Origin of the sequence: Bartonella sp. A05 (genome assembly GCF_026930145.1) — a bacterium.
GTDB lineage: Bacteria > Pseudomonadota > Alphaproteobacteria > Rhizobiales > Rhizobiaceae > Bartonella.
Genome location: NZ_JANHOJ010000002.1, coordinates 115343 through 173013, shown reverse-complemented (window position 1 = coordinate 173013; position 57671 = coordinate 115343). Strand labels below are relative to the sequence as shown.

Annotated in this window: 46 protein-coding genes, 1 tRNA gene and 2 pseudogenes (2 of these 49 running past the window's edge); 27 read left to right on the top strand and 22 right to left on the bottom strand. The window is 38.1% G+C overall.

Features of this window, described 5'->3' with window-relative positions:
• The 4 genes and pseudogenes from cyoE to rnhA form a co-directional block, all read left to right on the top strand.
• Positions 1-713: the 3' portion of a heme o synthase gene (cyoE, locus tag NPX98_RS03130; protein ID WP_269022596.1), read on the top strand. 223 nt of this gene lie to the left of the window's left edge; the window shows 713 of its 936 coding nt (coding positions 224-936); its start codon lies off the left edge, out of view; its stop codon occupies positions 711-713.
• A gap of 194 nt (positions 714-907) precedes the next feature.
• Positions 908-1963 (top strand): 4-hydroxy-3-methylbut-2-enyl diphosphate reductase, encoded by a 1056-nt coding sequence (gene ispH, locus NPX98_RS03125; RefSeq protein ID WP_269022594.1) that lies wholly within the window; start codon positions 908-910, stop codon positions 1961-1963.
• Positions 1963-2847 (top strand): annotated as a pseudogene (locus NPX98_RS03120) (homoserine kinase). The gene ispH and the pseudogene NPX98_RS03120 overlap by 1 nt, the downstream one beginning before the upstream one ends.
• 5 nt (positions 2848-2852) lie before the next feature.
• Positions 2853-3320 (top strand): ribonuclease HI, encoded by a 468-nt coding sequence (gene rnhA / locus NPX98_RS03115; RefSeq protein WP_269022593.1) that lies wholly within the window; start codon positions 2853-2855, stop codon positions 3318-3320.
• A 45-nt stretch (positions 3321-3365) separates the two neighbouring features.
• On the opposite strand, the gene NPX98_RS03110 is transcribed toward rnhA, so the two are convergent.
• Positions 3366-4244, bottom strand: a complete 879-nt coding sequence (locus NPX98_RS03110) for a protein-disulfide reductase DsbD domain-containing protein (protein ID WP_269022713.1) — start codon at positions 4242-4244, stop codon at positions 3366-3368.
• Between the two features lie 72 nt (positions 4245-4316).
• Between NPX98_RS03110 and NPX98_RS03105 the strand changes: the two genes are divergently transcribed.
• On the top strand, positions 4317-4901 hold the full coding sequence (locus NPX98_RS03105; protein ID WP_269022592.1) for a YqgE/AlgH family protein: 585 nt from the start codon (positions 4317-4319) through the stop codon (positions 4899-4901).
• Positions 4902-4948: 47 nt separating this feature from the next.
• On the opposite strand, the gene NPX98_RS03100 is transcribed toward NPX98_RS03105, so the two are convergent.
• The 4 genes and pseudogenes from NPX98_RS03100 to NPX98_RS03085 all read right to left on the bottom strand — a co-directional run bounded on the left by NPX98_RS03100 (position 4949) and on the right by NPX98_RS03085 (position 11206).
• The gene (locus NPX98_RS03100) at positions 4949-7831 is read right to left on the bottom strand and encodes an EAL domain-containing protein (RefSeq protein WP_269022591.1); all 2883 of its coding nucleotides are present in this window, start codon (positions 7829-7831) and stop codon (positions 4949-4951) included.
• 366 nt (positions 7832-8197) lie between these two features.
• Positions 8198-9481: a M16 family metallopeptidase gene (locus NPX98_RS03095; protein WP_269022590.1), complete on the bottom strand. Its 1284-nt coding sequence runs from the start codon at positions 9479-9481 to the stop codon at positions 8198-8200.
• Positions 9482-9563: 82 nt separating this feature from the next.
• A pseudogene (locus tag NPX98_RS03090) lies at positions 9564-10098 on the bottom strand (hypothetical protein); the annotation flags it as partial.
• Positions 10099-10510: 412 nt separating this feature from the next.
• On the bottom strand, positions 10511-11206 hold the full coding sequence (locus NPX98_RS03085) for an HAD family hydrolase (RefSeq protein WP_269022588.1): 696 nt from the start codon (positions 11204-11206) through the stop codon (positions 10511-10513).
• A 320-nt stretch (positions 11207-11526) separates the two neighbouring features.
• Here NPX98_RS03085 and NPX98_RS03080 point away from each other — a divergent pair, with 320 nt between their 5' ends.
• Complete coding sequence (locus NPX98_RS03080) at positions 11527-12663, top strand: site-specific DNA-methyltransferase (protein WP_269022587.1); 1137 nt, start codon at positions 11527-11529, stop codon at positions 12661-12663.
• A 72-nt stretch (positions 12664-12735) separates the two neighbouring features.
• On the opposite strand, the gene mutY is transcribed toward NPX98_RS03080, so the two are convergent.
• The gene (gene mutY / locus NPX98_RS03075; RefSeq protein WP_269022712.1) at positions 12736-13794 is read right to left on the bottom strand and encodes an A/G-specific adenine glycosylase; all 1059 of its coding nucleotides are present in this window, start codon (positions 13792-13794) and stop codon (positions 12736-12738) included.
• Positions 13795-14006: 212 nt separating this feature from the next.
• On the opposite strand from mutY, the gene NPX98_RS03070 reads away from it, so the two are divergent.
• From NPX98_RS03070 to NPX98_RS03045, 6 genes are all read left to right on the top strand, one after another.
• Positions 14007-14507 carry a DUF721 domain-containing protein gene (locus tag NPX98_RS03070; protein WP_269022585.1) on the top strand — a complete coding sequence of 167 codons (501 nt, stop codon included), beginning with the start codon at positions 14007-14009 and terminating at the stop codon, positions 14505-14507.
• 85 nt (positions 14508-14592) lie between these two features.
• Positions 14593-15243, top strand: a complete 651-nt coding sequence (locus NPX98_RS03065) for a DsbA family protein (protein ID WP_269022584.1) — start codon at positions 14593-14595, stop codon at positions 15241-15243.
• Between the two features lie 182 nt (positions 15244-15425).
• Positions 15426-18095, top strand: coding sequence for a pyruvate, phosphate dikinase (gene ppdK / locus NPX98_RS03060; protein ID WP_269022710.1), 2670 nt, complete (start codon positions 15426-15428; stop codon positions 18093-18095).
• Positions 18096-18483: 388 nt separating this feature from the next.
• Complete coding sequence (locus NPX98_RS03055; RefSeq protein ID WP_269022583.1) at positions 18484-19269, top strand: DUF1499 domain-containing protein; 786 nt, start codon at positions 18484-18486, stop codon at positions 19267-19269.
• A gap of 123 nt (positions 19270-19392) precedes the next feature.
• Positions 19393-19467: transfer RNA gene (locus tag NPX98_RS03050), tRNA-Gln, on the top strand.
• A gap of 396 nt (positions 19468-19863) precedes the next feature.
• Positions 19864-20466, top strand: a complete 603-nt coding sequence (locus tag NPX98_RS03045; protein ID WP_269022582.1) for a superoxide dismutase — start codon at positions 19864-19866, stop codon at positions 20464-20466.
• Between the two features lie 82 nt (positions 20467-20548).
• Here the strand turns inward: NPX98_RS03045 and NPX98_RS03040 are convergent, their stop codons facing one another.
• Positions 20549-22642, bottom strand: coding sequence for a S9 family peptidase (locus NPX98_RS03040; protein WP_269022581.1), 2094 nt, complete (start codon positions 22640-22642; stop codon positions 20549-20551).
• Between the two features lie 852 nt (positions 22643-23494).
• Between NPX98_RS03040 and NPX98_RS03035 the strand changes: the two genes are divergently transcribed.
• Positions 23495-23932: a MucR family transcriptional regulator gene (locus tag NPX98_RS03035; RefSeq protein ID WP_269022579.1), complete on the top strand. Its 438-nt coding sequence runs from the start codon at positions 23495-23497 to the stop codon at positions 23930-23932.
• 68 nt (positions 23933-24000) lie between these two features.
• On the opposite strand, the gene NPX98_RS03030 is transcribed toward NPX98_RS03035, so the two are convergent.
• Together NPX98_RS03030 and NPX98_RS03025 are read right to left on the bottom strand one after the other, a co-directional pair.
• The gene (locus tag NPX98_RS03030) at positions 24001-24453 is read right to left on the bottom strand and encodes a SufE family protein (RefSeq protein ID WP_269022708.1); all 453 of its coding nucleotides are present in this window, start codon (positions 24451-24453) and stop codon (positions 24001-24003) included.
• A gap of 126 nt (positions 24454-24579) precedes the next feature.
• Complete coding sequence (locus NPX98_RS03025) at positions 24580-24942, bottom strand: DUF5330 domain-containing protein (RefSeq protein WP_269022577.1); 363 nt, start codon at positions 24940-24942, stop codon at positions 24580-24582.
• A gap of 1128 nt (positions 24943-26070) precedes the next feature.
• Here NPX98_RS03025 and NPX98_RS03020 point away from each other — a divergent pair.
• The gene (locus NPX98_RS03020) at positions 26071-26694 is read left to right on the top strand and encodes a peptidoglycan-binding domain-containing protein (protein ID WP_269022576.1); all 624 of its coding nucleotides are present in this window, start codon (positions 26071-26073) and stop codon (positions 26692-26694) included.
• A gap of 347 nt (positions 26695-27041) precedes the next feature.
• Here NPX98_RS03020 and NPX98_RS03015 read toward each other — a convergent pair whose 3' ends face one another.
• From NPX98_RS03015 to NPX98_RS03005, 3 genes are read right to left on the bottom strand one after another with little or no spacing between them, the layout of a single operon-like run.
• Positions 27042-27581, bottom strand: coding sequence for a DUF1254 domain-containing protein (locus NPX98_RS03015; RefSeq protein ID WP_269022575.1), 540 nt, complete (start codon positions 27579-27581; stop codon positions 27042-27044).
• A complete protein-coding gene (locus tag NPX98_RS03010) occupies positions 27574-28167 on the bottom strand; it encodes a DUF1214 domain-containing protein (RefSeq protein WP_269022574.1) in 594 nt (197 codons plus the stop codon). Before NPX98_RS03010 ends, NPX98_RS03015 begins: the two co-directional genes overlap by 8 nt.
• Positions 28168-28183: 16 nt before the next feature.
• Positions 28184-30337, bottom strand: coding sequence for a transglycosylase domain-containing protein (locus tag NPX98_RS03005; RefSeq protein WP_269022573.1), 2154 nt, complete (start codon positions 30335-30337; stop codon positions 28184-28186).
• Between the two features lie 365 nt (positions 30338-30702).
• Here NPX98_RS03005 and NPX98_RS03000 point away from each other — a divergent pair, with 365 nt between their 5' ends.
• The 13 genes from NPX98_RS03000 to NPX98_RS02940 all read left to right on the top strand — a co-directional run bounded on the left by NPX98_RS03000 (position 30703) and on the right by NPX98_RS02940 (position 44665).
• Positions 30703-30939 carry a hypothetical protein gene (locus NPX98_RS03000; RefSeq protein WP_269022572.1) on the top strand — a complete coding sequence of 79 codons (237 nt, stop codon included), beginning with the start codon at positions 30703-30705 and terminating at the stop codon, positions 30937-30939.
• A gap of 19 nt (positions 30940-30958) precedes the next feature.
• On the top strand, positions 30959-31627 hold the full coding sequence (locus NPX98_RS02995) for a response regulator transcription factor (RefSeq protein WP_269022571.1): 669 nt from the start codon (positions 30959-30961) through the stop codon (positions 31625-31627).
• Entirely contained in the window at positions 31624-33036 is a 1413-nt protein-coding gene (locus tag NPX98_RS02990; protein WP_269022570.1) for an ATP-binding protein, read from the top strand. Before NPX98_RS02995 ends, NPX98_RS02990 begins: the two co-directional genes overlap by 4 nt.
• Positions 33037-33189: 153 nt before the next feature.
• Positions 33190-33357, top strand: a complete 168-nt coding sequence (locus NPX98_RS02985; RefSeq protein WP_269022569.1) for a hypothetical protein — start codon at positions 33190-33192, stop codon at positions 33355-33357.
• Positions 33358-33537: 180 nt separating this feature from the next.
• Positions 33538-34107 carry a tetratricopeptide repeat protein gene (locus NPX98_RS02980; RefSeq protein WP_329957898.1) on the top strand — a complete coding sequence of 190 codons (570 nt, stop codon included), beginning with the start codon at positions 33538-33540 and terminating at the stop codon, positions 34105-34107.
• Positions 34108-34276: 169 nt separating this feature from the next.
• Positions 34277-34774, top strand: coding sequence for a cytochrome c maturation protein CcmE (gene ccmE, locus NPX98_RS02975; RefSeq protein ID WP_269022567.1), 498 nt, complete (start codon positions 34277-34279; stop codon positions 34772-34774).
• On the top strand, positions 34764-36737 hold the full coding sequence (locus tag NPX98_RS02970; protein ID WP_269022566.1) for a heme lyase CcmF/NrfE family subunit: 1974 nt from the start codon (positions 34764-34766) through the stop codon (positions 36735-36737). The genes ccmE and NPX98_RS02970 overlap by 11 nt, the downstream gene beginning before the upstream one ends.
• A gap of 1 nt (position 36738) precedes the next feature.
• Positions 36739-37179: a cytochrome c-type biogenesis protein gene (locus tag NPX98_RS02965; RefSeq protein WP_269022565.1), complete on the top strand. Its 441-nt coding sequence runs from the start codon at positions 36739-36741 to the stop codon at positions 37177-37179.
• Positions 37180-37386: 207 nt separating this feature from the next.
• Entirely contained in the window at positions 37387-38892 is a 1506-nt protein-coding gene (locus tag NPX98_RS02960; protein ID WP_269022563.1) for a Do family serine endopeptidase, read from the top strand.
• 78 nt (positions 38893-38970) lie between these two features.
• Positions 38971-39657, top strand: a complete 687-nt coding sequence (locus NPX98_RS02955) for a response regulator transcription factor (RefSeq protein WP_269022561.1) — start codon at positions 38971-38973, stop codon at positions 39655-39657.
• Positions 39654-41036: a sensor histidine kinase gene (locus NPX98_RS02950; RefSeq protein WP_269022560.1), complete on the top strand. Its 1383-nt coding sequence runs from the start codon at positions 39654-39656 to the stop codon at positions 41034-41036. The genes NPX98_RS02955 and NPX98_RS02950 overlap by 4 nt, the downstream gene beginning before the upstream one ends.
• Before the next feature lie 109 nt (positions 41037-41145).
• Positions 41146-44070 (top strand): bifunctional [glutamine synthetase] adenylyltransferase/[glutamine synthetase]-adenylyl-L-tyrosine phosphorylase, encoded by a 2925-nt coding sequence (locus NPX98_RS02945; RefSeq protein ID WP_269022559.1) that lies wholly within the window; start codon positions 41146-41148, stop codon positions 44068-44070.
• A gap of 70 nt (positions 44071-44140) precedes the next feature.
• Entirely contained in the window at positions 44141-44665 is a 525-nt protein-coding gene (locus NPX98_RS02940; RefSeq protein ID WP_269022558.1) for a methylated-DNA--[protein]-cysteine S-methyltransferase, read from the top strand.
• Between the two features lie 4 nt (positions 44666-44669).
• On the opposite strand, the gene NPX98_RS02935 is transcribed toward NPX98_RS02940, so the two are convergent.
• The 10 genes from NPX98_RS02935 to NPX98_RS02890 form a co-directional block, all read right to left on the bottom strand.
• Positions 44670-46988, bottom strand: a complete 2319-nt coding sequence (locus tag NPX98_RS02935) for a PAS domain-containing sensor histidine kinase (protein ID WP_269022557.1) — start codon at positions 46986-46988, stop codon at positions 44670-44672.
• Positions 46989-47271: 283 nt separating this feature from the next.
• Positions 47272-49899, bottom strand: a complete 2628-nt coding sequence (gene pepN / locus NPX98_RS02930; protein ID WP_269022556.1) for an aminopeptidase N — start codon at positions 49897-49899, stop codon at positions 47272-47274.
• A gap of 81 nt (positions 49900-49980) precedes the next feature.
• Positions 49981-50829 carry a uracil-DNA glycosylase gene (locus NPX98_RS02925; protein WP_269022554.1) on the bottom strand — a complete coding sequence of 283 codons (849 nt, stop codon included), beginning with the start codon at positions 50827-50829 and terminating at the stop codon, positions 49981-49983.
• Between the two features lie 473 nt (positions 50830-51302).
• Positions 51303-52061, bottom strand: coding sequence for a hydroxymethylpyrimidine/phosphomethylpyrimidine kinase (locus tag NPX98_RS02920; RefSeq protein ID WP_269022553.1), 759 nt, complete (start codon positions 52059-52061; stop codon positions 51303-51305).
• Positions 52052-52657, bottom strand: a complete 606-nt coding sequence (locus tag NPX98_RS02915) for a thiamine phosphate synthase (RefSeq protein WP_269022551.1) — start codon at positions 52655-52657, stop codon at positions 52052-52054. The genes NPX98_RS02920 and NPX98_RS02915 overlap by 10 nt, the downstream gene beginning before the upstream one ends.
• Complete coding sequence (locus NPX98_RS02910) at positions 52654-53427, bottom strand: thiazole synthase (protein ID WP_269022550.1); 774 nt, start codon at positions 53425-53427, stop codon at positions 52654-52656. The genes NPX98_RS02915 and NPX98_RS02910 overlap by 4 nt, the downstream gene beginning before the upstream one ends.
• Positions 53428-53431: 4 nt before the next feature.
• Positions 53432-53629: a sulfur carrier protein ThiS gene (thiS, locus tag NPX98_RS02905; RefSeq protein WP_269022549.1), complete on the bottom strand. Its 198-nt coding sequence runs from the start codon at positions 53627-53629 to the stop codon at positions 53432-53434.
• Positions 53630-53632: 3 nt separating this feature from the next.
• Positions 53633-54583: an FAD-dependent oxidoreductase gene (locus tag NPX98_RS02900; RefSeq protein WP_269022548.1), complete on the bottom strand. Its 951-nt coding sequence runs from the start codon at positions 54581-54583 to the stop codon at positions 53633-53635.
• On the bottom strand, positions 54580-56415 hold the full coding sequence (gene thiC, locus NPX98_RS02895) for a phosphomethylpyrimidine synthase ThiC (protein WP_269022546.1): 1836 nt from the start codon (positions 56413-56415) through the stop codon (positions 54580-54582). Before thiC ends, NPX98_RS02900 begins: the two co-directional genes overlap by 4 nt.
• A gap of 779 nt (positions 56416-57194) precedes the next feature.
• A protein-coding gene (locus tag NPX98_RS02890) for a porin (protein ID WP_269022545.1) crosses the window boundary here: on the bottom strand, positions 57195-57671 show its 3' end. Its footprint extends 744 nt past the window's final position; only the last 477 of its 1221 coding nucleotides appear in the window; the start codon falls outside the window, past its right edge; the stop codon is at positions 57195-57197.

The window sequence follows — 57671 nt, the reverse complement described above, 5'->3', positions numbered from 1 at the left end:
TGTGGTATGATGCTGATATTGATGCAGTGATGAAACGTACTCAAAATCGTCCCATTCCTACTGGTAAAATTAGCCGCATGCAAGCGTTGGTTTTTGGCTTGGTTCTCTCTATAGTCTCGGTTTTGGTTATGGGGGTTTTCATTAATTGGTTTACAGCAATTTTTCTTGCTTTCACAATTTTCTTTTATATTGTTATTTATACAATTTGGTTAAAGCGTATAACTCCGCAAAATATTGTTATTGGTGGTGCAGCTGGAGCTTTTCCACCCATGATTGGATGGGCTGCTGCAACAGGAACAGTGAGTATTGACAGCTTTCTATTATTTTTAATCATTTTTATGTGGACTCCACCACATTTTTGGGCTCTTTCTTTGTTTTCGACTACGGATTATGAGGCAGCCGGTATTCCTATGATGCCTAATATTCGAGGTGAGCATTCAACAAAAAAACAGATCTTAATTTATGCTATTATGACGGCGATATGCGCTATTGGGCCTTATGTTGTGGGTTTTGCAGGCGTTGTTTATGGTATTTTTTCGACAATTTTAGGTGCTATTTTTGTTTACCTTGCTTATTGTTTGTGGAAAGCTGATATGCACGCCCAAACCATCGCTATGGCGAAGAAAATGTTTTTCTTTTCGGTATTTTATTTGGCCGCTGTTTTTGGAATTCTTTTGATTGAAGCTCTTGTTTGGTGTTTTTTTATCCTTTAATGTGATTTGAAGAGAAACAATTTAAAAGCGCTGCGCAAATAGAATGCAATCATCAAATAGAATGCAATCTAGTGTGTCATCGGTCAGCGCTGTCTATATAAGGATGATACTTCTTGTTTTTTACTGTTTGTATACGACCTAATAAGAGTGTGTGTGGATATATGGTAAAAGTGATAGATTTTTAAAGGTCAATTATGTTGGTACGCCCCCCTTTAACACTTCGCCTTTGCAGTCCGCGCGGGTTTTGTGCGGGGGTTGATCGTGCTATTCAGATTGTTATTCTGGCATTGAAAAAATACGGTGCTCCAGTATATGTTCGTCATGAAATTGTGCATAACCGCTATGTGGTTGAAGGATTGCAGCAACGCGGGGCTGTTTTTATCGAAGAGCTTTGTGAGATACCGGAAGAACATCTTAATCAGCCTGTTGTGTTTTCTGCCCATGGAGTGCCAAAATCTGTGCCAGAAGAGGCACGCCGTTATAATTTGTTTTATCTCGATGCGACATGTCCATTGGTTTCTAAGGTTCATAAACAAGCAATACGACATCAACGTCATGGTCGTCATGTTATCTTAATTGGTCATGCTGGCCATCCTGAGGTTATAGGAACAATGGGACAGCTTGAAAAAGGAGCGGTTACATTAATTGAGACGGTAGAAGATGCTTTGCATTATCATCCGGATGATCCGAATAAATTAGGATTTGTAACACAAACAACACTTTCTGTTGAAGATACTGCGGAGATTCTTGAAGTCTTGCAACAACGCTTCCCTTTTTTGGAAACACCGGCTGCTGAATCAATTTGCTATGCTACGACTAATCGACAAAATGCTGTTAAGGCAGCAGCACGAGGGAGTGATTTATTTTTGATTGTTGGAGCACCAAACTCATCGAATTCACGACGTTTAGTAGAAGTTGCGGAAAGGTTCGGTGCTCGGCAGCCTATCTTAGTGCAACGGGCTGATGAAATCGATTTTGATCGTTTGGGCGCTTTGTCAGTCGTTAGTCTCTCAGCTGGGGCATCTGCTCCTGAAATCATTGTTGATGAAATTATTACAGCTTTTCGTGAGCGTTACGACGTCACAATAGAATTGGCTGAAACGGCAGTGGAGACGGAAAAATTTCTTGTCAATCGTGAATTGCGTGATACAGTTTTAACCTCTCAGGATATGGCATTTGTTCATGGTCAAACTGAGGCGATAACAAACGAAGATTGTGATATGAAAATGTTTAAGATGAAAATAGAATAATGATAGTTTATACGAACGTTCATCAAAACGAGTTGAAGGTATTGTTAACACATTATTCGATAGGTTGTCTTCTATCTTATCGAGGAATAGAAGAGGGGCTCGAAAATTCAAATTTTCTGCTTCATACAATCAATAGAAGGAAAATTTATTTTAACGCTTTATGAAAAGCGTATTTTGAAAGATGATCTTTATGCAACATTCAAGCCAGCGTGGATTTCTTTGTCTCAATCGGTTTTCAGAATAATGGAACGACGACTATTGGCGAATTAGCAGGACGTCTTGCTGCTATTATTACCTTTCTTAAAGGGATATGGGTTTGTAAGCCGAATGTTTACCATTGTTGCGAAGGAGGTACCAGTTTAGCGCAATTGCATTTGGTTGGGCAAGATTTTGCACTCAGACGAAAAAATACTCTCTATTGTGGATTGTAAGCCATTGTGGCAACGTTGTCAAACAAGAGAAGATACATTGTTTAAGGGATGTGGAGCAAACATTGATATGGAGTCGGATTTTTAGAAGAAAATTGGCCATTGCATTTGCCAACAGGTATTATAGATTTCTACTTTACTTGTGATGACTTTTGGGCTTACGATTTAGCAGTTTGCTTAAAGGCTTGATGCTTTGAACATGATTATTCCTATAATCTCAACAAAAATATGCAGGTTATTAGAAAATTTCAAGCGATTAGACTGTTGATGTTTGTAGAATTAAATGCTTTTCTTTTATTAATACGTGGAGCGGCTTTGCGCTTTTTTTTCACACGCTTTTATGATTGGTTTTATACGCCGTCTGATAGTTTTGTTGTGAAAAAGGATCCATTAGAATATTGGTGCAAGCTTTCTTTTTTCAGCAATGTGGATTCGCTGAATGAATTGGGTTTTTAAATTTTATGTGCGATCAGCAAAAAGTTATAGAAATTTATACAGATGGTGCTTGCTCAGGGAACCCTGGATTTGGAGGGTGGGGAGCCATTTTACGTTGGAATGGTCATGAACGTGAACTTTACGGTGGAGAAGTGTATACTACCAACAATAAAATGGAATTAACGGCAGCGATTCGTGCATTAAATGCACTGAAAGAACCTTGTTCTGTTGATCTTTATACGGACTCAATTTACGTGCGCAACGGAATATCCGTGTGGCTTGAAGGATGGAAGAAGAATAATTGGCGTACTACGTCAAAAAAAGCTGTTAAAAATATGGATTTATGGCAGAGTCTTGATGATGCTTGTTCTCGCCATAATGTCAGGTGGCACTGGATAAAAGGACATGCTGGCCATCCAGATAATGAGCGTGCAGACGCGCTTGCACGTAAAGCAATTGCTGAATATCGTGAAAACGGATATTTCCCAACGTAAGCAATGTTTTTCGATATAATCTTTAGGTTATCACTTTTGAACTGCTTATGGAAGAGGGGTAGAAGGCGATTGTGTGCTTATTGTGAATGTTCCACTTAAAGCGTGACTTTTAGAAGAAACGGTATAAAAAACTGTTTGATTTGGTTCGTCTGGATCAAAATATATAGGAGCAGTAAAGAATGTATATTCTTCATGATCGTTGAGTCGTTTTGCTGGTCCTATTTGCATGTCTCCTCCATCTAGAAAAATAGATAAATGCGTGATTTTTCTGTTATTTTGTATTTTTATGAATAGGGTATTAAAATCTTTTTCAGCACTTATTTTAAATTCATTATGCATTGTACGCGGCAAAGCAGCTTGGGCATGTGTTAATAAAGATGAAGGGATATGTTCATTTTTTTGAGACGATGGTGAAAAATTAAAGTCGACAATAAAGGGGATACAAATTGTATCACATATTCCAATAGTTAAAGAGCCACTTAGATTTTTACTAGAACCAGAAACTGTAAAAGGCAATACAACTTTATCTGTATAGCTGAAGGACCAGTTATCTTCTATTTCATAGAGTTGAGGTGTGGGATAAAAAATTTCATAAGAAACTGGTTGATCGAAAGTGAAAAATGGCGCCATGCCTGAATTTCCTGGATTACGCCAGTAAGTTTTCCATTTTGGTTTGAGCACAACTTCAATAATACCATTTCTTGTTTCAGAAAGAGAAGGTTGATTTATGGCTATTCTGACACGGTTACCGTTTGTTTCATACCAAGGTGTTGCATAAAGATATGCTTCTTGTTCTGTTTGAGCACCAATAGGGAAGCTAAATAATCCTAAAATCACGGAGATTAAGCTCAAAATTACGAAAAGCTTTTTACGAAAGATATGTGAAATTTTTTGTAAGTTTGTAAACATTTGAAATTTTTTTATTTGCGCTTTATTTTCTTTTTATACTGGCTTAATTGAAACTGAACGTATCAATCTATGGAGAATATCAAATTAATGCAACAGCGTGATGGATTTTTGAATGGGCGATTACTTATAGCAATGCCTGGAATGAATGACAAACGCTTTATTCGTTCTGTTATTTATATTTGTGCCCATTCTAATGCTGGCGCTATGGGGATCATTCTCAATCAATTGCATGATATGAATTTTCCTGAGCTTTTGTTTCAGCTTGGAGTGATTAGTAGCATCCAAAAAAAATCTCTTTCTGAGCCAATAAAAAAGTTTCCGGTACGCTATGGTGGCCCCGTTGATCCCTCCCGCGGTTTCGTGATTCATTCGGATGATTATGCTTGTGATGCAACTATTTCTGTTACAGATGAAATTTATTTTACTGCAACTATTGATATATTAAAAGCGATCAGCTGCGAACAAGGTCCCCAGCATGCACTTATAGCATTGGGCTATGCCGGATGGAAAGCGGGACAGCTTGAAACAGAAATTTCTGAAAACGGTTGGCTGATCAGTCCCACGTCTTCTAGTTTTCTTTTTGAAAGCGATATAAGCAGCAAGTATGATAACAGCCTTATTCGTATGGGAATTAATCCAACCTCTCTTGTTTCTGAAATAGGACACGCGTAAACGTGTTCTGTTATTTTTTAAGACTTTTGTGTGATATTTTCCTATTTTTATACCTTTTTCAAAAAAGAGAAGTGATGTTGAACAAGAGTGATTAATTCTTTGATGGCGATTGGTTTCGTGACAATTGTACTTTGAACATATTTACAGCCTTCTTGGCGTAAAAAGACAGCTTCTTTTTCATTTTCAACACCTTCTGCAATAATCTGTAAATTAAGATTCGTAGCCATATTGATAATGGATTTAAGAACAATTTTTTTCTCAAATGAATCAATAGAGATAAGTGAACGGTCTAATTTGATCATGTCAAATGGATAACGGACAAGATAAGTCAGTGATGAATAACCTGTTCCAAAATTATCCAACGCAAGCTTTATGCCTAATGTTTTAATTTGTTCAAGAAAGTGAGCTGATTGTTCAGGATTTTTTCGCAAAACAAATTCAGATATTTCTATCATTAGTTGCCCCTTGTCGAGCGGATTACGAAGAAGAGAAGAGCGTAATTGACTTATAAAGTCAGCATGAATCATTTCCGCACTTGGTAAATTAATTGAAATAAAGAAAGATTGTTGGAAAAATATTTCTTGTATATTGGCAAGGTCAATAAGTGCACGATCGATCATGAATTGTGCTAGATCCATAACGAGTTGTTCATTTTCTACGATCTTAATAAAATCACAAACATTTAAATTTCCATGCTGTGGATGATGCCACTCCACGATTGTTTCAAAACCAATAATTTGTCCGTCTGATAGATTAAGAATAGGATGATAGAGGATTTTCATTTCATTGCACTTTATTGCATGATGAATATCCTGTTTCATTTTGCTCTGTTCTAGATCCAAAGTACGAAAATGGGGGCGGAAAAGTGCAATATGGTTCCCGCCCATTTGTTTTGCGCGGATCATTGCTAATTCACTATCTTTGAAAATATTTTCAGCGGTTGGTCTGTTTTCACTCCATGTAACCAGTCCAATTGATGTTGAAAGGGTTATTTTTTTTTCTAACAGTGAAATAGGTGCCGAGATTGTTTTGTGCAGATGATTTGCAAATGCTGCAATTTTTTTCGACTCAGTTTGGCTGAGTAAAATGATGGCAAAACGATCTGCGGAAAGGCGTGAAAGAGTATCTTGAGAGTTAATGAGACGGCTAAGACGACGCGCAATTACGAGAAGCACAGTATCTCCAACAGCGATACCTAATTTACGATTAATTTGACGGAAATTGTCGAAATCAATCATAAAGACAGTTGGTTTAATTTTTGCATTTGTTTTAGCTAAAGAGGTATAACTTTGTAGTCTGTCGAAGAAAATTTGCTTGTTAGGAAGACCAGTTAAGCTATCATAAATTGCATCATGCAATAAGCGTTCTTCAGCTTTTTTGTGGTTAGTAACATTCACAATGGTTCCAATCACACGCGTAATTTTTCCATCTTTTTGCATAGCTGGGCGCGCACGTAAAGAAAACCAGAGATAATGGCCACCACCAGAAGAGAGGCGAAAAATTTGATCAATACGTCCTTTTTTGTTTTTAAGAATAATATTCAATACGGCACGAAAGCGTTCACGGTCATCATAATGCATTGCTGAAATCCAGTTCTGCATAGTTCCGTTGAGTTTGTGGTTTTCAGTCCCAAAGAACGCTACCATATCCGGGTGAATATTAATACGGTCACGTTCAATGTTCCAGTCCCAAATAATATTTCCAGCTCCTTTTGCAGCAAGGACTTGTTGCTCGAGGTCGGAAAATATTCCTTCATGGAAAGCAGCATTGGAAAAAGTCTGTTGCATAATCGTAAAGCTGATGAGAAGAACGATGAGCACTAATCCTCCTGCGAGAGCGGGTTGGATGATATCGTTATCTAAATACCCAACTATGCAGATATAAGCTCCAAAAGACCAAGAGCTAATTAACAACCAAGTTGGAATGAGCATGATTGCGCGATCGTATCTACGAATTGAAAAATAACCGATCAATATGATACCAAGTATAGCAGTAAGGCCAAATGACAAACGTGCTATTCCAGCTGCTCTTGTGGGATCATAAATCGCAAATGTTCCTAGACCGCATAGAGCTATGAACCATACAATTGCACCATAGCTGAAACGATAATGCCAGCGGTTAAGACAGAGATATGTGAACAGAAAAATGAAGAGCGTGGCAGCAAGTACGACTTCTGTACTAGCACGCCAAATTGGTTCTGTTGTGAGTGTAACCGCAAAGAATTTATTCAAAAAATTAAAGTCAATGCCAATATAGAAAAGGACAGCCCAAGCAACAGCAGCTGTTGCAGGGAAAAGACTTGTCCCACGAACAACGAATAGAATAGTTAATAAGAGCGCTAAAAGACCCGAAATTCCAAGAAGAATACCATGATACAGTGTATAAGAATTGATTGTATCCTTGTAGGCTTCAGGTTTCCATAAATAGAGTTGCGGTAGATTTGCAGAGTTAAGTTCTGCAACAAATGTAATAACAGCACCGGGGTTGAGTGTAATACGAAAGATATCTGAGTTTGCACTGGTTTGACGATCAAGAGAAAAACCTTCACTTGGAGTGATGGATTGAATGCGCGCTGATCCGAGGTCTGGCCAAATGAGCCCTGAATTTGCCATGCGATAATGAGGCGCTACAATGAGGCGGTCGATTTGTTCATTCGTTGGGTTTGCAAGGGCAAAAACGGCCCAGTTTCCAGAAAAATTTTCACTTTTGGCTTGGACTTCAATGCGCAATACAATACCATCAGACCCTGGCGCTGTACTTGTTTGAAAGATAGAGTTATTCGTATGGTGAATTTCAATAGCTTTTGATAGATCAAGAGCAGCATCTTGAGAGGAAATTTTAATTGGTTCAATAGCCTGTGCTGACGTAAGGTGGATGAAAAGACCAATAATTATAATAAAGATGTTGGTTATTTTACGAAAACTCTTCACAATGTTTCACTCTTAGTATTTTATTCTGTTTATTTTTAAATTAGATTTTCGAAAAAATACATTTATCTTTTAGTGTTTATTTTTTTATAATAAAATAGTTATCGTTATCTTGTGGAAAAGCTATGTAATTTTATACAAAGACGAATCAAGTCTCTATGCGTATCCACTTTAACTTATCAATTCTTTATCATATGAATCATTGATTGGGTAGTTCCGTATGCTTTTGGGGTTAATATTTTCCAAATTGATTCAGTGAAAAGAATTTTTGTGATGATTTTTCTAATATGTGCGCTATCATCTTATCTTATTTTAGAAGCATTTTTTCGTAAAAAGAGCATGATTTAAGTGTTGGGAAAAGGTTCTTACTTAGAAAGAACAGTGTATTTTGGATGAAAGCGCTGATGTTAAATGATCAAAATTTATGAGAGAACCGACAGGACCGACGGCTGCTAATGTTGGGTTGGAATTGATAAAAAGACGGCTAGCTAAATCCGTTAGTCTTGAGGTGGTAATGAGTTCCAAGCGTTCAGTTGTTTCAGATATTGGAATTGGTCGACCATAAAGAAGCATTTGGCGGGCAATGAGGTGCGCCTGAGAAGATGGGTTTTCCTGTGACATTATGAGACCAGAACGATATTGTATTTGTGCTCGTCGGAGTTCGCTTTCATGGATATTCTGGCTTGCTTTAGAAAGTTCGCTCAGAATAATAGGTAAAAGCTCTTTGAGTCCTTTTTGTCCGATAGCCGCGTGAATACCAAAAAGCCCGGCATCTGAAAAGCCCCAATGGAAAGCATAAATAGAATAGCATAAGCCACGTTTTTCTCTAACTTCTTGGAATAGGCGTGATGACATGCCCCCTCCAAGAATAATTGCAAGAATTTGAGTGGCGTAAAAATCACGTGCGTGATATGCGCGTCCCTCAAAACCAAGTACAACTTGTGCGTCCATTAAATCACGATATTCACGAAAGTCACCGCCGACATAATTAGCAAGGTTGGTGAGTGGCGCTGTTGAATGGGAACGAAAATTGCCAAGACGGCTTTCAACTTCTCGTAAGAAACTTTCATGCTTCACAGCTCCCGCAGCAACCACGATCATACGATCTGCGCTATATTGTTGTTTCATGAAACTATGAAGATCAGCAGATGTAAATGATTGAATTGTTTTTGGTTTTCCTAAGATAGAGCGACCAAGAGACTGATGGCGAAAAGCTGTTTCAGTAAAGTGATTAAAAACAACATCATCGGGAGCATCGCAAGCGGCACCAATTTCTTGAACAACCACTTGTTTTTCTCGCTCTAATTCATTTTCATCAAACTTTGGGCATATCAAAATGTCGGATAGAATATCAATTGCAAGTGGGATATCGTCTTTGAGTACGCGCACAAAATAAGCAGTTGTTTCAACACTTGTTGCTGCATTGATTTCACCACCAACATCTTCAATATCCGTTGCAATTTTAAAAGCTGTACGGTTTTCTGTTCCTTTGAAAGCCATATGTTCCAGTAAATGGGCGATACCATGTTGTGTAGAGGTTTCATTGCGTGCGCCAACTTTAACCCATATTCCAAGCGCTACACTGTCAATTTGTTGCATTGTATGCGTTGCAATAGTCAAACCATTACTGAGGCGACTGATCTCTACATTCATGTGTCTACGACTCCCTTAAACAAATCCCCTGCCTATTTACAAAGGCATTGGGATATCTGTAATTTGAATAAATGCAGCTAATTTAATAAGATGCACGTGATTTTGAAGAAATATAGTTTTTCACTATCTTTTCATCATTAGCAGGACTTGTAAAGTATTCTTTGCCTTCCATAAATCATTCAGACAAGGTGGGTATGGTACATGAAGTATTATAAGCATTATAGATTGCATCGGGAAATTTGGCAGGGTGAGCGGTCGCAAGAACAATCATTGGAATATGTTTTTTTCGTGAGCTATTTTAATCGTAACGGCTGTGTGTGGATTAGCAAGATAACCGCTTTCTTTATAAACATTATGAATTGTTTGTGCCATTTCGGAAATATCACTAAACATGGCTTTGGCAAGGGTTTGGTAATCATCAAAATTACCTTCAATGGCTATGGCATAAACATTTGCATTGTGATTGACAGTCATTTGCTGCTGCTGAACAGGTGATATGCGCCCTTTAGGGAAAAAATAAAAATATTTGAATTTTCTTTTTCAGCGAAGGCTTGTATTGCGGTATTTCCTGTATCATTTGATGTAGCTCCGATAATCGTTGCGCGTTGATTTTTTTTGGGGGGATAAAATATGATCCATATGAATGGAAGTGTGTTTGTTTATTTTCATAAATAATAAAAACAACGACACTAAAACTTCCAAGTATGGATATGATGTTCTGTAGGAATGCCGATTTTCTCGACAATTTTATGAGCAACTTTTAGTCTAATTCGATACAATATATTGGAATATTGGAGCGTAACAACGACACATTTGTTTATTGAAATATTGATGTCAGCAATATGAGCTATATCTGTATCTAATCTGGACTTAGAGAAGGTTAAGGCTTTCATTGATTATAACAAAGACGCATTATAAGATGTAGCTAATTTTGTGAATATACTTTAGCTTGTGTCGATATGCTTGCATTCAACAAGGAGTGGTTTAGTCAAAAAAGTATATGGATTAATTTATGCTTCAGGTATTTTTTCAAGGTAAATCTTGCCATATTGCCATTGCTTTTAAGACTTCTGGTAAATGCGCGTGTTTGGAAATAACCGTTTCTGCACCAGCATCTGCAAGAGCATTAGAATGACCAAGATAACTATGGGATCCTCCAGTAAAACCAATGACGCGCATGCCTGCTGATGTTGCTGCTTTTACACCATGAATAGAATCTTCTATAACAATAGTATTCATTGGTTGTGCACTTGATTCTTTTGCTGCAAAAAGAAAAACATCAGGGGCAGGTTTTGGTTTTTGAGTACCAACTTCAAGTGCAGAAAATATTTTATTATCAAAAAGATCATAAAGATTAACGGTGATAAGCATCTGTTTTATATCTGCACTTCTTGAATTAGAACAAATACAATAGGGGTAATGAGATTTAACAGTTTCTATTGCTTTCCTTATGCCATGAATGGCGTGTAATTCTGTTTTCATTTGTGCACGAAAGAGATCTGAGACTTTATCTATGAGATGAGCAGAAATTGGTTTTCCTGTTTCCTGTTCGATTTTTTTAAGGATATCGACAAAGATAAGTCCTGCATAACGTTCGCTTAATTCTGCGGGCGATATTTCATATCCTGCTTGTTTCAGTAATTGCGATCCAATTTTTGCTACGAGATATTCAGAGTCTACGAGCACTCCATCACAATCAAAAATAATAAGATCTATTTGAGGCATAAGATATTCCTTTATACGTTATATATGATTTGAGAGTTTGTATAAAATGATATTGAGAGAATCTCGTTTCATAAAGGGATGTTTTGCAAAATGATTTTTATTAGCCTGATGATATGAAAGATACGTAAATAACACACTGAAGAAAAAGTAAGAATTTATTCGTGTGAAATTATTTTGTTCGCTTAGAGAAAACAGAAATGAAAATTCTTTTTTAAGGAATTTAACGATACATTTACTCTATTTTGTAAATGTAACAAATAATTCACATCCATAAATCATTTTGATTATAGGAAAATTTTGTTTGTTTTGTTGAGTATTTTATGACAGTTGTTCAGCTTAAAAAAAATCTCGTTTCTACTTCCTCTCAGATACAATGGCGCAATAAAATCTTCAAGGGTGATTGTATCGCGGTACTGGAAAAACTCCCCAAACATTCGGTTGATGTCATTTTTGCGGATCCTCCTTATAATTTGCAGCTGGAAGGTGCTTTGTATCGTCCTGATCACTCGCTTGTTGATGCGGTTGATGATGCGTGGGATCAGTTTGAAAGTTTTGCAGCTTATGATGCCTTTACGCGTGCGTGGTTGCTTGCTTGTCGTCGTGTCTTAAAACCCAATGGAACGCTTTGGGTTATTGGATCTTACCATAATATTTTCCGAGTTGGTACAGCATTACAAGATTTGGGTTTTTGGATGCTTAATGATATCATTTGGCGCAAGAATAATCCTATGCCTAATTTTCGTGGGCGTCGCTTTCAAAATGCTCATGAGACTCTTATTTGGGCTGTTCGAGATCAAAAGGATAAAAAATACACATTTAATTATGATGCTTTAAAGGCTGCGAATGACGATATACAAATGCGTTCAGATTGGCTGTTTCCTTTGTGTACAGGTGCGGAACGTTTAAAAGATGAAGAAGGGCGTAAGCTACATCCAACACAAAAGCCGCAATCATTATTGGCACGTATTATTATGGCATCTAGCAAGCCGGGTGATGTGATCCTTGATCCATTTTTTGGTTCAGGAACAACAGGTGCTGTTGCAAAACTTTTGGGGCGTGATTTTGTAGGTATTGAACGTGAGCAACGCTATATTGATGCCGCGCATGAGAGAATAGCTGCTGTTAATCCTTTCGCTCAATCGGAATTAGAGGTTTTGAACGGCAAAAAAGCAGAACCTCGTATTGCATTTATCAGTTTGCTTGAAGCAGGCCTACTCCGTCCAGGAGAAGTTCTTTATGATCGGAAGAAAAAAATATCTGCTATTGTAAGAGCTGATGGTACGGTTGTGTGTTGTGGTGAAGCAGGTTCTATTCATATGATGGGACGAAAAGCTCAGGCTTCACAAAGCTGTAACGGTTGGACATTTTGGTATTATGAGGAAAATGGCCAGTTAAAATCAATTGATGATTTAAGAATGATAATACGTTCACAGATGTTGAAAACTGGGGTTTTGTAAGCAAGCAATCGATTTTTTTACATGGAGCTGAATCAGTTTGAATTGAATTATACGCTTTACGTTTCCAGAGAATTATTTTAATCCAAAAGAGTTGGGAATTGCTACAGAAATGGCTTTTTTCATAACGGTAGGGAGTGCTTCTTTAGTTAGGTGATGAATGTCGCACCACCAGCCATTTTCAATCTTCATTTCGCGGATATCGTCAGTGTAATAAACATTAAGTCTTAGGGAAAAATGCGTAAAAATATGTGTGATCTGCCCTTTAAATTGCCAATTTGCAGAAAAAGGTGCACTTTGTAGCGCATTTTCATCATCCTTTCCGATGCTGTTGGGGATCTGGGTCATTTCTCCGAGCAGTTTTTTACTTTGCCGTTTTTCTAAGTAAATTTGCTGATTTTCGTTGATGACTACGAAAGCTGATGCAGTTTTTAAAGGACGTTTTTTTGAGGCAGCTTTAATTGGAAAAGCTTCTGTTTTCTGCATTTTTGTTGCTTTACACAAAATTTGCAAAGGGCACAATAAACAAGATGGTTTACGTGGTGTACAAATTGTGGCTCCTAGATCCATTATGGCTTGGGCAAAATCTCCAGGACGCTTTAGAGAAATGATTTCTTGTGTTTTTTCTTTAATTTCGGGTTTTGCTTTAGGCAATACCGAGGCTATAGCAAATAAGCGGGTTATAACACGTTCGACATTCCCATCTACAGCGGCTACAGGGATGCCAAAAGCAATTGCTGCAATGGCTGATGCAGTGTAGTCTCCAATACCGGGTAACGTGCGTAATGTTTTCACGGACTGTGGAAATTGACCTTTATAGTCTTTGACAAGTTGATGGGCACAATTTTTAAGGTTGCGTGCACGTGAATAATAGCCAAGGCCAGCCCACGCTTTCATGATATCATCTTGAGAGGCTTGTGATAAGGAAAAGAGATCAGGCCAAAGCTTTAAAAATTTTTTAAAATAAGGTTTAACGGCTTCAACTGTTGTTTGTTGGAGCATGATTTCAGATAGCCAAACTTTATAAGGATCAGGTCGGATTCCTTTTCTTTGTTCTTCGGGAGTAATACGCCATGGTAAATGTCGGTGATTTTGATCGTACCAAGAAAGGAGGCGTGAAGAAATTTCATGCATCATTGTTCTCAATCATAACAAGATATAAAATGCAAAAGAAAAAAGCGTGTATATTTGTATTATAGGGTTTATTTTGTGCTTTATTATAGGAATTTTGGTGGGTGCGTGTCGGCTTTTTGATTTATTTTTATGTGTTTTAGAGCTTTATATCTCTTAGATAAAAGAAAAAACTGTTATAATTTGGCCAATGATTTGATGATGATCTAGATAGCATGAGAAGACAATTTCAAAAGCAGCGTTTTTATTCTCTCTCTGAGATGGTATCTGGAATGCTTGATCCGGTTGTTCGCAAACGGACAGGGCTTAATATGGCGCTTATAGAACACTGGTCACAGATTGTGGGGCATGATATTGGTGAACATACAATACCACTCAAAATTATTTGGAGAAATCGTGCAAATCAAGATGAAGTTTTCCAACCTGCAACACTTGTCGTGGCGTGTGAAGGGTTTATTGCATTAAAATTGATGCATGAAACGGATGAATTGATTCAGAGAATTAATGGTTTTTTTGGATATATCGCTATCAACCGCATCAAGATTGAGCAAAAGCGGATATCAGTTCTTACAAATCCGCCGAGGATAAAGCCAATTCCGAATGAAAAAGATAAAAAGCACGTAGAAAAAATGCTTAAGGATATTGAAGGTGAAAGCTTACGCCAATCGCTTTATGAACTTGGATGTTGCATTTTTGCAGAAAAAAATAATAAATAAAACAGGATATTTTTTATCTTTCTTCTAGTTATGTGAAAAAGTTTTAGATTCCTATTCGTTTAATAACAACAGAAAAGTATTATTTATGATAAAGTATCGTTCCTTTTTGTCTTTTATGATAATTTTTATCTCGGCTATAACTGTGCAGAGTAGTACAGTTACCACCTTAGCGAGTGACATTAAACCAACTGCAACTATTGACATAGCTACGCTTCTTCAATCGGGGAAAGTTAAGGACAGATTTGAAGGGGAGGCTAATGCGCCGGTGACCATTATTGAATATGCTTCACTGACATGTGCGCATTGTGCTGTTTTCTATAATGAAATACTTCCCCAACTTCGCAAAAAATATATCAAATCGGGAAAAGTAAGGCTTATTTTTCGAGATTTTGCTTATGACCCACGTGCAACAGCAGGCTTTATGTTAGCGCGATGTGCACCAGAAGATCGTTATTTCCCCTTGATAGAGGTTTTGTTTCAAAAACAGCATGAATGGGTTTGGCAGCAAGATGTTCTAACGCCATTAAAGAAGATTGGCTTCATGGCAGGCTTTACGGATGAAAGTTTTACTTCTTGTCTCAAAAATCAGTCTATTTTAGATGACGTTAATGCATCTTTTCAGCGTGGAAAAGAGCTTGGTGTTACAGCAACGCCTACCTTTTTTATTAATGGTAATAAGTATGAAGGTATGATGTCAAAAGAAAAGTTTTTTTCAATTATTGATAGTTTCCTTTAGAACAAGTTTTCTCTTCAGAGGGTGGGTATTAATGATTATGGGTATTTGATCTGCCTTCTTTAGAAGATTGTTTTTTATATTGATGAGATGAGTTTTTTGGTTTTGTCAGTTTTTGATCGATGATTGCTTTTGATGATTAGCTGAAATCAAATGATGATTTTAGGTGGGGAATGGTACGGTTTATGACAAAATGGGTCTATAGTTTTGGTGATGGTGATGCAGAAGGAAGTGCGAAAGAGCGCAATCTTCTTGGCGGTAAAGGGGCTAATTTGGCAGAGATGAGCCGCCTTGGCTTTCCTGTTCCTCCTGGATTTACGGTTACAACAGATGTTTGTAACTTTTATTATGCACATAGCAAGACATACCCAGAAGAGTTACAGAATGCTGTCAATCAGGCACTCAAACGCGTTGGTGAACAAACTGGACGTGAATTTGGTCATAAAAAAACGCCACTTTTGCTTTCCATTCGTTCGGGTGCTCGTGTCTCTATGCCAGGTATGATGGATACAGTTCTTAATCTTGGTATGAATGATGAAACTGTCGAAGCCATTGCTATACAAGCGAATAATGAACGCTTTGCTTATGATAGTTATCGTCGTTTTATTCAAATGTATTCTAACGTTGTTTTAGGATTAGATCATTCGTATTTTGAAGAGATTCTGGATGAAGAAAAAGCGAGAAAGGGTTACGATGTTGATACGGAAATGACAGCATCCGATTGGAAAGATGTTATTGTTTCTTATAAGGCATATGTCGAAGAAAAGTTAGGAGAGCCTTTTCCGCAAGATCCTGAAAAACAATTATGGGGTGCAATTGGAGCCGTTTTTTCAAGTTGGATGACTGCGCGTGCAATTACTTATCGTCGTTTACATAATATTCCTGAAAGTTGGGGAACAGCGGTTAATGTTCAGGCTATGGTATTTGGCAATATGGGTGAAGATTCAGCAACGGGTGTTGCTTTTACACGTAATCCATCGACAGGGGAAAAAGAATTATACGGTGAGTTTTTAGTTAATGCACAGGGTGAAGATGTTGTGGCAGGCATTCGCACACCTCAAAATATCACGGAAACTGCGCGTCTTGTTGCTGGTTCAAATAAGCCATCGTTAGAAAAAATTATGCCTAAAGCTTTTTTGCAATTATGTCAGATTGCACATAAGCTTGAACAGCATTATCGGGATATGCAAGATCTTGAATTTACAATTGAGAAAGGCAAATTGTGGATGTTGCAGACTCGTTCGGGCAAGAGAACAGCACAAGCGGCTCTCAAGATGGCGGTTGAAATGGTTGGGGAGGGGCTGATAAGTCGTGAAGAGGCCGTGATGCGAATTGAACCCAAATCGCTGGATCAGCTTTTACATCCAACGCTTGATCCTAACGCAACGCGTTTTGTTATAGCGCGTGGTTTACCTGCTTCTCCGGGAGCTGCGACGGGTGAAATTGTTTTTACTTCGGAAGAAGCGGAAGCCGCATCAATGGAAGGCCGCAAAGTTATTTTAGTGCGCGTAGAAACAAGTCCAGAAGATATTCATGGTATGCATGCTGCGGAGGGAATTTTAACGACACGTGGTGGTATGACAAGTCATGCGGCTGTTGTTGCGCGTGGTATGGGAAAACCTTGTATTGCTGGCGCGGGTAGTGTGCGAATTGATTATGGTACAAACACAATGGTTGTTTCAGGTCAGAGTTTTCAAAGAGGCGATGTTATTACGATTGATGGTGGCAGTGGAGAAGTTTTTAAGGGAAAGGTTGCAATGTTGCAACCTGAGCTGAGTGGAGATTTTGCTCAATTGATGGAGTGGGCTGATGGAGTGCGGCGTATGAAAGTTCGCACCAATGCTGAAACGCCGTCTGATGCACGTATGGGGCGCTCTTTTGGGGCTGAAGGCATTGGCCTTTGCCGTACGGAGCATATGTTTTTTGCTGGTGACCGCATTATTGCTATGCGTGAAATGATTTTAAGCAATGATGAAGATGGGCGTCGTAAAGCGTTGAATAAACTTTTGCCAATGCAGCGGTCAGACTTTACCGAATTGTTTGAAATTATGGCTGGTCTTCCTGTTACTATTCGTTTCTTGGATCCACCCTTACATGAGTTTTTGCCAAAAACAGAAGCAGAAATTCTTGATGTTGCAATGTCGATGGGGGTTTCTAAGGAAATACTTACTGAGCGTGCTCAACAGTTGCATGAATTTAACCCTATGCTTGGATTACGGGGTTGTCGTTTGGCTATTACTTATCCTGAAATCGCAGAAATGCAGGCGCGGGCAATTTTTGAAGCAGCAGCAGCAGCAGCTCAAAAGTCTGGATCGCCGCCTGTCATGCTTGAAATTATGGTGCCACTTGTTGCTCTTAAATCGGAATTGGATTTTGTCAAAACGTATATTGATCGCGTGGCTCATGCTGTGATGAAGGAAAAGGGAATTCATATTCAATATATCGTTGGAACGATGATTGAGCTTCCAAGAGCGGCTCTTCGGTCGGATGAAATTGCCGAAACAGCAGAGTTTTTTTCGTTTGGAACAAACGATTTGACGCAAACTGCCTTTGGTATTTCACGTGATGATGCCGCGCCTTTCTTAGCAATGTATCTTCAAAAAGGACTTCTGGAACAAGATCCCTTTGTGTCAATTGATCGTGATGGAGTAGGTGAACTTATTGCTATTTCTGCGCAGCGTGGGCGTTCTCAGCGTGCAAAAATTAAATTGGGTATTTGTGGTGAACATGGAGGTGATCCTGCTTCTATCGCTTTGTGTGAAGAAAATAATCTAGATTATGTTTCATGTTCACCTTTTCGTGTACCAATTGCACGTTTAGCTGCGGCACAATCGGCAATTACCAAAAAGTCATAGCAGTTTGAAGCTATTTTATTTTATGTGTTTTAGTGTAGCGTCTTCGGAATGCGGAGAGTGCTGTTTATTTTTTCGTAATATATCTTGCTAAAGGTGGAACTGAAGATTTTTGGGGCATACTATTCAATGTACGCGTGAGAGAGGATAGCATAATATTTTTGTGTTTTTCAAATGTGCTGATAAATGAGGGTAATAAGACTTAAGAGATGTAATAATTTTTTATATCGATGTACCGAAATGGTTATTTGAGGTCGATATTATGAAGGCTATTCTTGACCTCAACAATAAGAACTTTACTTTTGTTATGTGGTCGGAAGAGATCATTAATTAGATATGAAATTTGAAGAGAATTTTTCTTATGTTCTGTTGTTGAGGAAAAGAGAGCTTAATGAAAAAAAAATATATTCGGTTCACCTCTAGGACAGCGATATGGTCTCCTCGTTTTGGTGCGGTAGCATTTCTGATTTTATTATTTTCAATGTTTTTACAGCGTTTTGCACTAATCCGCATCAGTGACTTTATTGTTTTAATGGCAATCTCAGCCTGTTGTGTTTTTATTTCTCTCTTTTTTGCTGCAAAAGCGCTTTACAATTTATGGGTATATGGCGCTCGGGGTGGGATGAAAGCTCTAAAAGGAATCATTTATTCGTTGATTACTGCTACTCCATTGGGGCTATTTATTGGGTTTTGGTTTTCTTCTCCAGCTATCTATGATGTTTCGACCGACACACAGAATCCACCAGTTTTTTTTCGTACGATACGTCCCGGTGATGCTTTGCCGATTAAGAGGATTTTGGTTGAACAAACGGCATTACAAGTTTCAGAATGGCCAGAAATGTCAGGGCGTCGTTACGATGGCTCTCCTGATCGTATTCTGAAATCAGTTTGCAATGTTTTAACAGCCTATGGTTGGCCTGTGATGGCTCAACGGGAAGTTCAAGGAGAAGATGGTGGGGTTTATATTGAAACAATAGCAAAAACTTTTTATCTTGGCTTTATCTCTGATATTGTCATTCGTCTAACGGATGAAGGAGATACGACTTTTGTTGATATGCGCGCTGTTTCGCGTTATTTGCCAAGAGATTTTGGCGCAAATGCTGACTTTATTATTGCTTTTATGGATGCACTGGATATAGAAATAGCTTCTCTTCCTCTTTTTCAGAATAATGAGTAGAAAGTATAAAAGCGTCATTATCGTATACGAGAAGAAAAAATAAAGAGCTTTTGTTTTCAGATATTGCGTATAATCGCAAGAATCGGTATAAGGCGCGAACGTGAATATCGTTATATTCTTTTTTGGGGTATAGCCAAGCGGTAAGGCACCGGTTTTTGGTACCGGCATTCCCTGGTTCGAATCCAGGTACCCCAGCCAATTTCGAAATAAGTCCTTTATAGTTGTTATGTAGCTTATCGGTGCGTTTATTGTGCGCTATTGCATAATTTTCTTGCTGGATGAGCGTATTATGGTAATTTCTAGGTTAGATATTTTTGTAATTTCAATCTTAAATGAGAACCTGTATGTATGTTCATGAATTGGTTCAATAACGGATGATGAATGTAAATAGTCATTATATCAGCTCAATGAGATTTTGAGTGATGAATTGGATACATTCATCAAAAGCTTTTTTTACTGGCAGATGGTTTTAAAAGCTAAAATGATGCAAACGGATATTCGACATTTGCTTTTATACTGTAAGTTAAATATTATAAATTCTAAACTAAATTTGTGGTGTAAGCTTTAACAATTAGAATCGAGGAGATTTTTAAAATGGCTTTTGAATTGGCTGAATTGCCTTATGATTATGATGCTCTTTCGCCTTATATGTCCCGCGAAACGCTTGAATATCACCATGATAAGCATCATCTCGCTTATCTTAATAACACCAACAATTTGGTAAAAGATTTAGGCTTAGAAAATAAAAGTCTTGAAGAGATTGTTAAAGAAAGCTTTGGAAAAAATATTGGTTTGTTTAATAATGCAGCTCAATCTTATAATCATGGCCTTTTTTGGCTCTGTATGAAAAAAGGTGGGGGGGGGCAAAAACTTCCTGAAAAATTAGCTAAAGCTATTGAATCTGATCTGGGTGGTTATGATAAGTTTCGTGCAGATTTTATTGCAGCTGGTATAGCTCAATTTGGTGCTGGTTGGGCGTGGGTTGCTGTTAAGGATGGCAAGCTTGAAATTATGAAAACATCCAATGGGGAAAATCCCCTTATTTATGATGCTCAACCTATTTTAGGTGTGGATGTGTGGGAGCATTCTTACTACATTGATTATCGCAACGCGCGTCCAAAGTATCTTGAAGCTTTTGTAGATCATTTAATTAATTGGGATTATGTTTTAGAACTTTATGAAGCTTGCAGGCTTTAAGAAGTTCTCATCGTTCTTTATACTGTATTAAAGGCTTCTTAGTTCAGTAAACTTGAAGCCTTTTTTTAGAGTAAGATATTCTTTATAAACAGTTTTTACCCACTATTTTCAAGATATAGGCATATATATACGCGATTTCTTCTAGTTTTGAAAAACGTCCAGCGGCACCTGCGTGACCTGAATCCATATTGATGCGCAAGAGGATTGCATTATCATCTGTTTTTAAATCTCGTAGTTTTGCTACCCATTTTGCAGGCTCCCAATAGGTAACACGAGGGTCAGTTAATCCTGCAACAGCAAGAATAGGAGGATATTTTTGAGCTTTAATATTGTCATAGGGTGAATAGGAGGCAATAAGATCATAATCTTCTTGCGATTCAAGAGGGTTCCCCCATTCGGGCCATTCTGGAGGCGTTAGAGGTAGTGAAGCATCTAACATGGTTGTTAAAACATCGACAAAAGGAACATTTGCTATGATGCCAGCAAAGTCCTGCGGAGCTATATTTGCGATGGCACCCATTAGCATTCCTCCCGCTGAGCCGCCGGAAGCAATAAGCCGGTCGTGGGCAGTGAAATTGTGATTTACAAGATGACGCCCACAGGCAATAAAATCTGTGAAGGTATTTTGTTTAAAACGGTGTTTTCCTTTTTCATACCATTCAACGCCCTTATCTTTTCCACCGCGGATGTGAGCAATTGCATAAATAAAGCCTCTATTGACCAATGAAAGTATATTGCTATTGAAATTTGCAGAAATAGAGATCCCGTAGGCACCATAACCGTAAAGCAGACAAGGTGCACTGCCATTAAGTGCGGTTGTTTTATGATACAAAAGAGAGATAGGAATTGTTTCACCATCATCTGCAACTGCTGTGATACGCTGTGTTATATAATCATCTTTATTGTGCCCGGAGGGGATTGTTTGTGTTTTTAAAAGTATTTTTTCTCGGGTTTCAACTTCATAATCAAAAATTTGATTAGGTGTTGTCATGGATGAATAAGAAAAACGAATGGTTGGACTGTTATATTCTGCGGCACCTTGTAAATCTAAAGAATAAGCTTCTTCTGAAAAAGCAATGGAATGAATTTGTTTGCTGGCACGATCCATGATTTGTATACGCGGAAGTCCTTCAAAACGTTCAAGCCAGATAAGAGAATCTTGATAGGCATCATGAGATAAGATTAGGCGTCCAATCTGATGTGGCACAAGCTCAGACCAATTTTCTGATTGCGGTGCTGTATGGGGTGCTACCATGATTTTAAAGTCTTTTGCATTGTCTCGATTGGTGAGAATATAAAAGACATCACCACCTTCTGTGAGTGAATATTCAATACCTTTTTGTCGTTTTCTCACACATTGGGGAGTTGTGAGGGGCGCTTCAGCAGGGATAAGCCAGGTTTCTGACGTTTCATGATCATGAATATTAATATAGATAACGTCATTAAGCTTAGATCCGCTTACATATAAGAAAAATCCCGGATCATCTTCATAAAAAATAAGCTTATCTTGAGATTGGTCAGTGTTTAATCGGTGATAATAGAGTTCTGATGGGCGGTGGTTTTTATCCATTTTAGTATAGAAAAAACCTTCGGATTTGGCATCCCATACAATTTGTCCGGCGGTGTCCGTAATTGTATCAGTGTAGTCGGATAATGTTTTAAAATTGCGAATTTTAGCCGTATAGAATTCAGACCCTTTATCATCGTAAGTCCAGACAACATGTGTATGATCGGGTGAGACTTGTACAGAACCCAGATTGAAATAATCTTGACCTTCAGCCAAAGCATCACCGTTAAGATAAACGTTTTTATGATCTCCATTTTTTGATGTACGAAAATAGTGCGGTTGTTGGCCTCCGGTAACATAAGATAGGCCATAGGCAAAGGAACCGTGTTTTATGGGGACGGAACTGTCATTTTCTTGAATGCGGCTTTTCATTTCCGCGAAGAGCAAATCTTGTAATGCTTTTGTATCAGCCATTTGGGCAGCTTGATAAGCATTTTCCTCTTCAAGATGATGCCGAATATTTTTATCAAGACAGTTAGGTTTTTTTAAAACATCTTGCCAATTTGTTGCACGCAGCCAATGGTATGGATCATCGCGACAAATGCCGTGATATATTTCTTTATGAACGATTTTAGGTGCTTTGGGAGGACGTTTAGATAGGTGAGTCATGCATGATCCTATTTAAAAGATGTGAATAGCTTTGTTTATATTGCTTATGCTCTTGTCCTAAAACTCATGCAATAGCATCAATTTGTAAATTCCAGTTGCTTTCAAAAATTATAGTTGAAGGTGTTTTTACTGTTCATGTACGCAATTCTTACATCTCTATTTCTTGTATGTCATAGGAAATGTTTTCTATTCATGGAATAACGTTCTGAACTGTTGGGAAAGGATCTTTGTTATTTGCTAGAAAAATTACACCTTACTGCTGAATGTTAGAGCTGATTGCTGTAACGACATAATAAAATATATTTAGGATAGAGGTATTACAATCTAAATAGGAAAAAGCCTTTTTATATGATTCTGATATTTAATTTTGCATCATTTTGGAATTTAATGCGCCAGATTTTTTGTTTTATTTATTATATTTTATCTTCTTACATTAAAAAAATTGTTTTTTCTACTTTTTTGTATGGAGATAAAGATTATCTGTATAATACTAAAATTAAGATTTTGCAGAGTAAATACTAGATTGAAACATGATCATTATTTAGAGTAATCAAAAACCAATATAGCATAACTCATTTTATGCTATTTTTTGTTTCATATGCTCTATTGTTATAAAACAAAACCATCCCAAAATAAGAAAATAAACCAGCTCTACAGCTATAGTTTGTGTCAAAAAAAAGAATTTTATTTGATTTTTTTGTGTTTAAGCAATTTTATAGAGTAATTGAATTGACAAAAAAGATTTTTGTACAATATGAGACTTATACGTAAAGAATCTCGATATTATGAGTATAAATGTCGATGGTTATAAATGTCAATGATGTCTCAATTTTAAAATTAAAGGAAATAAGAATGGAACATCACCCAGTCTTAGAGGCTGAAAGCAATTTAGTTATTACATTGGTTGCTGATATTGTTTCTGCTTATGTAAGTAATAATTCAATCCGGCCAACTGAAGTGCCAAGTTTAATTGCTGATGTTCATGCTGCTTTTCTAAAAGTAGGGAGTATGACATTAACGGAAGTTGAAGTTGAAAAGCAAAGGCCTGCTGTTAATCCAAAACGTTCGATCTTTCCCGATTATCTTATCTGTCTTGAAGATGGCAAAAAGTTTAAGTCTTTGAAACGTCATCTAATGACGCATTATGGAATGTTACCTGAAGAATACCGTGAAAAATGGCAGTTAGATAGCTCTTATCCTATGGTTGCGCCTAATTACGCGAAGGCACGCTCAGCTTTGGCCAAAGAAATGGGGTTGGGACGCAAAAGCCAACAGAAAAAAATCAAGTAATTGCATTTTTCAAACACAGTAGCAAAGGTTGATTAGAGATGAAGTGTGGTTTGTAGCAAACATCTTGATTACAGGGAGTCTGTTTGGCGTTTGATAGTGGAGTCTGGTGTTTGTATATAGCTTTCAGTGCGAATTCGTTCAATCATGGATTTAAGGCCATTAGACCGTTGAGGTGTTAGATTATCGTTTAAACCAAGTGTTTTCAGAAGCCCTTCAGCATCGGCTATGCGAATTTCAGAAGCCTTTTTTCCTGAATAGAAAGTAAGAAGAATGTAGATAAGACCGCGTACAATATGTGCATCGGAATCACCTTGAAATGTTACTATTGGATTTTCTGAGTTATCACGTGAAGATAAAAGCCACACTTGACTAACACAACCATGCACTTTGTGGGCGTCGTTTCGAGCACTTTCTGGAAAAGGTGGTAATTCATGACCAAGTTCAATGACATAACGATAACGATCTTCCCAGTTATCAAGGAGAGAAAAGTTTTCTATAATATCGTCAATTGTTTCTGCCATAGCTTCAAGTCTTTGCTTTGCTTTGTTTTGTTGGTGATTATGTGCTGCGTTTTGTTGATAGATAAAAGTCACGTTTCCTTTTAAAGGTACGATGACAAACGCTAATTTTTCTATATAATTTTCGTATTATTCTATTTTTTTGTGGAATTGGGGGTATCCATTTAAGGGCTGGCTGTTTTCAGGTTGTGTCATATTTTTATTACCAAACGTGCTGTTAAGGTATTCATAAACAATCTTTGCACCATCACGCGCATGCGCGCCAATTGATTCTAAAAAAGATTTTCCAATGTCACAGGTTTCTGTATTCCGTTCACAAAATGTTAGTAAATCGTTTATAGCTCCTTTCAAAGCGGTAATTGCATCATTTGTTGTTGTCTCTGTATCTTTTGGAGTAGAAAAGCTGTTGCTATTTGGTTCTGTTGTAAAGAATGAAATAATTACAAAAACAAAAAATAAATAAAATACTGATTTGATTAAAAAGCGTATCATGGGGAGTAAGCATACCGCAGTTATGAATGAAGAGGAAGCAATAATTTATGTTATTTTGGACTGAAAGGTTTGAAAATAAGTAACTTTTATGAAATTGAGCATTCATTTATAAAATTTATATTATAGCCTATGTGGGAAAAGTTATATGATATAGCTGTATATATAGGCAGAAATTTTTCTCTGTGAATAGAGCATTGGAAATCCGCTTATGCAAAATATAATACAGTAGGGAGAAACAATGGGCGATGATTATATTTAAGACTATAGTAAAATTTGATGTTTAGGGCATTGTACAGCACCGTTGCAGATTTTGGGTTTGATAATAATTCAGTTTTTATAGGGCGTATCTTAAACGTTTTTGTGTTTTTTAATATGTGTGTTAATAGAAGAAAGTTGTTTTAACTATGTATTGAAAGTTTAAACACGTTTTTTATATGTGAATACTTTTCAGCTATTCCTATGATTGATTGTTCTGCTCATAAGATTCTAACACTTTTGAAGCTAATCTTAGATTTTGTTGATGTTATAGAACACTCAATAAAGATCAAAAAAAACACCAAAGTGATTATTGTGAGGGTATGAGGCAAATAGTTTATCATCTTTCAGATGTTTTTGAGAATAGCAATTCAATGAACTCTATGAAATAATTAAGAATATTGGATCTGCACACGATATTAGATCGGAAATAATTACACTGGCCATGCCATTATACAGAAATATAAGCGCATATATGAGCTATTTGGCAATGACATAGGCTACAAAATTGATTTTTGATTGGTGGATATATTTCTGTATGGTTCCAAATACATATCAAATGTACATATGAAAGACATGGAGCCTTGCATTGTGTACAAAACGTTGCTTATATGGTTTTGTGCAATTTGATTGTGTGCGATAGTGAAACTGTATGGAATAAAAATATGCGTCACAGTTTTGTGTTATTTTATATCTATTCAAAATGTTGTAGAATATGAGATTGAAAGCGGTAGTTTAGCTGTTATAAGTTTATAAATTTAGTTCTGTATATAATCTATTTATTTTAGTTCTTTAAAAAAGAATAGGGGAGAGTAATATGTCTCCCTATAGCTGAAGATGAGGATGATCAATGTTAGATTCCATATGGAAAACATGTCAAAATTAAGAATGAAAAATCGAAATAATGGCAGAAAAACGAAAAAGCAGAAAAACAAAGTTGTAAAACGGCGTAGTCTTGTTATAGCATTTTTCTTAATAAATGGCCGGTTTCTTCTTTGGTTAGCAAAATGGTTGTGTCGTCGTATGCGCACGAATGCTTTATTGGTCGTAGGCTTTTGTCTTTTTACGATCAGTTTTGGTTTTTTTGCTTTTAATGCTTTGTTTTCACAGATAAAAATATATCAGGATGTGGTTACACAAATGAAAACAATTCCGCTTTCAGTGAAGGTGAAAGATTCTGTCTCATCTAAAAAACGAGCAATAGATCAAGCTGATGTTCGTGTTATTTCTGCACTTGTTCCAAGTCATTTGCGTCCAAATTCATCCTCTCAACCTTTGCCAAGTACATCTCCAGAGAATTTATTGAATATGCAGAAGAAATTGGCAAAACTTGGATTTTATGATGGTCCTTTGGATGGGCTAGATGGTCCAAGAATGCGTCATGCTATAGCACTATGGAAACAACAAATGCAAAGAGAACCTTTACCAAAACGTTTAGCAGATGAAATTTCTATGATTATTGAAAAAAGTGAATTAGAGGTAGCAAAGATACAATAACAACAGATAATGTTTCTTATACAGAGGAAGCGATTATAAAGCCTTATAATACTGGCTAATATTGCATATAACGTTCTTCAAGTAAAATAGGAACAATTTCCATTATATTTTATGGTGATTAATATTGTAATTCATTTATATTGGTGCAAAAAATTTAGCTCTAAAAAGAAGATCCTATGGATGTTTTTTCATGAAATTTTCTTCTATAATAAAAAAATCAGGATTATTACAGTTAGAATAAAAGTTGTATTTTTATTCTGATTTTTATCGATAGATATTTCAAATGCTAATCCATAAGCGTTTCTATTCATTCTTATAGATGTTATACAGTTTATGGTTGGTATAATTTATTCATCGAATACACGACAGGTTGCATTTGAAAGGAAGGTTTCGCCTTCTTTTCTTGCAATTGGAGAGGGGGCGAAGATACGTAAAAGTGCGAAGCCTTCATTTAATTTTTTGGTCACTAAAACTGAATTGGTACTACTTTTAGTTGTTGATTGTTTGAGTGCTGTTATTTGTATAGGATTTCCAATGATAAGATTGAGTGTGGCATTAGGAGTCGTTCGATCATTAATGCTGTAAAAAATAATCCCATCACGCGTATAAGCTGAGAGTGACCAAAATTGTGTTGTCTTTGGAGTTGTTAAATGAACAGGGCCATTTTCGAGGTCAAATTTGCAGATTTTAAGGAGAAATAAGGGATCAGTGGATTGACGAATAGGATCATTTGGATTCAAATCAACAAATCGATAAAACTTTCCTTCTTTTTCACGCCATGTCCATATGTTATTTTGTTCATAATAGGGAACTAAAAATAAAACACAAATATGAACAATAATGCTGCCGATGCTTGCAAGAAGTGCAGCGTAAATAAATTTAGTCACAGTTTTTTTGTCCTGATATTTTTTCTACAGAAGGCAGGGTAGGTTTTTGTAATGCTGTTGTAGAGATGATTGTGGTCGCATATAAGGTGAGAATAAGTCCAAATTCTTTTTTACTCGTTATTGCCAACCAATTGTTAATTTGTGGTGTTGATGAGATGTGTATGCGTACTGAGCCATCATTTTCATAGATAACATTATTGGTGTGGAGTTCGAAAGGTACTGCCTCAATTGAAGTATATGGTTTAAGAAATTTGTCGACCGTATAAAGAGTAAAAAGACGTGTTTCGGGAATATGACCTTTGAAAAGATAATGGCAGTGAGGTCGTAGCGGGTGTCCATGGTTATCTTTCCAAATTTGGAAAGAAAGGCTTTCTGTGCGGTCAAGTGAAATAGCGCCGCGTTTTGCTGTGCGTGCGCGGGTGTAGGGGTCTGTTTCTGTTGTTCCTACTTGTGGATAGGTGCTCCATTTTCCAATTTTTAAGCGTCCAAAACTTTCGAAAGAATTGAGCGTATAATAAACGCTCAGTGTTCCACATAAAATGGAAACAGCAAAGATTAGAAAGAGAGCAACGATATAACGAAACATTGTAGAATACTCGAATTTAATGCGTTGCAGCTTTAATAGGTTCCATTTTCGGTAAGGTTGTAGCTGGAAGTTTTTTCAGGTCTTTATTAATGCGTTGTACAAGATTTAATGTTTTTGGTGAGGGTGTATGAGGTAATTTTGGCGTAAACTCAGAATTATTGTGTGAAGGAATGATTTGTGGTTGATAGGGTAGAATAGAATTTTCGACACCATAGAGCTTTTTAATCATTATATTTTGATGTGCATGAAACATAATACGGTGCCATATCATGGCAGGAATAACACCACCGAAAGCGCGATTCATAGGGGAAAAATTATCATTCCCCATCCATACGGCTCCAGTATAATTTCCAGTAAAACCAACAAACCATGCATCACGATAGGCTTGTGATGTTCCGGTTTTTCCGGCAACAAGGGTCATGGGGAGAGCTGCACGTTTCCCAGATCCTCGTGTAGTAACACCAACCATCATTTGGTTCATATAAGCTGCTGATTGCTCACTGATAACACGATATGGTTTGTTGCCATCGCGTGTCCAATCCCACACAACATGTCCATCTGTTGTACTGATTTGTGTAAACCCATGACGATTCCCGGCCATGCCTCCATTGGCGAAGACGTTAAAACCAGTTGCTTGATCCATTGGTGTCATATTAGATGTACCTAAAATTGTGGTTTTGTGCGATAGAATATGAGCGTTAATGCCCATATTCTTAATCAGATCTACGATTGGTTGAGTATTGCGATTGAGATACTGGTAGGTAATATAGACAGGCACTGTATTAATAGAAAAGGCAAAAGCTGTTGCTATATCGACCTTTCCAAGATAACGTCCAGAATTATTTTTTGGTGACCAGCCTCCCCAGTTAATTGGCGCATCAAAGACCATTGTTGAGGGAGATAGGCCACGTTCCATTGCGACTGCATAAACGTAAGGTTTGAATGAAGAGGCAGTTTGTCGTCCGCCTTGCGTTGCTCTGTTAAATTGGCTTTGATTATAGTCAAGTCCTCCAACAATTGCTCGTACAGCTCCGTTATTGTCGATAATGACGGTAGCCGCTTGTGTCGCTCGGTATTGTTTGCCATATTGGTGTAAATAATATTCGATTGAATCTTCTGCTGCCTTTTGGATATCCGGATCCAGTGTTGTTTTAACAATTAAGGTACGGCTGGGTAGTAGACTGCTGATTTTGTGAATTTCATCGAATGCCCAATCAAGAAAATAATTAGGCTGATTATCCTTTATTTCTGCGATGGCATGGGCAGGATGGCGGTATGCTTTGATGATTTGGCTATCATTCATAAAACCACCATCAATAAGGTTGGAAAGCACCACATTGGCACGTGCCTGTGCAGCAGGTAAGTTGCTATGAGGAGCGTATTTAGTGGGCGCTTTGAAAAGACCTGCGAGCATAGCGGATTCAGCAAGGGATACATTGCGTATATCTTTGTTAAAATAAAACTTTGCAGCTGCTTCGATACCAAAATTCCCACCTCCCATGTAGGCACGTTCAAGGTAAAGCTGTAAAATTTGTTTTTTGCTGAAATTTGCTTCTAGCCAGAGGGCTAGATACGCTTCTTTGATTTTACGTGTTATGGTTCTTTCATTTGTTAAAAACAAATTTTTTGCGAGTTGTTGCGTGAGAGTTGAACCGCCTTGGACAACACTTTTGGCTTGCATATTTCGTAAGGATGCTCGTATGAGGCCGTAAAAATCAAATCCCCAGTGATCAAAGAAACGACGATCTTCTGTCGCAAGAACTGCTTTGATAACATAGTCAGGCATATCTTCAACGGAGACAGATGTAGTCGGTAGAGAACCACGGTAGCCAATAGGATTTCCATACCGATCTAGAAAAAGAATGGAAAAATTCTTTTGTGAAACCCAGTCTTGTTTTGTCAATTCAAAAACTGAAATACCAACTATGGTAAAGAGTGTAAATCCGATTAAACCCAATGTTAGTGCTTCATCGAGGATTTCGACTATGCACCGTTTCCATCCTCGTATGCGTAAATGCCGTGAAGAGATCGCAGCTTTGTTCCAGAAACGACGGTTAGCAACACGGATCCGGTAAAGCGTTGTGTCTATCCATGCGTCTAATTCAATCAGTGTAGGACTATAGAACAGCTTATTTCGCTGTTTTTTCTTCTTGTGCAAGAAATTACACATTTAAAAAATCCTATGATTAAAGTAACGCAACCAACAAAAGTTGTAATAATTATATGGAGTAAAAGTACTTTTTTGCTATAGGAATGGTAAAAAAGGAGATTATTGTAAGGTTATGGTAATCTGTTTATATGATATGTATATTTAGCTTTTATCTTTGTTTAAAGCGGTGTTATTTGAGTTTTGTATAAAGTTGAAGAAGATTTTAGTATTGCTAAAGTTGGGGCAGGATGCATTTCATATCCATACAATAAATAGAAGTTATTTATTATAATAAATAGCAATTCACTCTTTGTTGGTGCATAATTTCGAGTAAAAAAATTCCATTGTTCATTTTATATTCAGATGAAATAGATTATGAGAAATTTATGATGAAAAAAATTGTCCTTTTTGCACTGTTTCTATGTCTTATAGACATGAATTTTGTTTTAGCAGCCGATTGCACTGAAGTTGGCAAGAGGGTTGCAACGCAACAAGGTGGGATGTTGGCACGTTCGGTGCCGATTGTTCAAGATGGCTACAATATGTGTGTGGTGGTTGTGGTGGTGCCTGCCCATCATGGTGAAAGACCGCGCCGTATTGAAGTTACAGTGCCTGCCGATTAAATGTTTTTACAGGTAAGTGATGCGTATTCTCATTGTTGAAGATGATCTGAATCTTAATCATCAATTAGCAGAGGCTGTAAAAAACGCGGGATATGTTTCTGATAGCGCTTTTGATGGTGAAGAAGCGCATTTTTTGGGAAGTACAGAGTCTTATGATGCTGTGATTCTTGATATTGGTTTACCACGTATGGATGGAATTCGTGTTGTTGAAAAATGGCGCCAAGAAGGATATTCTATGCCTGTTTTAATGCTCACAGCACGCGATCGTTGGTCTGATAAGGTGCGTGGTATCGATGCAGGTGCTGATGATTATGTTGTTAAACCATTCCATTTAGAGGAAGTAATGGCGCGATTGCGGGCGTTAATTCGCAGAGCTGCAGGTCATGCAACAAGTGTATTATCCTGTGGTGCTGTTATGTTGGATACTAAAACGTCTCGTGTTTTTGTTAATGATCAGTTAATTAAATTAACATCACATGAATTTCGGCTTCTTTCTTATCTTATGCATCATCGTGATAAAGTCGTTTCAAGGACAGAGATTATCGAACATCTTTATGATCAGGATTTTGACAAGGATTCGAATACGATTGAAGTTTTTGTTGGACGGTTACGTAAAAAGCTTGGAATGAATTTAATTGAGACCATTCGCGGGATGGGGTATCGGATAAAACCGTCAGGTGACGAATGACGGTTTTAAAGAGTAATAGCAGGCTCAGGCGGTTATTTTTCTTTGTTGGTAAATCTCTTAGTTTACGTGTTATGATTTTGTCGACAATGTGGGTTGCTATTTCATTATCGTCTATCTCTGCAGTTAGTATTTTATTTTTTCAGCGTTCAAGTGAACAAAGCTTAGAGCGCATCCTTACTGCTCAGCTTTATAGTCTCATTACAACTGTGACTGTGTCACCTGAGGGAAATCTGAAGGGAAATTTTGGATTTAATGATATCCGTTATTCAGATCCAACATCAGGGTGGTATTGGGAGGTAAGCGCTATATCCCCTAATCTAAAGGGGAGGTTAACATCTCCATCATTCGGAACTAAGCAATTCTTTTCACCGAGTGATAATGATGTTCCTTTTGATGGCAAATTTTTTCGTTCTTATCAAATCAAAAGTACTGACGGGGAAAATTTACAAGTTATCGAAAGTGATGTTGTTCTTGACGATCAGAATCGCATTGCACGTTTTCGTCTTATGGGAAATATTGATGAAGCGCATTTACAAGTACAAGAATTCAAGTGGATTTTGCAAATTTTCCTGTGGAGTTTTGGGATAGGCAGTGTTCTCATCAATATTGCTATTATTGTTTTTAGTTTCCAACCGTTGAAGCGGATACGGCAAACATTGAATGATATTCGAGAAGGGAGAGCGGATCACGTCAATACAGATTTATTGAGTGAAATTATGCCGTTGGCAAAAGAAATGAATGCTCTCATTAATAACAATCAGCGCATCATTGAACGATTTCGAACGCAAGTTGGTAATCTTGCCCATTCATTAAAGACGCCTTTATCAGTAATCATGAATGAAGCCGATAAGATGCATGGAGAGCAGGCTATTTTATTGCAGGAGCAAGCCGAAATGATGCAGGCTCAAATAAATCATTATCTACAGCGTGCTCGAATTGCAGCACAACGTGACAGTGTCATCTATTACACGTCTGTTCGCAGTGTACTTAATCGTTTGGTACGAGTTATGGAAAAACTCAATCCTGATAAAGATATCCAATTTACTATGGATGTCGATGATATCATTTTTGTTGGTGAAAGGGAAGATCTAGAGGAAATTGTGGGGAATTTGGTTGAGAATGCTTCTCAGTGGGCTTGTGCCACAATCTTAATCAGTTGTGGCTTAGAAGAAAGTGTTGACGAAACAGCATTCTTTAGTCTTGTCATCGAAGATGATGGTCCTGGTTTAACAAAAGAGCAAATTGATGAAGCTTTAAAAAGAGGTCGGCGATTTGATGAAAGTAAGCCGGGAACAGGTTTAGGATTAGCGATTGTTTCTGATATGGTTAATGAATATGGTGGAAGACTTTTCTTATCACGTTCTGCTTTAGGTGGATTATATACAAAAATTTTATTGCCAAGACGATAGATATTTTTCCCTTATAGCCAATGCATGTGGCATGAAGTTACTTTAAGAATATTTGGAATCCAGTTTGTATGCGGTAAAAATATATTCAATAATCGTTTTTTATATCTTTACGTGTATTAGAAACACTGGATAATGAATTTTACGGTATTATAAATGCAAAAAATTATTTTCTTATCATTATTTACTGTGCTGATTGGGGGGGTATCAGGGTGTGATTATATGGAGAAGCCAGATCGGAGGAAGCAAGACGTACAGATTGTTGTTTCTCATGAGATTTTGAATATGATGGATTATGGTTTTTCTAGGGATTCTTTTGCATGATTTTTTTTTGAGCAAATCATTATAAAGTTTTGCAAAATGTATGAAAATGATTCATTCTATGGAAAGAGTATATCGATCTTTTGAATAAGTGAGTGCCTTGGTACTGATAAAATTTGGACATCTGAAACACATATGAAATTTGCACAGAAGATTTTCGAAAAGTGTAAGAAGATTCATATTTTGAAAGGATTTGGTATTTTATTTGTTCTCCTTGTGACATGGGGTGTTTATAATTTGACAGGGAGTCCGGGAGTTAAAAGTTATTTTTTTAAAGAGTTAATGGATAAAGATCCAAAGACGTTAAACAAGCATGAAAGGCTTGTACGTTTACATGCGCTTTTTTTGCGTATGCCTAATGATGGAAAGATAGCTGATACATTAGCGGTAGGCTATCTCGAAGAAAGCCGTTTTCAGGATGCGGTGAATATTTATCGAGATGCACTTCATTTGAATGGAGAATCGGCTCCAAGGCTTGTGGGTTATGGTTTGGCATTGGTGGGTTATGAAGGGGGGATAGTCACACAAGAAGCGCAAAGTATTTTTCAAAAGGCTGTAGATTTAGCACCAGAAGATTTTTATCCTCGTTTATTTTTAGCTGATGCATTTCATCAGGCGGGCAATTCTACGCAGGCCATTCAGATTTTACAAAATTTTCTTGATACAATGCCCAAGAATATTACAGGGCGATCGCATGTTGAAAAAATGATAATACAGTTACGCAGTGATTTGATTAGAACTTTACAAAAGTGATAAGTTCTTGTTTCAGGTTATTGAATAAAATTGTCTTATTGAGTGATGATAAAAATACAAAGCAAGAAGTTGCGCTCATATGGAGGATGTGTAAAGCTATTGTAATGCTTAGAGACAAAATGCTTACTACAAATATAGCATTGATAACAATATTTTTCGTAAATAGGCTATGAATAATCAATCTTTAAAGAGTTTTCCTTCACTGAAGGTTGTTTTGAAGAGGCGGAAAAAAGAGCAGGTATTGATGATTTTATCATGCCTTTGTGTTATGGCAATTGCAGCAGGCCTTATGGTGTATGCGATGCGTAATACGGTCAGTTTTTTTCGAATGCCATCTGAAATCACAAGAGAAGATATTCTAACAGGTCACTCTTTGCGTTTGGGTGGTTTTATCGAAAAAGGAACTGTTGAATATCTTAAAAAGAGAAAAGTTACTTTTTTTGTCACTGATGGCTTAAAACACGAAAAAGTTATTTTTGAAGGTATACTACCGGACCTTTTCCGTGAAGGACAGGGTGTGATCGTCGAAGGATATTTTGATAAAGAAGGGCTTTTTATAGGCACGCGTGTTTTGGCAAAACATGATGAGACTTATATGCCCAAAGAAGTAGCCGATCGCTTAAAAGAACGCTACGATGTGAAAAGGCAATTCGATCGTGCTCGTTGAATTGGGTCATATTTGTTTAGCCGCAGCCTTTGCAGTTAGTGTGTTGCAGGCATTATACCCCATCTTCGGTATTTTGCGAAGAGAGCGTTCATTGATGCAAGCGGTGGTACCATTGACGTGTATTACTTTTGTATTATTGCTATTGTCTTTTTTGAGTATTGTATATGCCTATATAGCGTCTGATTTTTCTGTTTTGAATGTTGTTGAAAATTCTCATTCGGAAAAGCCAATGATTTATAAGATCGTTGGCGTTTGGGGAAATCACGAAGGATCAATGTTGCTATGGGTTCTAAGTCTCTCTTTTTTTAGTACATTGGTGGCGTGGTTTGACAAACAATTGCCAGCGCAGTTTAAAGCATTGATTTTAAGTTGTCAAAGTTGGATTACGAGCGCTTTTCTTTTATTTATTCTTTTTGTTTCCAATCCATTTTTGCGTGTTCAACCGCCGGCATTGCAAGGAAATGACCTTAATCCTATTTTACAGGATATTGCTTTAGTTATTCATCCTCCACTTTTATATCTTGGTTATGTTGGTTTTTCGGTTTGTTTTTCTTTTTCGATCGCGGCATTAATTACAGGACATGTTGATAAAGTTTGGGCACGTTGGGTTCGTCCATGGATTCTTCTTTCATGGTTTTTTTTAACGCTTGGTATTATGGTTGGATCCTATTGGGCTTATTATGAGCTGGGTTGGGGTGGCTATTGGTTTTGGGATCCAGTTGAGAATGTTTCATTTATGCCTTGGCTTTCAGGAACAGCTCTTTTGCATTCTGCTCTTGTTCTTGAAAAACGAGATGCATTAAAAAGTTGGACTTTGTTTTTAGCCCTTCTTACTTTTTCCCTTTCTCTTCTGGGAACTTTTCTCGTCCGTTCGGGGATTTTAATGTCTGTTCATAGTTTTGCTGTCGATCCAACTAGGGGGCGTGCAATTCTGGCTATTTTGTTTTTTTTTACAGGAGGGTCTTTTTTTCTTTTTGCTTTGCGGGTTTCGGTTTTGAAAACAGGTAGATTATTTCGGTCAATTTCGCGTGAAGGCTTTATTGTTTTAAATAATTTGTTTCTTACAACAGCAACAGCGACAGTATTGATTGGAACACTTTATCCTTATTTTGTTGAAGTGTTAACAGGGCAAAAAATTTCTGTGGGTGCTGCCTTTTTTAACCTTACAGTTGGACCTTTAATGGTGATGTTATTATCGTTAGTTCCATTTGGATCCATGATAGCGTGGAAACGCGGCGATTTTTTTGCGGTTATTGAACGGTTGTGGTTTGTTTTTGCATTAGCCTGCGTAGCTTGTTTTATAACTTTTTATGCAACATCTTGGCGTGATATTGTGGCGCCCTTAGGCGTTGGACTTTCAGCTTTTGTTTTTTTGGGTGGCTTGGCTGATCTTTGGATGAAGAGCGGTCCTCAAAAGATATCTTTGTCCGTACGCGTTAAAAGGTTTCTGGGGCTGCCCTGGTCTGCTTTTGGGAGTGCGTTGGCACATATGGGGTTAGGTGTTACATTGTTTGGTATTATTTGTGTCGCAACTTTTGGACAAGAACGTATTTTAACTATGCAAATAGGAGATACAGTTACGATAGCTGGTCAAACTATTTGTTTTGACGCAATACATAATGTCTCTGGCGCGAATTATTCTGCCATGCAGTTTGGCTTTAAAACATATGAGAACCAACAGGAAATGCACATTATAACTGCATCAAAGCGATTTTATTCAAGCCGGAATATGTCAACAACGGAAGTTGGTATTCAAAGTTTCGGTTTTTCTCAATTGTATATTGCACCGGGTCGTATGGATGACCAAGGCCTTGTTGTGCATATATTGTGGAAGCCTTATGTGATTTGTATTTGGTTGGGTGTGGTGATGATGGCTATAGGCGGTTGTTTTTCTTTTTTAGGGTGTTTGTTGCGTGGAGGAGGATTTCAACGGATAGCTTCCAACTCGTTAAAAAGGAATTGAGATGAAGAAGTTTTTCTTGTTTGTTTTGGTTATCTTTGTCGTTGTTTTTCCTATGCAATTAGCGATAGCAGTAGAGCCAGATGAGATCTTAAAAGATCCTGTTCTTGAAGAACGTGCGCGTAATATTTCATCACGGTTGCGTTGCCCAGTTTGTCAAAGTCAATCGCTTGATGATTCAAATGCTTTATTGGCACGTGATTTACGCTTTTTGATCCGTGAACGCTTAAAAGCGGGCGACAGCAATCAGCAGGTTATTGATTTTCTTGTAGAGAGATATGGTGAATTTATTTTATTGAAGCCACCATTCAATAAAGTGACATGGTTTTTATGGTTATCGCCTTTGATCGTTATGATTATTGGTTTAAGCACCATATTTTTTCGGATCAGTCAGTATAAATGCAAAAAAATAATCGCTTTAAATGCTGATAAGAGAAACGCTTAAAAAGATCGTTAAAGTTAAAATAAATATTATTGAAGAAAAAATGATGAATTTAAATTGATGAATTCAGCTCTATTCTAAGGATAGATTGTTATTTATCTAATATTACAAAACTTTAATAGTTTGGACAGAAAACGGTAAGGTTTGCTATTTTACGATGGATTGCAATGCAACAAGGATAGAAAATATTACTCAACAGGAGTACTCAAAATGGTTAACCAAACTCTTCGCACAACATTGGCAGCAATAGGTTTGTCTACAACTTTAGCAAGTACAATGTTCTTTAGTGGATCAAGCTTATGGGTAACATCGGCTCATGCCAACCCTGTATCTGTTCCATCAGGACAACAGCAGGGATTTGCACATATCGTTTCTCAAGTTAAACCTGCTGTTGTTTCCGTGCAAGTGAAAAGCAATATAAAAAAAGAAGAGCGGTTTTTTAGTGAGTTTTTTAGTGCTCCAGGTCTTGAACAATTTCCAGACCAACACCCTTTGAAAAGATTTTTCCAAGAGTTTTATAACCGTAATGTGCCTAACCATAAGCCTTCACAGCGATCACAAAAACTCCGTCCTATAGCATTTGGATCTGGCTTTTTGATCTCGGCAGATGGTTATATTGTGACCAATAATCACGTGATCTCTGACGGAACAAGTTATACTGTTGTTCTTGATGATGGCACGGAATTGAGTGCAAAACTTGTTGGGACGGATCAACGAACTGATCTTGCAGTATTGAAAGTGAATGATAAACGAAAATTCTCATATGTTGAGTTTGGTGATGATTCCAAACTGTATGTGGGCGATTGGGTTGTTGCTATCGGTAATCCATTTGGTCTTGGTGGAACGGTGACAGCAGGTATTGTTTCCGCACGTGGGCGTGATATTGGAGCTGGTACTTATGATGATTTTATTCAGATTGATGCTGCTGTTAATCGTGGAAATTCTGGTGGTCCAACCTTTGATCTTAATGGGAAAGTTGTTGGGGTTAATACGGCCATTTTTTCTCCTTCTGGCGGAAATGTTGGGATTGCTTTTGCTATTCCTGCAGAAACAGCAAAGCAAGTTGTGAAACAGCTCATTGAAAAAGGTTCCGTACAGCGTGGTTGGATTGGTGTTCAGATTCAGCCTGTGACAAAAGAAATTTCTGATTCAATTGGTTTGAAAGAAGCAAAAGGTGCTTTGGTAACTGATGCACTGAAGGGACCTGCCGAGAAGGCTGGCATTAAGACAGGGGATGTGATTATTTCCGTGAATGGCGAGAAAGTTTCTGATGCGCGTGACCTAGCAAGGCGTATTGCAAACACTAGACCAGAAGAAACAGTGACTTTGGGGGTTTGGAGATCTGGTAAAGAAGAAAAAATCAAGGTTAAACTCGATGCAATGCCTGAAAGTGAAAGCAAAAAAGAGGGTTTGAAATATCCAAGTGGGCGTGGTAGTTCAGAGGAAACATTGGAAGATTATGGTTTGATTGTTGCGCCTTCTGATGATGGTTTAGGGTTGGTTGTGACGGATGTCGATTCGGATTCAGATGCCGCAGATAAAGGGATACGTCCTGGTGATGTGATTGTGACAGTTAATAATAGACCTGTTAAAAAGACATCTGATATTACAGACACAATTAAGGAAGCAAAAAAGCTAGGACGTAGTGCGGTGCTCTTACAAGTGCGAACAAATGATCAGAATCGTTTTGTCGCTCTTCCAATTGTTAAAGAATAACACTTAACCAAGTGGGACAGATATTTTAAAGATTTCCGTCCCACAATCATTTGATGCGATAAAGGGAGAGACTCGTTTATGAAGATACTCGTCATCGAAGATGATCGTGAGATGGGGTGCTATCTTGAAAAAGCTTTTTTAGAAGCAGGGCACACATCTGATGTTGCTTATGATGGGGATACTGGTTATGCTTTGGCTGAAACGGAGAATTATGATGTCATGGTTATTGATAGGATGCTTCCGCGCCGTGATGGTCTTTCCATTATTGCTGAATTGCGTGCAAAAGGCAATAAAACGCCGGTTCTGATCCTTTCGGCTCTAGGGCAAGTTGATGATCGTGTGATGGGTTTGCGTGCAGGGGGCGATGATTATTTGACGAAGCCTTATGCTTTTTCCGAACTTCTTGCGCGCGTTGAGGTATTACAACGGCGAAAAAACCCTAAAGAGGCAGAAACTGTTTATTCTGTTGGTGATCTTGAGCTTGATCGGTTGGCACATACAGTAAGACGTGGTAAAAGAAATATTATATTACAACCCCGTGAGTTTCGTTTGCTGGAGTATTTAATGCGATATGCTGGGCAGGTTGTTACACGGACTATGCTGTTAGAAAATGTTTGGGATTACCATTTTGATCCGCAAACAAACGTCATTGATGTTCATATATCCCGTTTGAGAGCGAAAATTGAAAAAGATTTTGATATTCCACTTTTACATACTGTGCGTGGAGCTGGATATATGCTGAAAGTACCAAATACAAAATTATGAATCGTTTAATCAATATGATGCGCACAACAGCTTTCAGGCTTTCTGCGCTTTATATTCTATTATTTGGATTGGTTGCGTCAGGGCTTTCTATCTATACGGCAGAATTTTCTGTCTCATTATTAACAGATCAAACGGAACAAACTGTCCGTGAAGAATTAAAGCGTATTGAACGTGCTTATGATTATGGTGGATTGCCTTTGTTGATACGCACGATTGATCATCGTTCACGACAACCCGGCGCTTTCCTTTATCTTGTCACTGATCCTGTGGGGCGTGTTTTAGCGGGGAATGTGGCTCGTATTGAACTTGGCCTTTTGCAGCATGGTGGTTTTGTTTCTGATTCTTTGTTGTATTCACGTTTTGGAGAAAGTGGCACGATGAGTAAACATCGTGCTTTAGCAATTGTTGTTGATTTACCCAATGCTATGAAGCTTCTAGTAGGCAGTGATTTAGATGAACCAGAACGTTTTGCCGCAGTTATTCGTAAAGCTGTAATGATTGCTCTTGTAGCGATGGTTGGAGGAGCTTTATTAATATGGTTTTTTGTTGGCAGGCGTGCATTGCAGAGGATCGATCATGTAACCGCTGCATCGCAGCGTTTGATGGGTGGTGATTTGAGCGAGCGTTTACCCGTTTCTGGGGTAGGTGATGAGTTTGATCGATTGTCTGCCAATCTTAATGTTATGCTCGATCGTATTGAGGAATTAAATACTGGTTTGCGTCAAGTGTCAGATAATATTGCTCATGATCTTAGAACGCCGCTTACACGTTTGAGAAATCGCGCTGAAGAAGCGCTTTCGGGACAAAAGATGGAGCTTGAATATCGACAGGCACTGGATGATGTCATTGCTGAATCAGATCAACTCATTCGTACTTTTAATGCTATTTTGATGATTTCTCGCATTGAAGCCAGAAGTTCAATTGAGCATCTTGAGACAGTGAATATGAAGCGGATTCTTGAAGATGCTGTTGAATTTTATGAACCTTTCGCTGAAGAGTCGGGTGTTTTGCTTCGGTTAGGGCACACATTTGATAAAGAAATGAAGCTGAATCGTGAGCTTGTTGCGCAATCTCTTTTTAATCTCATTGATAACGCGATTAAATATGCGTCTGAAGATGGACGAGACGTGGAGGTTTCTTTATCAATGGAATGTTGTGGAGAACGCTTGTTGGTTGTGGTTAGCGATAATGGTCCGGGAATTGCGGAAGATCAATGTGACAAAGTAACAGAACGCTTTGTTCGTCTTGAAGAGAGCCGTACAAAGCCGGGTTTTGGTATTGGCTTAAGCATAGCAAAAGCTGTTATGAAACTTCATGGGGGTGAACTTTTGCTTGAAAATGCAAATCCTGGGCTTAGAGCTGTTTTATTGTTTCCTTAATGTTATTTTGTCTTATCACTCTATTCTAGAACGTATTTCTGTTTTTTTATCCAGATCCTAGTGCAATAAAATAGGATGAAAATTAATATGCTTTTTCAAGGGAGTGAAAATGAAAAGCGCTTTTTTAAAAACACAACTCCTCCCTTTACGTCCTCTTGATGATAGCGGTTCCCAATGGCTGAAAGATCTTGAAGAACAAGCGAGGAAAGAAAGTTTAGAACCGTTGGTTTCTTATATTGCGGATAAGGGAGAGCAAGTCGATTTTATCAGCGCGATTATGACTTTATCTCCATTTTTACGTGAAGTTTTGATTGCAAATCCATCATATCTTAGCCCCTTGTTGGATGTCGATATAGAGACAAGACTAAGTGAAATTATAGATGATATTGCAGCCACTGATAGGATTGAAGCGATTAATGAAGCTTCATTAATGGTGGCTTTAAGATGTAAGAAAAAAGAAGCCCATGTTCTCATTGCTTTAGCTGATTTGAGTGGTGTTTTTGCTTACGAGGTTTCCTGTGCATGGTTAACCCGCTTAGGTGAAGGTGCTTTAGGTGCGGCTTTGCGTTTTCTTTTAAGAGAAGCGCACGATCGTGGAAAAATAAGTTTGGCTAGCCGTGATAATCCAGAAAAAGATTGTGGTTTGATTGTTCTAGGTATGGGAAAATTGGGTGCAGGAGAACTTAATTATTCCTCTGATATTGATCTTATTATTTTTATTGATGAAACGTCGCCTCATATTGGTGATCTTTATGAAAGTACAGATGTCTTTTCTAAAATGGTACGGCGATTAATCCGTATTATTCAGGAACGCACTGCTGAGGGATATGTTTTTCGGCTTGATTTGCGACTCCGACCCGACCCAGGTTCCATGCCATTGGCATTACCGGTCAGAACTGCTTTGCGTTATTATGAAGGGCGTGGTCAAAATTGGGAACGTGCAGCAATGATTAAAGCGCGTCCAGTAGCAGGCGATATTGAGGCGGGCTTTAGTTTTCTGAAAGAACTTTCCCCTTATATGTGGCGAAAATATTTAGATTATGCTGCTATTGCTGATATTCATTCGATCAAACGTCAAATTCATGCGTACAAAAATTATGGTCAAATTGCTGCTTATGGCCATAATATAAAATTGGGGCGAGGGGGTATCCGTGAGATTGAGTTTTTTGTTCAAACACAGCAATTAATTGCTGGTGGACGTTTGCCTCAATTGCGTGGGCGTGAGACAGTTGCAATGTTAGCAGAACTTCACACCCTTGGCTGGATCAGTAAGAAAACCAGAGATAGCCTTGTAAAGAGCTATGCTTTTTTACGCAATGTTGAACACCGTATTCAAATGCTTGCGGATGAACAAACGCATCTTTTACCAAACGATATTTCTCAATTCACTAGTGTCGCATATTTAATGGGATATCAAGAAGTTAGCTACTTTACCCGCGATTTGTTAGAAACGCTTCAAGTGGTTGAGAAACATTATGCAGCGTTGTTTGAGCATGAACAGGAACTTGGCTTGGAAATCGGTAATTTGGTTTTTACAGGTGAAGAAGATGATCCGGAAACGTTGATCACATTAAATCGTTTAGGTTTTGAAAGGACAAGAGATATTTGTCGTATTATGCGAACATTACATTGTGGACGTTATAAAGCGACACAATCGGCTGAGGCGCGTGAAAGATTAACGGAACTGACACCAGCACTTTTGAAAGCTTTTGGTGCTACCAAGCGAGCGGATGAAGCAATGTTGTGTTTTGATCGTTTTTTGCAAGGTTTGCCTTCAGGAATTCAGCTATTTAGTTTATTACAATCTAATCCACCTCTTTGGGATATGTTAGTCCTTATTATGGGAGCTGCTCCGCGCCTTGCTGAGATTATTATGCACAAACCGCATGTTTTTGATGGGATGCTGGATCCGACAATTTTTGCAGAATTGCCAACAAAAACTTATCTAGAAAATAAGCTTGAATATTTTCTTGAAGGTGTAACCTCCCATGAAGAAATTCTTGACTACTTAAGGATTTTTGCTGATGAGCAACGTTTTTTGATTGGTATCCGGCTTTTGAATGGTGCAATTACAGGGGATAAAGCAGGTTTTGCTCTTACTGCACTTGCAGATCTTATGATTGCAAAAACATTTGCAGCGGTTCAAAAAGAATTTTCTCAGCTCCATGGTCATATTAAAGGTGGACGTATTGGCATATTGGGTATGGGTAAGCTTGGAAGCTATGAATTAACCGCAGGCTCGGATGTTGATCTTATTTTTCTTTATGAGCATGATGAGGATGCGGAAATATCTGATGGAGAAAAGCCTCTTTATATTATTCAATATTATACTCGTTTGACACAACGCTTTGTTGCGGCTTTATCTACTTCTACAGTTCAAGGTGTTCTTTACGATGTTGATTTACGATTACGGCCATTGGGAAATAAAGGGCCTGTTGCTGTTTCTTTTCAAGCTTTTAGCAAATATCAACGTAAGGAAGCTTGGATATGGGAACATCTCGCCTTAACACGGGCACGAGGTGTGACTGGTGATAGCGATTTTTTGCAAAGGATAGAAAAAGAGATATGTGAAATTATTGCACTCTACCGTGACAAGAAGATTGTCGCAAAAGAAGTGCGTGAAATGCGTTCCTTAATTGAAAAAGAAAAACCGCCGGAAAATCGATGGGATTTTAAAATTATGCCTGGTGGCATTATGGACCTTGAATTTATTGCTCAATTTTCTCTCATAACTCATGTGGTTGAGTTCGAAATTGGAATGACTACGGTTGATGTTCTTGCGCGTTTACCAAACAGCTTTCTTGACAGGTCATGCGTTTTTGAACTTCATTCTGCTTATTGTCTCTATACAAATTTGAGTCAAATTATACGTTTTTGCTTAAAGGATTCTCTTAATCTTGATGATATGCCTCCTGGACTCAGTGACCTTCTGTTGCGCAGTGTTGGTGAGCCTGATTTGCTTCGTATCGAAAAATTGATTGAGGACATGGGGCAATTGGTGCGTTCAATTTTTACACAGGTGATGAACAAGTGAATGTATACTCTGATAGAATTTTGATGCTGTATTATTTCTAACCTTTATAAAGCGTATAAATAAAATTAAAATGTTAAAGAGTTTCGAAAAAAGAATATTTTGCTTGAGGGAGTTATCAATAGGGTGGCTTTTAGTTGCAAAGTCTCATAGGGGGATTTGCCATATTGCTTTAGGTGATACTGCTCAACAATTGTTACAGGAATTTACAGGACACTTTAGTGATATCCAACAAGATGCTGATGACAATGTATTCCATCAAGAGGTTGTGCACATTGTCGCGATGGTGGAGACACCTCATCTGGTAAGGCATTATGATCTTCCACTCGATATCAGAGGTACAGCTTTTCAGCAGAGAGTATGGGCTGCATTATGTGAGGTACAATGTGGTGAAACAATTTCTTATACAGAATTAGCGCAACATATCGGTATGCCGAAAGCTGTTCGTGCGGTTGCTAATGCATGTGCGCGTAATGAATTGGCATTAGCTATTCCTTGCCATCGTGTACTTTGCAAGAATGGTGCTGTTTCTGGTTATCGTTGGGGAATACAACGGAAACAGATTGTTTTGCAACGTGAACAACGAAAATGCTTCTAAAGCTTTAATTTTGTTGAATTGGCATTGTAATCGTTACAGTTGTACCTTTTGCTTCTTTAGAAGTAATTTCAAGTTTCCCTTTGTGTAATTCCAGCAAGGAACGGGAGATGGCTAACCCTAGACCTGAGCCGGTATGTGTTTTGGTAAATTGATTTTCGACTTGTTCAAAAGGTTGTCCAAGCTTTTTGATGGCTGATTGAGGAATACCAACCCCTGTATCTTTAATTTTGAAAACAAGGTTATTTTTTTTCTGGAAAGCACAAACATTAATACTGCCACCAGAAGGTGTGAATTTAACAGCGTTAGAGATGAGATTAAGAAAAATCTGTCTCATGGCGCGGCAATCAACTTCAGCATGAAGTTCTGGTGCAATATTTGTTGTAACGGAGATCTTTTTTTCTTGTGCTTGTGGTGTCAGTGTACGAACTGCTTCGCTAATGATTGGCTCAATATCAATATTTTTACAATCAAGGCTGAATCTTCCTGCTTCGATTTTAGACATATCAAGAATATCATTAATCAGAGCTAGAAGATGGGTTCCGGAATTGTGAATATCACGCATATATTCCTGATAGCGTTGTGAGCCGAGAGGGCCAAAGGTAGATTGCAACATCATGTCTGAAAAACCAAGAATAGCATTCAGTGGAGTGCGTAATTCGTGGGACATATTGGCTAAAAATTCTGATTTAGCTTTGTTAGCACTTTCAGCTCGTTCCTTTTCTGATTGTAAGCTTTTATTCAGCTTTTCAACTTCTGTTGCTCGTTGCTGAGCATTTCCTCGTGCACGCTTGAGTTCTTGAATGAAAGAAAAAAGCCGTCTTTCACTTTCTTCAAATTTTTCTTGTTGCTGTTTAAGCTCGGAGATGTCAGTTCCGATGCAAACAAGTCCTCCATCTTGGGTGCGCCGTTCATTAATTTTAAGCCAGCAACCATCTGCAGTTTGGCGAATACTGGTTGAGTTACCATTACCATCTTCTTTAATGGGATATTCAGTGATAGCAGGGCGCGCCATAGCTTCAACAGCTGCACGTTGGATCCCGGATTGTAACACCTGTTTGGGAATGGCTGCATATTCACAAAATTTGCTGTTCGACATGACCAAACGTTCCTCTGCATCCCATAATACAAAAGATTCTGAAATATTTTCAATTGCATCGCGGATACGGAGGTCGGCTTGCGCTGTTTGTTCGGCAAATTGACGTTGTTCGCTAATATCGAAGGAAATACCAACCAAATGGGGTTCTTCTTCTTCAGTCATTTCGGCACGAATGCGCATCCATACATAATGACCATCAGCATGACGCATGGGCACATTAATATCGATATGTTTTTTGGTACCGCTCATTAATTCTTGAGCAATGTCAAAAAAATTGGCATCCGTTGGATTGATGATGGCAGTGATCTGAGAAATTGATAACAGTGCATTTTGAGGCACATAGCCGAGCATTTCATACATTGCTCGTGACCAATAAACGCGTCCGCTTGCCATATTCCAATCCCACAGCCCGCAGCGTCCGCGCATCATTGCCATATCAATGCGATTTTGAATTTTTTCAGAAACCAGATCCCTATTGCGTGCGCGTATAAGCTGATTATAATAGGCATAGAGCAGAGCCAGCATAATACCAGCAGTCCCTATAAATAAGGTCATATTTAACGAGAGAGCTTTACGCCATTCCATATAAATATGTTGCGTTTTCTCACCGATGAATACGCCATATTGGCCACTTTCTGTTTTGCGGAATAAAGCGAGGGCAGGTTCTCCTCCTATTGTAATTTGAAACGCTTTAGCTTGTTGCCCGAGAAACCATACATCGGCATTCTCAGAGAGAGAATCTTGTAAGTTTTTTGCTAGAATTATTTCTGAACTCGATGAGGTCAGAACGTTTCCACTTTGATCGACTATGGCGATAATGGTGCTGGTGTTGGCGAGACCTCCATTATAAACATTGGTTAGAATATTTTGCAAATGCTGTTGAGAAAGAACAACAGCTTTTCCTTGTTTAGTTGCGGTAAGTAAATTACTGTCAAGTGCATTTGTAATATAAGAGGCTAAAAGATTCATCGTAGAGCGTGCATTTTTATCAACTGTATGACGCCAATCATAGATTGATATGGAGAGAATTGCAGCGAGAACAATGAGGAATGTAATGATGACGAATGGAATGAAACGTCTTAACCAAGGTTCTACTCTTAAGAGTTTTTGATAAATTGAGCCCGATAGCAGATCGGTATGCGCCGTCTGTTCCTTGCGACTTTGGGTGCCAGGTTTTGAGTCAGCATATACTTCTGTGGGCGCGTTGTACGCGTCCAATTTAGCCATTTCTTATTCCTTTAATCATGAATAACGTGACCGAAAAACACTTTCAGTACTCATAACAACCCAATAGATGCAATGAATCAAAACAGGAGTCTTCTGTCCAGTCTTTTTTTAAAAAAAGAGAAATTTTACTATTATGAGCAGTAAATTGTGGAAATTAAGACACTGTAAAAATGACCCATAAACAAATTAAAATTATCTGTTTATGGGTTTATCATTGTCGAAAGGCTATTTTATATATTCTTATGAGTAAAGTTATAAGATATTGATTATAAATTATTTTTTCTTAAGAAAGTGTGCGGCTGATAATGTCTGCCACATCACTTGATAACTTTTGTGCTTCTGCAATGGTTTTTAATTCCATTTCAATTTTTTGTCGACGCACAGGTTCCCATTGCCGCCAAGAGCGCATTATTGTTAATAACCGTGAAGCAAGCTGTGGATTTTTTTTGTCAATTTCCAAAATGATTTGGCAAAGGAAATGATAGGCTGCACCATCAGCTCTATTAAAACCCGTTTGGTTTCCAGAGGCAAAAGCACCAATCAAGGCACGTACGCGATTGGGATTATCCAGTGAAAAGAGAGGATGGTTCATGAGTTTTTTAACATGGTAGAGCGTTGAAGCACCGGCAACCACTGCTTGAATGGAGAACCATTTGTCTATGACTAAGGGGTCATTCTTATATCGGTTCTCAAAATCACTTAAGGCATCTTGTGCTTGTTCGCTTGTGTTAAAGTGTTGCGCTAAAATGGTCATACTGGCTATGCGGTCAGTCATATTGTCGGCTGTCGCATATTGTGTAGCCGCGCGGTCTGGTTTTGCTTCGATGATGGAAAGATAATCTAATACAATATTGCGTAACGCTCGTTTTCCAACTTGCTCAGTGTTTGGGCAATAAGACTCTTTTACTTGCATCTGCGCATAGATTTTTGTTAGGAGCTCCTGGTGAGTGTGTGCAATAGACGCTAAAAATTGATTGCGCACATGGTGAATACGATCAGGGTCTATATTTTCACCGATCGTGCGGGCAAGTTCAACTTCGCAAGGTAAGCTTAAACAAAATGCGCGGAATTCTGGTTCAAGATTGTCATCTTGAACTATGGTCTTAATCAGTTCCAGCAAGTTAGCAGGCATGGTTGTTTCTTCTAGCGTTTTATCGTTAATCGCTTGAATAAGAGCTTGCGTTATTAAATGATTCAGTGACTGCCAGCGATTAATTTGATTGCTATCCTTTTCAGCAAGAAAAATAAATTCGCTTTCATTGAATGGGGTTTGTAGAATGATCGGAGCAGAAAAGTCCCGGAGTAGTGATAAAACAGGTTTTTCGCGCAATCCTCTGAATTTAAAGATCTGGGTTTCTTTGGACAGCATCATAACATTTGATTGAATATTTGCATCCGCTTCATAGGTTAGAGGCTCTCCATTTTGTCCCAATAGACCAAAAGCAATAGGAATAAGCATAGGCTTTTTGTCATTTTGTTGTGGCGTTTCTGGAATATGTTGCTTTGCATGAATCGTTAAAACGCCATCGCTATAATGACTATCGATTTCCACATTTGGGGTACCCGCTTGCTCATACCACAGCATGAATTGGGAGAAGTCTTGACCAGAAACTTCAGCAAAACAAGCAATAAAATCTTCAATGGTACAAGCTTGCCCATCATGGCGTTGAAAATAAAGATCCATACCTTTACGAAAGAGAGTGGCACCCAAAATTGTATGGATCATGCGCACAACTTCAGCCCCTTTTTCATAAACGGTTGTGGTATAAAAATTATTGATTTGGCTATATTGACGGGGGCGTACAGGATGTGCAAGAGGGCCAGAATCTTCAGAAAATTGCGTAGCTTTTAACGTTTTTATGTTCTCAATACGTTGTAAGCTGCGTACATTTTGATCAGCAGAAAATTCCTGATCACGGTAGACTGTTAATCCTTCTTTTAAGCAGAGTTGAAACCAATCACGGCAAGTAATACGATTACCAGTCCAATTATGAAAATATTCATGGGCAATGACGCGTTCAATATTTTTATAATCTTGGTCTGTTGCTGTTTTAGAATCTGCAAGAACATATTTATCATTAAAAATGTTGAGACCTTTATTTTCCATTGCCCCCATATTGAAGTCGGAAACAGCAACAATATTGAAAACATCAAGATCATATTCGCGCCCAAAGCACTGTTCATCCCAGAGCATAGAACGTTTTAGCGCATCCATTGCATAGATTGCACGCTCGACTTTTCCCTTTTCTACATAGATGCCAAGTGTAACACGCCGTCCTGATGCAGTAGTAAAATAATCCTCTAATAGGTCAAGATCTCCACCAACTAAAGCAAAGAGGTAAGAAGGTTTGGGGTGAGGATCTTTCCAAATGGCAAAATGACGATTATTCTCAAGAATTCCCGTTTCAACCAAATTGCCATTGGAAAGCAAAATAGGGATTGTCTGAGAGTCCGCTTCAATTTTGACTGTGTAGGTAGAAAGAACATCAGGGCGGTCATAAAAATAAGTGATACGGCGAAAACCTTCTGCTTCACATTGTGTACAATAGATCCCGTTGGAAAGATAAAGCCCCATAAGAGCACGGTTACTTTCAGGATTCAGTTCTGTTACCAATTGCAATGTGAAAGGAGTTACTGGCGGGGTTGTAATTTCTAGATATGAAGGGGTGCTTTTATAAGCATTGTCAGCTAATCTTTCCCCATTTATGGCAACAGAAACGAGAGTAAGTTCATCACCGGAAAGTAAGAGAGGTGTGAATTCTTTTGTGTTTTGACGAGGTTCAATAAATAATGTTGCTGTAACGTAGGTTTTTGTTGGATCTAAACAGAAGTGAAGCTGTGTTTTGGGTATAGCGTAGGGGGTTGGTTGATAATCTTCCAAGCGATATATGGGAACAGTTGATTGTTTCATAATTCTTTCCTAATTGTATATTTTTGAGTAGTTAGTGATTGAAAAAGCGTTTATCTTTTAAAGTAATGAAGAGTTAAGGAGTTACGAAAGGCTATTTAAGCTGTTTTGGACTTCTAAAAAATCCATCCAAGTGAGCTTTTTTTGGCTAGGTGTTCGTAGAAGATAAGCAGGGTGAAAGGTCGGCATAACAGGTATTTTAATTTTGCTCTCGGTTTCATAGGTTAGCCATTTTCCTCTCATACGGATAATACCGCCTTGCACCCCTGTGAAAAACTGCGTAGCAGTTCCTCCTAGAGCTATAAGGATACGAGGTTTTGCCAGCTGAATATGCCGTTCAAGAAAGGGGCGGCACAATGCGATTTCTCTTGGTGTTGGTGTGCGATTTCCTGGTGGACGCCATGGAATCGTGTTGGCTATATAAACGTCTTTTCTTGTTAGGCCGATCGATTCCAATATTTTGTTCAGTAACATTCCTGCTTTTCCTACGAATGGAATTCCTTGTATATCCTCTTCTCGGCCTGGCGCTTCTCCTATGAGCATAAGGGAGCTTCCTGCTGTTCCATCTGCAAAACAGGTATTTTTAGCTGTCAGTTTTAATGAGCAACCATCAAAAGCGAGGAGGGCAGATTTTAATTCATCAAGTGTATTGGCATTTTTTGCTATCTCTATGGCTAATCGTTCTGGTTGCACATTATCAGAATTATGTGGAGGATAGCTGTGTGGTTTTGCGGTCGGTGGTGTTTGTGTTTGATGGGTGATATTGACTGGTTGTATTGACTTTTTCTTTAAAGACTCAGATTTTTTCTCTAAAAGTGTAGATTGATGAAAGTGATTAATTGGCGTCTCACTAAGTACAGCATCTGCACCACTTTCTTTATAGAAGTTTAGCAGTTCTTCATATGAGATTGCACCTTGAATTTGCTTTGACATCTTATTTTTTTGCTTGTGATCAATCTACTCATGCATAAACTAGGTAAAAGCATTCTTCAAGCTTTATGATATGTTTGTTTCTAATCCCAGTGTAAGCATGCCGTGTGCGTTTTTCGTTACAAGGTATATATTCTATTGTTTTGAAAAAGCTCTTTAGAGTAGAGTTTTATTGTTTTTTCTTACGAGTGGAGATGTGATAATTCCTTAATCTGTTGTGAAAAGTTTATAAGAAAGGAAGTCTTTGCTAAGTGTTTTCAATATTCTTTTGATAAGATTTTTATATATAGTTATTTTTTTCTAATGGCTAAATGAATGGTCTATTTATTTTGAACATCCTCTTATCAAATTATTAAAATAACCGTTGATTATTTTTTCAGTAAAAATTTGATTTCGTTATTTTTATAAAATAAAAGTGCGTGCAATATTAAATATATGGAAGAGTAGACGGCTAGTAAAGAGCATGAGTTGAGGTTTTAATGATCTTTTTGACAATGGCTTAAAAGTAATGTGTGAATATATGCTTTTGCGTTTTTTACAGCTTCAATCATAGATTCATTGCGTGTTAAGTGTGCTGCAATGGCACTTGAAAGAATGCAGCCTGTTCCGCGCATTGTTCCTTTCAATCGTGGAGCAGAAATATTTGTTACCTTTGTTTTTTCAATTAAACGATCGGTAGCAAGCGTCTCATCCATGTGTCCGCCTTTTATCAAAATATAGCGTGGACCAAATGAAAGAAGTTTTTGTGCTTGTTGTATTGCTTCTTCATAATGGGAAGCGAGAGAACTTTTGCTGAGAAGCGCAAGTTCTTTCATATTAGGTGTTAAAAGATCAATATGAGGAAGCAATTTATGGATTATAGTCTCTATGATTTTTTCTGTTGTAAGTTTTCCTCCTGATGAAGCAATAAGTACAGGATCAAAAACAACCGGAATATGAGGATAATTTTCTAATACAGTACAGATCGCTGTTATAATTTCTTGGGTTCCTGTCATACCGATTTTGATAGCGCGTATGGAATTCGCTTCTAGAGCGACCCGCATTTGTGCGGCAATAAATTTTCCGCTCATGGGGGCAAGCTCAACAACGTGGTTGTCATCTTGTACATTAACAGAGGTGATCGCTAAACTTGCTTGTATTTGAAAATGAGCTGTTGTTTCTATATCACGAACAATGCCAGCACCTCCTGTTGGATCGGTGCCCGCAACGATAAGAACAGAAGGCATCAACGCCATGCTTGGGTTCCCTTTATCCACTGTTGGACACGCTCTTCAGGTTTTTCATGTAAAATAATATCCGTTACAACAGCGGTGCTATTGGCTCCTGCTTTCAAAACATCGATCGCACGTTCCGGTGTTAAACCACCAATGCCCACTAAAGGCAACGCACCAATTTGGTGTTTCCATTGTTTGATTTTGTCTAGTCCTTGTGGAGCCCATTTCATTTTCTTTAAAATTGTCGGATAGATAGGGCCGAGAGCGATATAGTTAGGGCAAATAGACATGGCAATATCCAATTCACGCTCATCGTGTGTACTTAGGCCAAGTTTTATACCATGTGCGCGGATTGCAGGAATGTCAGCATTGTTCAGATCTTCTTGTCCGAGATGAATAAAATTGCACTTTTCATCAATTGCTATTTCCCAATAATCATTAACAATTAATTGTGCTCCAAATTTATCGCATATGTTTTTTGCGCATTTTATATGCTGTTTTACTGTTTTTGTAGTTTTATTTTTCATACGCAATTGTACGAGTTTGACGCCTATCGGAATTAAACGTTTTATCCAGTCAGAACTGTCAACAATGAGATAAAAAGGGTCGAGTTTCATGAAAACACCGCTTTCCCGATAATGGGTGTTGAAGGTACAGCTACATTGCGTGCCTCAAGCATACCTGCTTTGTATCCCATACGTCCCGCTTGAATGGCCTTAGAAAAAGCTTCAGCCATTAATACAGGATCACCTGCTTTAGCAACGGCAGTGTTGAGCAATACAGCATCATAGCCTAGTTCCATAGCAATGGCAGCATGCGATGGACGCCCAATGCCTGCATCAATAACAAGAGTAAGATCAGGAAGATAAGCGCGGATAGAACGTAATCCATCTGTATCACGAGGTCCTTTGGCTGATCCAATAGGAGCACACCAAGGCATAATGACGCGACAGCCAACTTCAAAGAGTTTTTCAGCCACAATGAGATCATCTGTTGTATAGGCGAAAATCTGAAAACCTTCATCGTTTAGAATTTTTGCTGCTTCAATTAAGCAAAAAACATTTGGCTGTAATGTATCTGGATTCCCAATAACTTCGAGTTTAATCCAAGACGTTTTAAAGAGATCACGTGCTAATTGGGCTGTTGTAACAGCTTCTTTAACAGTGTAACAACCAGCAGTGTTAGGAAGCACTGTTAAGTCAAGTTCTTGAAGAAATTGCCAAAATTGTCCACCATGCTCTCCACCCGCAGTTTCTCGGCGCAGTGAAACTGTCACAATTTCTGTACCGGATTTTTGAATAGCATCACGAAGTATAGCAGGTGAAGGATATTGAGCAGTTCCCAATAAAAGGCGGGAGGAAAATTCACAATCATAAAAATTTAGCATAGTTTCATCCTCCTTGCATTGGGCTTAGAATTTCAATTCTATCTCCTTCATGTAAGACAAATTGACTTCGTTCATCCATAGGAACAACTTCAGAATTGACAGCAATAGCGAGCCAATTTCCTTCATACCCCAATTCTTTAAGAAGTAAATTGAGATAAGTTATTTCTGTTTGGACTGTTTCACCATTGACAAATATTTGCATACTTTATTCCAACGCCAATTTTACTGCTTGTTTTGCCATTTCGGGAGACAATAAAAAACCATGTCTATAAAAGCCATTAATGGAGATATAATTACCGTGTTTGTGAACATAGGGTAAATTATCAGGGTAGCATGGACGTATACCGACGCCGGATTCGATAATTTCTGCTTCTGCAAAGGCAGGATGCAAAGTATAGGCTGCATTAAGCAATTCCATCATCGATCTTGCTGAGATTGCACCACTGAAATCACTTTCGATCATTGTTGCTCCAATCATAAAAATATTATCTTGTCGGGGTACGATATAAAGTGGAATGCGCGGATGGAGAAGGCGAATAGGACGGGAAATTTTAATATCTCTACTCCGCACCAGCAGCATTTCACCACGTACTCCTCGTATATTTTTGTCTTTTCCTAAACGCGCTATTCCTGTTGCATCGATAATAATATTAAATTTTTTTTCAGATACCCCTACATCAACAAAATATGCTCCATTCTTTATAAGAATTTCTTTTAAAGTAATAAGCACTTTGCGAGAATCAAGATGTGCTTCAGTTTCATAAAAAAGCGCATGATTAAAGCGTTCTGCAAGGTCTGGTTCCAGATGAGCTATTTCTGTTCCATCTATGGTTTTGTGATTGTTTGTGCGCGTTGAGAACCGTTCAAGCTCCGCTATATCCCGCGTAGGCGCAACAACTAAAGTGCCTTTTTGCTTTACCATTTGTGGGAGCGTGGTGCGCCACCATTGTATAGCTTGTACACCAAGATTTTCAACTATTTGTTCAGAGCTTTCCCTCTCACAGTAAGGCGCTAGCATACCTCCAGCGTACCAGCTTGCAGATCCTATAGGAGAATGGGGAGGAGCAGATAAAGTAACAGCAGCGCCTTGTTGTTGTAACATAAAGGCAACTGTTAAGCCGCCTACACCTGCGCCTTTAACAAGAATGTTTTTCAACCGTTTACGATTTCCTTTTGAGCGGTAATAGGTTCCACATAGAGATCACCGTCTTTTTGATATTTTTCAGCCATAGCAACCATACCTTCATTTTGTACTTTTTTTGTTACAGCGGCATCACGAATATCGTGGGAAATACGCATTGAACAGAACTTTGGACCGCACATAGAGCAGAAATGCACTAGTTTATGGGCTTCTTTAGGCATTGTCTCATCATGAAAGGCGCAAGCTGTATCTGGATCAAGAGAAAGGTTAAATTGATCATGCCATCGGAAATCAAACCGTGCACGTGAAAGAGCATTGTCACGCAATTGTGCACCGGGCAATCCTTTGGCAAGATCAGCAGCGTGGGCAGCAATTTTATAAGTGATAACACCAGTTTTTACATCATTTTTGTCTGGCAGCCCCAAATGTTCTTTAGGTGTTACATAACAAAGCATGGCAGTGCCAAACCAACCAATCATAGCAGCACCAATTGCTGAGGTAATATGGTCATATCCGGGTGCAACATCTGTTGTAAGAGGGCCTAAAGTATAAAATGGTGCTTCGTGACAGAGTTCTAATTGCTGATCCATATTTTCTTTAATTTTATGCATGGGTACATGACCAGGCCCTTCAATCATAACCTGTACATCTTTTTCCCACGCAACTTTTGTTAATTCTCCCAAAGTTTTTAATTCGGCAAATTGTGCTTCATCATTTGCATCAGCAATAGAACCAGGGCGCAATCCATCACCTAATGAAAGAGATACATCATACATGCGTGCAATGTTGCAAATTTCATCAAAATGTTCATAAAGGAAGTTTTCTTTATGGTGATGTAAACACCATTTGGCCATAATGGAACCACCTCGTGAAACAATGCCTGTTACGCGATCGATTGTTAGAGGAATAAAAGGTAATCTCAGCCCTGCATGAATAGTAAAATAATCAACACCTTGTTCTGCTTGCTCAATGAGTGTATCGCGGAAAATATCCCATGTTAAGTTTTCAGCAATACCATGCACTTTTTCGAGTGCTTGATAAATCGGAACAGTTCCAATGGGAACAGGGGAATTGCGAATAATCCACTCACGAATATTATGAATATTACGTCCTGTTGAAAGATCCATCACTGTATCTGCTCCCCAGCGAATGGCCCAAACCATTTTTTCGACTTCTTCTGCCATAGATGAAGTGACCGCTGAGTTTCCGATATTGGCATTAATTTTAACACGAAAGTTGCGCCCAATAATCATGGGTTCGCATTCTGGATGATTGATATTTTGAGGAATAATGGCTCGTCCACAGGCAATTTCATTACGAACAAATTCTGCAGTATAAATTTCTGGTATTGATGCACCAAATGCTTCACCAGATACTGTTTTTTGTTGATTTTTTTCTGTCAGCCCCTCATTTTCACGGATAGCAACATATTCCATTTCTGCGGTAATAATGCCTGCGCGTGCATAAGCCATTTGTGTTACTGCTTTTCCATTTTTTGCACGTAAAATAGGCCGTTTTTGCTCAAAGGCAGGTGTCAGTTTTTTTTCGCTGGTAAAACCATTGTCTTCAGGTTTGACTAATCGAGCAGGATAAGATTCAGTATCCGCTCTTTCGGATAACCAAGGTGTACTAATTGCAGGTAATCCTTTTGTGATGTCAATAGTCACATTTTGATCGGAATAGGGGCCTGAAGTGTCATAGACAGTTAAAGGTTTTTCTCCGCTGTTATCTGTCAATGAAATTTCGCGTAACGGCACACGCACATCAAGAAAAAGAGAACTCTGTTGATAAATTTTACGTGATGCGGGAAATGGAGCACAACTGACTGATGGAGTGTTTTTCTGCACGAACGTTTTCCTTAAAAATTCACACTCAAAAACGCCTGACAAGGTTAAAAAGGATGTTCTCAACTAATAAATTTTGTGAACTTTAATAAGAGTGCATGCAATACCATAAATACATACCTTATTAATGCTCAGCAAACCACACATTGAGAAAATCAAGGATAAAGTATTTTAGTAATGTTTTCTGTACATCCCCCAACCCCGATTAGAGCATCTTATTTATGTCGTTATGATTAGTCTAAATGTTCGTATTGTCAATTGTAAAGATATATTCTTTATGATTTTTGAGTCATTTTTTCGGAGTGAAAGCAAAAATTATCATCGGCAACTAACTACAATATTAAAGTTTCTTCCAAAAGGGATAACATAAGGAAAAAATATTTTATGATGCGTTTATGTGTTACAATGTACGATAGAGAGGGAGGATTTTTATAATCAGAACTGTATTCAAACACAGTACTTTAAAAATGCAATAGTGATTGAGATATTAAGAATAACCCAGGATATACTAACTTCAAAACGTGTATTGTAAAAATTGTTAAGAAATAGCGGGAAAGTGGCTTCAAAGCTTCAGGAAGTTGCATTGTTATTATGCCCTAAACATTTACCTTTCATAGGTTTAAAAGTTTCTAAAGCGACAAAAAATCCGATCATTCATTTTTAGCAGAACACTAAGATGGATTCAAAACTGTGAAATATCTTGCTGATCATTACAGATATTTTTAAAAAACAAAAAACTGGCAACTTAAAGCTGCCAGCTTTTAAAATGAAATTCTAAAAGATTAGAATGAACGCTGTATGCGAAGCATAGCTTGCCAAGCATTCTTTCCATTCAAAGCATATTTGTAATTTTTGCTAGCAGCATCATTCCTGGACACACGATCATCGTTCCAAGAAATATAAGTTAGCTCAGGTGTTATAACGAGACCTGGAAGTAATGTGTATGAAACATTCACAGAAGTTGCGAAAGTTTTTACAGCGCTATAAGAGAACTGAGCATTAAGATTTGCTTTTTGAGTAACTTTATAAGTTGCACCAGCCCAAGCAGCCCATTTCCCGCCCCAGTTTGCATAGAGTGTAGTGTTTTGGAGCGACAATACACCTGATGTACTTTCTGTGTAGTAGTCAGAACCATTTTTATAACCACCTATTGCCCAGAGGTTGAAATGATCAGTTACATTGTAATCTAAGCGCACTTTTCCTGCCCATTTTTGGTAGTAAGACTCATAGGAAGCAATTGTTGAAACTCCACCCCAGTC

Coding starts and splice junctions, on each gene's coding strand:
- NPX98_RS03065 (WP_269022584.1), top strand. CDS start 14,593: ATGATAAAGTATCGTTCCTTTTTGTCTTTTATGATAATTTTTATCTCG.
- thiS (WP_269022549.1), bottom strand. CDS start 53,629: ATGCAAATATTTGTCAATGGTGAAACAGTCCAAACAGAAATAACTTAT.
- NPX98_RS02910 (WP_269022550.1), bottom strand. CDS start 53,427: ATGCTAAATTTTTATGATTGTGAATTTTCCTCCCGCCTTTTATTGGGA.
- rnhA (WP_269022593.1), top strand. CDS start 2,853: ATGTGCGATCAGCAAAAAGTTATAGAAATTTATACAGATGGTGCTTGC.
- NPX98_RS03055 (WP_269022583.1), top strand. CDS start 18,484: ATGAAAAAAAAATATATTCGGTTCACCTCTAGGACAGCGATATGGTCT.
- NPX98_RS03105 (WP_269022592.1), top strand. CDS start 4,317: ATGCAACAGCGTGATGGATTTTTGAATGGGCGATTACTTATAGCAATG.
- NPX98_RS03030 (WP_269022708.1), bottom strand. CDS start 24,453: ATGGCAGAAACAATTGACGATATTATAGAAAACTTTTCTCTCCTTGAT.
- ppdK (WP_269022710.1), top strand. CDS start 15,426: ATGACAAAATGGGTCTATAGTTTTGGTGATGGTGATGCAGAAGGAAGT.
- NPX98_RS03000 (WP_269022572.1), top strand. CDS start 30,703: ATGATGAAAAAAATTGTCCTTTTTGCACTGTTTCTATGTCTTATAGAC.
- NPX98_RS03025 (WP_269022577.1), bottom strand. CDS start 24,942: ATGATACGCTTTTTAATCAAATCAGTATTTTATTTATTTTTTGTTTTT.
- ccmE (WP_269022567.1), top strand. CDS start 34,277: ATGAATAATCAATCTTTAAAGAGTTTTCCTTCACTGAAGGTTGTTTTG.
- NPX98_RS03020 (WP_269022576.1), top strand. CDS start 26,071: ATGTCAAAATTAAGAATGAAAAATCGAAATAATGGCAGAAAAACGAAA.
- NPX98_RS02955 (WP_269022561.1), top strand. CDS start 38,971: ATGAAGATACTCGTCATCGAAGATGATCGTGAGATGGGGTGCTATCTT.
- NPX98_RS03095 (WP_269022590.1), bottom strand. CDS start 9,481: ATGAATGTAGAGATCAGTCGCCTCAGTAATGGTTTGACTATTGCAACG.
- NPX98_RS02915 (WP_269022551.1), bottom strand. CDS start 52,657: ATGAAACTCGACCCTTTTTATCTCATTGTTGACAGTTCTGACTGGATA.
- NPX98_RS02945 (WP_269022559.1), top strand. CDS start 41,146: ATGAAAAGCGCTTTTTTAAAAACACAACTCCTCCCTTTACGTCCTCTT.
- NPX98_RS02965 (WP_269022565.1), top strand. CDS start 36,739: ATGAAGAAGTTTTTCTTGTTTGTTTTGGTTATCTTTGTCGTTGTTTTT.
- NPX98_RS03045 (WP_269022582.1), top strand. CDS start 19,864: ATGGCTTTTGAATTGGCTGAATTGCCTTATGATTATGATGCTCTTTCG.
- NPX98_RS02990 (WP_269022570.1), top strand. CDS start 31,624: ATGACGGTTTTAAAGAGTAATAGCAGGCTCAGGCGGTTATTTTTCTTT.
- NPX98_RS02960 (WP_269022563.1), top strand. CDS start 37,387: ATGGTTAACCAAACTCTTCGCACAACATTGGCAGCAATAGGTTTGTCT.
- NPX98_RS03040 (WP_269022581.1), bottom strand. CDS start 22,642: ATGACTCACCTATCTAAACGTCCTCCCAAAGCACCTAAAATCGTTCAT.
- NPX98_RS02995 (WP_269022571.1), top strand. CDS start 30,959: ATGCGTATTCTCATTGTTGAAGATGATCTGAATCTTAATCATCAATTA.
- NPX98_RS03010 (WP_269022574.1), bottom strand. CDS start 28,167: ATGTTTCGTTATATCGTTGCTCTCTTTCTAATCTTTGCTGTTTCCATT.
- NPX98_RS02985 (WP_269022569.1), top strand. CDS start 33,190: ATGCAAAAAATTATTTTCTTATCATTATTTACTGTGCTGATTGGGGGG.
- NPX98_RS02950 (WP_269022560.1), top strand. CDS start 39,654: ATGAATCGTTTAATCAATATGATGCGCACAACAGCTTTCAGGCTTTCT.
- NPX98_RS03070 (WP_269022585.1), top strand. CDS start 14,007: ATGAGAAGACAATTTCAAAAGCAGCGTTTTTATTCTCTCTCTGAGATG.
- NPX98_RS02920 (WP_269022553.1), bottom strand. CDS start 52,061: ATGGCGTTGATGCCTTCTGTTCTTATCGTTGCGGGCACCGATCCAACA.
- NPX98_RS03080 (WP_269022587.1), top strand. CDS start 11,527: ATGACAGTTGTTCAGCTTAAAAAAAATCTCGTTTCTACTTCCTCTCAG.
- NPX98_RS03035 (WP_269022579.1), top strand. CDS start 23,495: ATGGAACATCACCCAGTCTTAGAGGCTGAAAGCAATTTAGTTATTACA.
- NPX98_RS02935 (WP_269022557.1), bottom strand. CDS start 46,988: ATGGCTAAATTGGACGCGTACAACGCGCCCACAGAAGTATATGCTGAC.
- ispH (WP_269022594.1), top strand. CDS start 908: ATGTTGGTACGCCCCCCTTTAACACTTCGCCTTTGCAGTCCGCGCGGG.
- mutY (WP_269022712.1), bottom strand. CDS start 13,794: ATGCATGAAATTTCTTCACGCCTCCTTTCTTGGTACGATCAAAATCAC.
- NPX98_RS03085 (WP_269022588.1), bottom strand. CDS start 11,206: ATGCCTCAAATAGATCTTATTATTTTTGATTGTGATGGAGTGCTCGTA.
- NPX98_RS03005 (WP_269022573.1), bottom strand. CDS start 30,337: ATGTGTAATTTCTTGCACAAGAAGAAAAAACAGCGAAATAAGCTGTTC.
- NPX98_RS02925 (WP_269022554.1), bottom strand. CDS start 50,829: ATGTCAAAGCAAATTCAAGGTGCAATCTCATATGAAGAACTGCTAAAC.
- pepN (WP_269022556.1), bottom strand. CDS start 49,899: ATGAAACAATCAACTGTTCCCATATATCGCTTGGAAGATTATCAACCA.
- NPX98_RS02940 (WP_269022558.1), top strand. CDS start 44,141: ATGTTAAAGAGTTTCGAAAAAAGAATATTTTGCTTGAGGGAGTTATCA.